The organism is Enterovibrio gelatinilyticus, from assembly GCF_028683095.1.
Taxonomy (GTDB): domain Bacteria; phylum Pseudomonadota; class Gammaproteobacteria; order Enterobacterales; family Vibrionaceae; genus Enterovibrio; species Enterovibrio gelatinilyticus.
This window is the reverse complement of record NZ_JAJUBC010000007.1, coordinates 115,343-173,013: the sequence shown is the minus strand read 5'-3', so window position 1 is coordinate 173,013 and position 57,671 is coordinate 115,343. Positions and strand designations below refer to the sequence as shown.

Here is a 57,671-nt window from a genome sequence, read left to right as displayed (position 1 = left end):
TGAAAACCCACCATATCCCCCGAATCTTTGAGCCTGATATCTCTTTTCGCTTCCAATGGTGAAACTGCTAAAAGATCCTTGAACGGCCCTCCTCGCTCGAACATTTTTGAAGCCTGAAAAATGTTCTCAACCGCAATATCTTTCCCACTAGCTAAGGTGATCTTTAGATTGAATGCGCTCAATGCGACTCCAGTGTTGTCTTCACTTTTTGATGAAACTTCCAAAGGATTTTCGGCATAATTCAGTGCCTTAACCTGATAGTGCCAACTAGCGATTGATTTTTGTTTTTGAGACATGGAAAAGCCAGCATGCCAATCAAATTCAACATACTTTTCTTCAACATAAGGAAAGGAGTCAAGTGGGATATATAGAGGTCTAGTTGCCATTATCTTGTCCAGTTACGACCTTCATGTTTACTCCTTGACGACTAAAACTAATCAGGCACTCAATTAAGCCAGTAGTATATCTCCAAGAGCGTTTTTTCTCAGTAAAATTGTCTCGACCATAGCACGGTCGTCATTTATACCCCTGTTTTACCGAGACTTTCTGATTGAAAAGCACTATTGGCGCCATTGCTAATGGTCTGCTACATACAAAAAAGTAAACCTCAACATTGTTAAAGTTCAATGTTCACTAATTCAGCTCCTTCTACAGGTACAACATTTCTAACAATCTCGAAAAAGCACTGCTCAAGAGAACGACAACATCTACGCTCCTCCATTTGAATACTTGTGTAGCTGCATCTTTGAGAAGTTTTATGTTACCGACGATTTTTTAAACGTGCTTCCGTCTGTTTGAACAGATCGAAAGCACTTTAATTACAAAAAGATCACTTCTTGGTTAGGCTGCTTGGGTAACGGTGTAGGCCAGAGAAAAGAAGAGCTCTTCATCCAGAGTCGCATCTTCAGGGAGAACAAGTTCACTCCCCCCATTTTTTTCGATCGAAAATGGCAGAACCCAAAGCTTCAATTCTTCAGAGAAAGCAAAATGTCCCTGTATTGGAGAGTTAAATCTCTCCGTTTTGGGGTAAATCAGAACAAGCTTGCCCCTGCCTTTCAAATATTTCTGCCCATATGCAAACATCTGATAGAAATCAGCCTGGGACAAATCAAAGTCTTTGGTGCTTTGTGGGTTGATACGCTTCCATTTGGTATCAAGCACACAGAGCGGCACACCTTCCTTTTCAATCATCAAGTCGGGTTTCAGAATGAAAAGATCTCTCTGCTTGCTAGATTCGACATGATGCGTTACCAGTTTTTCATCACGCGCTTGGGTGTGAAGTGTTAGCCCATCTTTCAGCTGATTTCTGAGGGTTTTCGCCACAAATGCTTCGAACACTGATTCCATAGGGAAGAGGAGAGAAGGCGCATCTGCCAACCCTTTCATGCTAATTGGTGAGGAACCATCCAAAATAAGTTTCGCCCACGCTAGTGCAGGTTTGTAATGCTGCATACCACGATCAAGCTTCACGCTATCAAAGTCTTGTTTGGGATTGAAGCTTTTGGGCACTGCATCAAAAGCAAATAACAGTTCCCGCAGCAACTTCTGGTTACAGTGATCTCCGCAATAGCCTTGCACTGTAAGCATGGCGGTTTTCAACAGGCGGTTAACAGGCCGATTTTCTGCATACTCATCAAACTCACAGTAAAAGCGGTGCTTCGCGACAATGTTATGGCGAAGCTGACCTGACTTATTGAGCTTGCCTTTCTTGACCAGAAGGTTCTCTTCCTGGCCGACGTAATCACACTTTAGTCCCCGCTTCACAATGTGATTCACATCCTCTAAAAAACGGGAAATAAACACCTCAAGAAGCGGCATTTTTAGCGCTTTCAACCCTGCGTTATCAAGCTGAATATGGCGAAACTCACCCAATGCTTGCAACATAGTAAGAAGCGTTGAACGTACTTCTTCGTATGTCGTTTCACCAGAATCTGAATCCAATCCAGTTTTCGGTAACACCTCAATATGACGCCCAGACGGGACGAAAATCACACCAACGAAGTTTTGAACCTGAAGCAGCCTTCTACCGCGTTTTATAAGGGGTATCATAAGCTGGTTAAAGCCTGAATTATCCTCCGTTAAACAGCGTTCCTCCAGGTAGCAGAAGTCTGCATCAGGGATAACCGTGTATCCCTGTTGATCACCCTCATTCTTGTCTGAGCAGAGATAACCGAATTCAAACACAGTAGGTGGCATTACTGACATGGTTTAAATGACCTCAGCGGCTGTTTCATCTTGAGCAACAACAATCTCTTCATCCTTTGACGGATGGGCATACATGCGGCGATAAACCTCGGTATTCTGCCAAACAGGCTCATCAAAGGCCTTCAGCGAATACTGTGTCAGGGCTTCGCCGTATGGATTGATGTCATGATGCTTACCAAACAGCCCCTCAAGATCGTTGTTTTTGAATTGTTTCGTTTTGATCAGCTGCAGTTGCTCTCCGCGCTGGTTATCACCAAGCACCAAGCGAATTTTCTGCCAGTCTTCAAAGAAGTATTCTTGTAACAGTGGAATCACTTTATTCTGGAATACACTAACGAGGAGGCTAAACGCTTCTTGTTCCTTGTTCTCTTCCACCAAGTTTTTGACTGGCATAAAGAAAGCATGACCAAGGGTATGCTCGCGGTCATATAGAATTTCGATGCGTTTGTTCACGGTTTCAAGCAAGGCTTCAAGGTCAATGCCCTTTATCACTATGCCTTTCAAGATGCTAGGGTTTGGCATCATTTCAATAAAGTCAAAACGGCGTCGCAATGCCGTATCCATCATCGCCAGCGAACGGTCAGCAGTGTTCATGGTACCTATAATATAGAGGTTATCCGGCACAGTGAATTTGTCACCCGTGTATGGTAAAACCAATTCAATAGCCTCTACAGCACCTTGGCGTTTCGACGGTTCAATGAGTGTTATCAGCTCACCGAAAATCTTAGATATATTCCCGCGGTTGATTTCATCAATAACCAGCACATAGTTTTTGCGCTCAATGCGCACATCAGGCAAATCCGCGGTTAAGTTTTTCAGGTGGGCAATCAAGGCAGAATAATATGGGTTAAGCCCGCCGTTTATCACTCTCTCACCTTCAAAGATCGCTTTGAGCGCTTTCACGTTGAGTGAATGCGTGGAAATGCCTTGGTCTTTTTCAAAACGGATTGTTCCGTTGTCGACGTCAGTTACCGTAAAAAAGGTTCGTTTGGTATCAACTCTTACGCCTTCTTCATCTGACGCTAGCTGTTCCAGAAACTTCGTCCAACAACGCTCAAAGTTCTCGACGCTTTGGTTTGTTCTTGATTGTTGATGCTTCATGGCATCTTCGACGATCAACTTAAAAATGCCGTCTTTTTCGTAATACACCGCTTCGCCGTCGACAGTTTTGACGCTCAAACCTTCAACAAATTCTTCATATCCGTAACTTTGGTGGAAAGTGACAAAGCGGATACGTTTATCTGCGCAAAGTTCGGAATAAACTTCACGTAACTGCATGCGACGATTATCTTCGTTAGTCGCAGATGAACAAATCTCAACGTAACGAGCTGGCGCTGCAGCTTTCACGGCCGCTTCGATGGTGTGATAGGTTTTGCCTGTACCTGGTGGACCATAAAGGATTTGGTTTAGCGATGTGCAACCTTCAAATGTATCAAGCGAAACATCTGGTATTTTCTTAATTGTTGTAGCCTTTTCCTTTGCTACTTCCCAACATTGAGAGCCAAACGCTAGCAAATCTTGCCCCTTCCGCTCTTCTTCCAATTGACGATACATCTTGGGATAGGTTGTGCTTGTATTAGAGTCTGTAAGAACTTCCAACATCTGTTTTGAAAAGGTGTTTACCATACAAGGTTGTTGTTGATTTTGATAAAGGAAAGCAATTTTCCACTTAACCAATGGAGCAAAATCAATACTGTCAATCGTATCTAGATCACCCATATATGCAGCTTCAGCGACATCACAAAGCACCTTTTTCACATACTCGAAAGTACTTTGCTCATCATGTCCATATTTGGTGCGCCACGAATACACATCTCCATGCGCTATGCCGCCCTGCTCTTTCCCATCACGATTGCGCTTGTAGATACCAAACTTAGCTGACGTATTACCTTTAATTGAGCCAAGAGAACTGGTGCGTGTTTCAAGCCAATATGTAAACGTATCGTTATCGTTTACTGAAACATATTGCTCCAATGAAATGTCTTTAAGGGTAGTTAGCGGCCAGCGTTGGAGGAAATCATCCCATAGCTGCTGTCGATTGTTGTTATTCATTTTTTAACTAACCAATTGTTAAGTTGAATGTATTGATAGGTCACGAGTTGGTACGTCATTGCTCGCTAATAGCAGACCCGGTAAATCCTGACCCAACAAGGCTCGCATATATCACCCTCACGGCGATTTACTTGGGCCGACATATCCCCACAATGACGACAAATAAAAAGGGCATCTTCTTTCTTTACTAGATGGCTGACGGCTTTGATCATCAGAGGTGTTTCGGTTTTATCCGAAAAGGACTGAACAACGTATTGAGCAGGTACTGGTACGTGCCCATGCCATTCAGTCACATTCTTGTAAAAATGAATACCTGATTCATCATGCGCGAGCCCATTTGAATAACTTGATTCGTTGCAATCTAACCAAGGCGCATCGACACAGTGATATTTTCCTTCGTATTCAAGATATTGAAGCAGGCTAGGCCCATTGATAAATCTGGTGTCATGAGATTCTAGGCTAACGAGCCGAGCCAAATATCGGGGATCATTGATATAGACATCAGATTGGCACCATGCCGTCATCATCCCTTTCAGCGTTTGAGCTAAACCTTTTGGTTTTATTCCCTGCTTCTCATACAGAGTAATGGTTTCTTTTCCACGCTCCGTAATGGTACGAACACACAGCGAAACACTCTCTCCTACATTTAGCTCGAAAAGCGCATCATCACTTAGGCTTAAACGGAATTTTGCGTGGTCTTCCCAGTATGTCGTCAGATTCTCAAACCGGAAATCATTCAAACCGCTCTCGTCATGATGAGATTTTTCGCCTAACGCCATTGACTGATAGTGGCGTAAAGGGTGTCGTATCAGTAAGCTTTCACCCAATTCTGGAAGATCCGTTAACGCAATCGCTCGACCATGTAGAAAGCGCATTACGGCTTCCAACGATCTGATGTCGCCAGTGATACTCAACTCACCATGTTCAATGAGTCTCAACACTATGGTTTCTCGTGTCAGCGTTTCGGTGCTCTCAGTTTCTGGCATACTTGATTCAGAAATCAGAGCAGCCATTCTATCAACCCACAGTGAAACGTCCCCCGTTTGAATAAAATGAGTCGTAATACCGTCATTGAAACGCTCCATCCGCACCAACTTAATCAACCAGCTTAAGCAGTCGCGAAGCGTCGCTGTTTTAATCCAGTCAGTGAAATCAAACTGAACCACAAAACATGGTTTGTTGAATGGCGCCTCATAATCAATCGGTAACATCAATCCGTACCGATATGCCATCTCATGCAGAGGGATACTCTCTGAAGGCAATTGCTGCAATTTCTGACGAAGTAAGTTGGAAAAACTCTTTAGTATGAGATTGCTCGGGCGCTCCAATAGCCAAGTGGCGGAGTCTTCTATGTGCTTTCGCCAAGCAAGACGTTCCAGCCATTGCGAGGGAATCCCACTCACTCCGTAATAGGCCCCTGCAAGCTGACCGAAAATAGCCGCTGTTGTGTCTGCATCCTCACCAAGATTGGCAGCAAGTAGCGCACCTTCTTTAAAGCTGTCACTGTTTAGGAAACACCAAAGCGCAGCCTCCAGTGAGTGCATAACAAAGCCCGAACCACGAATATCGTGACGCGGCTTTTCGGCAATGTCTTGACTGAGCACTTGGCGAATATCAGGGTGACAATCCGGGTGCAACATCAAATAGTCATCCAGCGTATCAGCCACAAAACAGTCTTTGTCTGGCAGATTTTCTTGATTCAACGCGCGATGGATCAGCAGTGCCATCACTTCGCAGGCCTGAATGCAGCGAATTTCCCCATGAGTTGTCAACGAACTTTGTGCAGCAGCTTCCATTGCCCTTTGTTCGCATTGATCACCGAAAAATACAGGTATTGGTGCCAAACGCATCAAACTGCCATTCCCCGCACTGTTTTCTGATGTAGAGCCTGATTTCGGGTCGCCCGTGGCTTCGAAACGCGCCAATGCATCACGTACTGTCATACCAATATCAAAGCAATGGCCAGTAACAGAGTTTTCCCCTTTGCGAAACCAGCGGATGTACCGCTCTGTTTGGTCACGCAAATCCATACCGCCTTTTTCAATTAAGCTGTCTGCCAAGCAAAGCATCATTGAGGTGTCATCAGTCCATTGCCCAGCCTCAAGCATAAACGGTCCACCTCCAACCATATCAGTCAACGGCGTGTAACTATCTTTGGCTTTAAATTCTAAGGTAGTGCCAAGTGCATCGCCCACCGCAAGCCCAAGCAGCGCGCCTTTTGCGCGCTCAGTTTTATACTTTTCTTTTTCGTTCACGTTTTACATCCAACACAAATAGGTTAAGCCGAGCACTCATCACTTATGCAGTCGCATTTTCCCAGTGCACCAGCGTGTCATCACTCACCGTTCCGATCCTCTTGGCTTCTCGAATAAAAACCCGTTGGAGATTCTGGGCCACAACCTTGTTACCAAGCAGGAAGAGACTGCGAATGATGCGTGTAATTCTTAGTTGGTTATGATTCTTGGGCTTAAGCCAGTCGTGGCTTTTTGGGATAAGCTCATCCCTGACAACAATGTCTTCGCCTCGACGTTCCAAACCGTAGTAGTCCAACATCAAATCGAGCGAGCGTAGATGAACGTTTCGCAATTCATCAGATGCGTTAAATGCGTCGATATCAACTTGCTCTACAAGCAGAGCGTGTTTGTTGAACTTGTGGCCATAATCGATGGGAAATAGCACTTGAATAAACTTGTGGTCATGTTCTAACCAAAAGTGGTTGTAGTTATGGATTTCAGAGATAAAGCGCCCGAACACATCTGGCTCGTTACCATTCATATATGACGCAATCTTGCTCACTGAAAACTGCCTTTAACATTGAGAATACGGTAATGTACCAACCGAAGAGTATTTGATGTTGGGACATCAGTATTGCTCTTCAGCTCGGCACACGCTTGGATTTCTACGTTACGCTGTATCGATACTGTCTCGCAGTTTTTAAGCTTATGATGCGAGCTTTATTGATTGGACTATCGCGTGTGCTTTCCGGTATCAGTTTAGGTGTGGGCTTTACTTCTAATTACGCGCCAGATCATCTTTTTATCTTGTTCGCGCAAGTTTCATGCTGTGCGATTAGTTGCGAAGCAATTTCTCTGTACATTTTTTTCTTAACGGTAACCCATCAATTTCAGATTTAATCATAAAAAAGGGGTCATTTTTGACACTTTCAATATCTGGTATTTTTTGGGCCCAAATTGGGCCCATATGAAATTTCATGGTGGATAGTGGATGTATTTTGTAGCTATAACAACTCAACAGACAACACTTAACTAATTGTATTTAATAATTATAAAATCAGATCTCGCATTTCCGAATTAGATAGGTCCATTGAGTTCTTATGTCTTGACATGGCAGGGGTCGGCAGTTCGAGTCTGCCTAGACGCACCAAGCTTTCCTAGAAACATGTAATGCGTCCGTAGCTCAGTTGGTTAGAGTACTGCCTTGACATGGCAGGGGTCGGCAGTTCGAGTCTGCCCGGACGCACCATTCCTTCCCTAACCAGGATGGAATCAGAATTTGGGTCTATAGCTCAGTTGGTTAGAGTACTGCCTTGACATGGCAGGGGTCGGCAGTTCGAGTCTGCCTAGACCCACCAAATTCCAATAATCGCACTCTCTTTTAGAGAATCCCAATCGCGATTATTCGGGCGATTAGCTCAGTTGGGAGAGCACCTCCCTTACAAGGAGGGGGTCACTGGTTCGAGCCCGGTATCGCCCACCACTTTCGTAAGAAACAAAAAAAGCCTGCTTTCGAGCAGGCTTTTTTTGTTTGTTCACTAACTTCGCTAATCCGACGAAATCTCACTTCAACAATCTGTTTGGGACCACTTTGGTGCCATCAAAAGAATCTACGTTTCCATTTGAATTCGTTGTTGGCCATTGACTACCCATCCGCTAAGGCGATATGAACATTTGGGTCACTACGGACTTTTTGCAACAAGCCCGTTCATACATCATTGCCCTTTTTTCGCCACAATTGATCATCAGTCTGCCCTCCTATGAGTGACTTCATTTGGTTTAATAACATTCGCCAGGACAATTAATCTCCCGGCAATCACAAAGCAAACATCATGATTCAAACCAAACCAACTTGGAGAGAAGTCCCAATTCAAACTCATTCAGGTTTCTAATCACTGGGCATCGGGAAGTTAGCTTCCTTGTTTCACACCCACTGGAGATGAAGTTATGCACAGACTTTTGAAAGTAATCTTATTTTTCACCGCAATAATGTCATTAAACGTTCAGGCTGCCATCATCGTTGTCAATTCAACGAATGGAGGCAGTGGAAGCACTTTATGCAGTTTGGCAGATGCTATTATCGCAGCGAACACTGGCGGTACTTCTGGTGGCTGTACACCTGGAAGCAATGGAGGCGACGAAATTCTCTTTGCCAGTAATTTGTCTAACAGCACAATACTGTTAAGCGCAGACTTACCAACAATCACGGATGAGCTGACCATCACCGGCCCTACAGGCAATAATACGATTACTGTCAGCGGGGATGACACCTATTCAATTTTTGTTGTTGAAGGAGTCACACTTAAAATATCGAATCTAGAATTGATTCACGGATTTGGCACTACTGCCAGTAATTACGGGTCAAGCGGAGGAGCGATAGCCGCCCTGTCTGGTGCAATTGTCACAGTAACTGACAGTAAACTCTTAAACAATTTTGCCGACGGGGATGGAGGGGCAATTCATGCAGAGTCATCTTCCTTTGTCCACTTGTCAAATTGCCTAGTATCAAACAACACAGCTCACTATGGTGGTGGCATATATGCCCATCAAGGCGCTCAACTAGAAATTGTTGATTGCACCTTTTCGGGCAACAGTGCATCCACGGTAAGCTCTGCTTTTGGAGGCGCTATTGCCGCCTTTGGTTGGTCATCACCAACCGGCATAAACATCCGCAACAGCCGTTTTTCAAGCAACTCAACTGTTGGTTATGGTGGCGCTATTTTTGCTGGTCCTGGCGTTGAGGCAAGTGTGATCGACAGTGTCTTTGAAGGGAACACTGCTCACACTGGAGGTGCCATTCGCATTCAGGCTGGGTCATCACAATTTACGTCACTAAGCGTTGCTCGAAGTGAATTCTCAAATAACCATGCCTGGGTTTATGCTGCGGCTGTTTACGCCGAGGGTAATGTTGTTTTCGATGCTATTAATAGCTCTTTTTCAAACAACCATGCCGGTGTTGAAGGTGGCGCTTTTTTCTTTTATTCCGGTACGGTGAATTTGAATACGATCATGGCATCAGGTAATCAATCCTCTACTGGGGGTGCGATGAGTGCTTGGGGGAGCTCAGTGTTCCCCAGCGTAATCAAACTAACCAGAAGTTTCTTATCGGAAAATAGTGCCAATATTGGCGGGGCAATCGTCGCCAAATATAATGCACACATCGTAGTCAGTGACAGTACGCTATCTACTAACAGTGCAGATATCCATGGTGGCGCGATCAAATCTGACATGAGCATTGTTGAATTAAGCAATAGTACGCTCTCAGGAAATCACTCTGGCATTGGAGGCGGGGCGTTTTATGCGAATAACAGCTCTGCAGTAAAAATAGACAACAGTACCTTTGCCGAGAACGATGGCGGTTCTCTATTTTCGTTTAATTCCTCGGGTAGTGTTTTAAGAAATACGGTCTTAGCTGGAGGTCATTGCGATTTAGATGGCAGTAGTAATGTCACGCTCACCGGCGGTGTACACATTGACGATGGAACGTGCAATGCTACCTTGGTTGGCCCTTCGCAGTTAGCCCCTCTCAGTTACAACGGTAGCGGTCCTATTCCCACTCATATGCCAATCCCAGGTAGCCCGTTAGTTGATCATGGTGTTGGAGGATCTGGTAGTAATCCAATAACAGATCAGCGTGGACATCCTCGTATTGTGGGTATCGCAGTGGATATCGGCTCGGTAGAACTGCCAGATCCTGCAGACAATTTTAACTAAGTGAACTTGTAATCTGACGGGTGTTATCTATCACAATGCGCACCCTAGCTGATTTGCTCGCAAGATTTAAATTGTGATGATTGTTGGGGAAGAAGCTAGCTTTTCTCGAAGCGGCATCTTCCCCACTCTAAATACAAATTCGTCTATTTTCCCTTATCTTCGAAGCTTCATCTGAATAGCCACCGACTCGGTAGACAACCTTAAGCCTTTCTATATATGACTTTTCGTAATTTACAGATTCCGCAATGAACATGAGCAACGAATGCACACCCGCTATCATCACGATTGGATGAACGGTTCTTTGTGTCTCTAGCTACTTTAGCTTTTTTCGATAATTAGCTGTTATACATCTATAGAAACGCTAGCGAATACCGCGATTAATCCCAGTTTTCACGCTTCCAAAATAGGTCGTTAAGCTGCGATATTTGTTTGTTTAATACTTTATTACCTTAACGGAACAATGTACTCATCCTGCCCTGCAACGAACTCATTAAAAACGTTAGAGTGATACACTTTGAAGCATCCAAGGCTTTTGGCGGTTGCACCACTCTTCATATAGCCCACTGATTTTTCCGCAGCTTTGACCATGAAAACAACAGTTTCAGAATACGGATCATGTATGATCTCGAATGTGTTTTCATCTTGAGTTAACTTATATTTCCCCCTTCCCATAAAAGACAGTGAGCGCTTTGAGTGCCCTAGATCGGTTGCTAATAAACTATTTGGTTCAATCGCAATGAGGCAGGAAACCAAACCATAGTCTTTAAGGCTATTTCGAGCTGCCATTGTTTCTACACTCAATGTTTGATTAGGAACCGAACACCCAGAAGATAGAGTCACTAGCATCATTACCACGAGAGCTTTCAAATTTGCAGTTCCCATCTATCCTCTTCCCTTCCTCTGCAAAATAAATCAAATCCAAACACTTGTTATCTATTCTGCGAAATAACACGTTCAAATCAATCTCCATTTATCCTGCTGCCTCGCAGGAAATCGCTTTGGCAGTGTTCAACAGGCTCGTTTTGGCAGCCTCAAATTGATGCTGCTTATCCATGATTTGTTCTGCGCCCGATATGTTGATAGCGGCGATGATTTTTCCGAGATAATCAGTAATGGGTACAGCAATGGCCGTTGCATTGTCAGAGCGTGAGAATGCGAAGCCTTGTTTCTTTTCTGTCGTAATAAGGTGTTTGAGTTCTGGCAGCGTTTGAGGATTAGGCCTTGCGTACATATCAAGCTGAATGGTTTGGTAGACCGCGCTCAATTCAATGTCGCTGAGTTGTTGCAGCAAGATGCGTCCCATCGCATTGGTATGGCACGGAAGCCTTGTCCCAAGTGGAATATTCACAGACAACCTTTGCGAGGCTTGGGCACGATAGATATACAGGGTTTCTAAACCGTCCCTCACCGACAAATGACAAGATATACTGGTTTCATCCCTTAGCCGTTGTAAGTGCGGAGCAGCAACATCGACCAAATTTTGCCCTGCAAGATACGAAAAACCACGAGACACCACTTGAGGGCCGATGGTATACGCATTTCTTGCTACTTTTCTCAGGTAGTTCTTATCAATCAAAGTTTGGACAATACGGTATATCGATGATTGGCTAACACCCAGTCTCTCAGCAAAGTCATGGGTGCTGAGTATTCGATGTTCCGCATCATACATTTCGATAATTTCCAGCCCTCTCGCGAGCGATTGAACTTGGTAGTCTGCCTTGCTCATGTTTTTCTCATCTGTAAATGGAATTTTCATATTTGAATAAAATATGTGGTTCTTTCGCTCCAATGTCCATCTTGATTGTTAATTTTATGTAATTTCACATATTAAGATGAACATATCGAGAGCAATCAAACAGGACGAAACATGCCAGACTCAAAGGAATTTATTCTCAAAGCAACGTGCGATGCATCAAGTGGCATTCTTGCCGCCGTCACTTCCTATCTGGCAGGTTTGAGTTGCTACATTTCTGAGTTGCATCAGTTTGATGATGAAGAAAACCAAAACTTTTTTATGCGTGCCGTCTGCCGCATTGAGTCTCCGGATGTGGATTTGGAGACCATCAAGGAAGGCTTTGAAGCACAAGTCAGTCGTTTCAACATGGATTGGCAGTTCTTTGATGCCGACGCCCCTACGCGTGTGTTGATCATGGTCAGTAAATTCGACCATTGCCTCAAAGATCTGTTGTACCGCCACGAAAATGGCGAATTGCCAATGGAAATCACTGCTGTGGTGTCCAACCATAAAGACCTGAGACCTATGGTGGAACGTGCAGGTATTCGCTTCATTTGGTTGCCCATGACCCCTGAAAATAAACCGCGCCAAGAAGCAGCGCTGCTGGACGTGATGGCAGAGACACAAACCGAGTTGGTCGTGCTCGCTCGCTACATGCAGATCCTGTCTGATGATCTGTGTAAGAAGCTGCATGGAAAAGCTATCAACATTCACCACTCTTTTCTGCCAAGCTTTAAGGGTGCGAAGCCCTATCACCAAGCACATGCTCGCGGCGTGAAATTGATTGGAGCGACGGCGCACTATGTCACGTCAGATCTCGATGAAGGACCGATTATTCAACAGAGTGTTCAACCCGTTGGTCACACCTATTCATCTGACAGGCTGGTTGCCGTTGGGCGCGATACTGAAACCATCGCCCTCGCACAAGCGGTTCGACTTCATTTAGAACACCGCGTCTTTATGTACGGAAATAAAACCGTTGTATTCCAATAATCGACAGAGGTAACCATGCAAGAAGAGTCGCCAGTAAAGGTTATCGATGGTCGGAAACTGTCTGATTTATTGCTTGAAGAAATGACGCAGGAAGTACAAGAACGGATGCAAGAAGGCTACCCGCAACCTGGGCTTGCCGTGGTATTAGTAGGCGAAGACCCTGCCAGCACCATTTATGTTCGTAACAAAATCAGATGCGCAGAAAAAGCGGGGTTGTTTTCGTTGGTAAAACGTCTTGATGCATCGTGTTCACAACAAACGCTCGATGATGTGGTCGTGGAGCTAAACGAACGTGAAGACATTCACGGTATTCTGGTGCAACTCCCCTTGCCCAAGCATCTTTCTGAAGAACGCATCATTAATCTTATCGACCCGACAAAAGACGTTGATGGGTTTCATCCCGTCAACGTGGGGCTTCTATCATCTGGGCAAGCCAAACTCGTTCCCTGCACGCCTCTAGGCTGTATGGAGATGCTTAAACGAGAAATGGGCGACCTAACAGGAAAACACGCTGTTGTGATTGGGCGTTCTAACATCGTTGGGAAGCCAATGGCTAACCTATTACTTCAAGCCAACTGCACCGTCAGTATTGTTCACTCTAAAACGATTGATGCTGCCGCGCTCTGCCGACAGGCCGATATTTTGGTGGCTGCGGTTGGCGTGGCTGAACTCGTTGATAAGAGCTGGGTGAAACCGGGCGCAGTGGTGATTGATGTTGGCATAAACGCCACTGAAGTCGACGGTAAGCGAAAGCTGGTCGGTGATGTCAATTTCGCTGATGTTGCAGATAAATGCCGTGCAATAACACCTGTGCCAGGTGGGGTTGGCCCAATGACCATCGCCTGCTTGATCAAAAACACGCTAACGGCAGCCAAGCAGCACGATATTTAGGCCTAAATGCAACCAGCCTAAATCAATCGACAATTTGCTATCTTCTTCCAAATAGCGATTAAACAGATTGTAACGAGGGAACGTACAGTGCCTTTTTCATTATTAAAATACGGTCTTAGTAACGATTATCCTTTTGAGAAGGACATGGACCTCCCCATCCAGACCGATCTCAAACGCCACTATGATGTGGTCATCATTGGTGGCGGCGGACACGGCGTCGCAACGGCGTATTACCTCGCGAAATATCACGGCATTACCAACGTCGCGATTTTGGAAAAGGGTTACCTTGGCGGCGGTAACACCGCACGAAACACCGCAGTTATTCGCTCAAACTACCTCACGTCCGAAGGTGTGAAGTTCTATAGCGAGTCAGTGAAGCTATTCCAAAACCTCTCGAATGAATTTGATTTCAACATCATGTACTCCTCTCGCGGACAGCTAACACTTGCCCACACTGATGCAACCGTTCGATCTTTCAGACAACGTACCGAAGTGAATAAGCATTTTGGTGGACGGACAGAACTCATCGACCCCCAACAAATTCGAGAGCTTGTCCCTACCCTCAACATGAACCCTGCGGATCTTCCTATTCTTGCAGGCCTTTGGCACATGGATGGCGCGACAGCAAGGCATGACGCCGTAGCCTGGGGCTACGCGAAAGGCGCAACACAACGTGGCGTTGAGTTACATCAACTGACGGAAGTAACCAACATCAACACCGAAAACGGAAAAGTCGTGTCGGTCGAGACCAACCGAGGAACCGTCGGCTGTGGTGCTGTGGTACAAGCCGTTGCAGGACACAGCTCGATTGTTGCTGCCATGGCGGGTTTTAGAATGCCGCTTACCAGTTATCCCCTGCAAGCCATGGTGACCACGCCCGTTAAACCTTTCCTCGACCCACTGGTCAGTTCTTCAGCCCTCCATTGCTATGTACAGCAAACGGGTCGAGGTGAAATTGTGTTCGGCGGAGGCTCCGATCCTTACCCGCTTTACAACACGCGCTCGACGCTTGATTTGAAAGAAAGCCTGATCGCCAGCGCGATAGAAATGTTCCCCTTCATGGCCAATTTCAAATTGCTGCGCCAATGGGCTGGCACAACGGACATGACCAGCGACTATAGCCCAATCATGGGGTTGAGCCCCGTCGACAATTACTACTTGGATGCAGGCTGGGGAACGTGGGGTTTTAAAGCCACGCCGATCTGCGGAAAATCCCTGGCAGAACTGGTGGCATCTGGCGGGAAAGTGCCAGATCTGATCGCACCGTTTGCTATGGACAGGTTTGATGCATTCCGACAAGTCAACGAAATGGGGGCCACGGCCGCGAGCCATTAGGAGTAGTGATATGAAGATAATGCCTTGTCCCTTGAACGGCCCAAGAAACATCAATGAATTTGTCTATGGCGGCGAAGTGAAAGCCATGCCCGACCATAAAAACTGCTCTGACAAAGCATGGGCGGAATATGTGTTCTATTCAGACAACACCATCAAAATCGTCAAAGAGTGGTGGTTTCACAGCGCCTCTGGCTATTGGTTTATTGCAGAACGACACACCGCCTCAGATGAGATTATTCGAACCTATGATCCCAGTGAAATATACAAAGAAAGAGTCACTTTCGACACGGATACTTCCGATGCTGATACACGCAAAGCTAACGCTATTGATGCTAAAAGCGGCGATGGGAAAGGAGCACAGCCATGATTGATAACCATCGATTGTCGCCGCCTATGGGCTCTTTGATTTCTCGCGACAGCACCGTTAGCTTTGAGTTTGAAGGAAAACAATATCTTGGCTATGAAGGCGACACCGTCGCCAGTGCCTTGATTGCAAACAACCAATGGCTGATGTCGCGCTCTTTCAAATATCACCGTCCTCGCGGGCCATTAACCATGGCGGGTCAAGATGCCAATACGCTGGTTCAACTTCCCGATGAAGCCAATGTGTTGGCAGATCGTGTCGATATTTCGCAAGCGCCAATGGTCATGGGCCAAAATTACAATGGTTCACTAGAAAATGACAAAGATGCTCTACTCGAAAAAGTCGGACGCTTTATGCCTGTCGGCTTTTACTATCGTGCGTTTTATAAGCCAAAAGGCATTTGGGACAAATGGGAACCACTGATCCGCAAAAAGGCAGGATTGGGGAAAGCGAACCTCCAGTTTGAACCCACCTACCATGACAAAGCTTATCTGTTCTGCGATGTGATGATTGTCGGCGCAGGCCCTGCCGGTTTGAATGCCGCCATTACCGCTGCACAAGGTGGTGCAGAGGTCTTGCTTGTTGATGAAAACAAGCAGTTGGGTGGCGCGCTCACCTATCACCGGTTCGACATCAACGGTGAAATAGCCGATGAAAAGCTTAACGCCCTTCGTTCTGCTGTCATCGACCATCCTAAGATCCGCGTATTGACGGACGCTGTATGTAACGCATGGTTCACCGACAACTACCTGCCCGTTCTTACTGGCAACCGCATGTACAAAGTCAGAGCGAAGCAGTGCATCGTGGCATCTGGCGAATTCGAGCAGCACGTCGTTTTCAGAAACAACGACCTTCCCGGTATTGTACTTTGCAGCGCCGCCATGCGCCTCATGAAGCATTATGCGATTAAACCGGGTAACACATCCGTGGTGTTAACTGGCAATGACGACGGTTACCTTGCAGCCATCGAACTCGCGCAACAAGGTGTAGATATCGCTTCCATCATCGATATGCGTAGAACCCAACGTTGCGCCGATTTAGTTAATGCCGTGCAGGGATTTGGGATCCCCGTGTTGCTGGGTGCGACGGTGTATGAAGCACAAGCCCGAAACAATCGCCTTTCCTCTGTCGAGGTCTATTCTCTCGATGAGAATGGCAACGTCGCGCAACGTATTTCTACCATCGAGTGCGATCTTCTCTGTGTGTCATCGGGTTACATGCCGACGTATCAATTGTTGTGTCAGGCAGGCGCGCAATTGACCTATAACGACACCTCCGCACGCTTTACACTCAAGAACCTGCCGGACAACCTCCATGTGGCGGGATCCGTAAATGGTATTCATGCACTCGGAAAAGTGTTGGCAGACGGCGAAAGTGCCGCCCAAACATGTTTAAGCAAAATCGGGTTGGCTGATGTGGCTGGTAACGTGATTAGCTGTGACCAAATCACAAACCTTCCTTGGCCCATCTTTCCCCACCCCAAAGGCAAAGACTTTGTCGATTTCGATGAAGACCTTCAATCTAAAGACATCATCAATGCAACGCGTTTGGGCTACCGTGACATTCAACTCGTTAAACGCTTTTCCACCGTGGGCATGGGGCCGTCTCAAGGCCGTCATTCAGCGCTTGCTACTGCACGTCTTGTGGCGGAATCCACAGGCAGAACTGTCAGTGAAACAGGCGTAACAACAGCACGTCCGCCCTTTATCCCAGAAAAACTGGCCTATCTTGCAGGCAGAATATTTAACCCTGTTCGGCTCACACCGATGCATGCAAGGCATGAAGCACTCGGTGCACAATTCATGCCTGCAGGCGCATGGCAACGTCCCGCTTATTATGGTGAACCAAGCAATCGTCATGCGCTGATCCAAGAGGAAGCACTAGCGGTTCGACAAAACGTCGGCATCATTGATGTGAGTACCCTCGGTGGCATTGAAGTTTGCGGTCCAGATGCGCCCGAATTTCTCAATCGCATGTATACCTTTGCCTTTGTTAAACAGCCAGTAGGGAAAACACGCTACGCCGTGTTAACCAATGAACAAGGCGTGGTCGTGGACGATGGCGTAGCGTGCCGAATAGCGGAAGATCATTACTATGTCACCGCCACCACCAGCGGTGTGGATGCGGTTTACCGCGAAATGAAAAAGTGGAACGCACAATGGCGATTAAATGTTGATATTGCCAACGTGACGTCTGCTTTTTCCGCCGTGAATATTGCTGGCCCTCTCGCTCGAAAAGTGCTTGAAAAAGTGTGTACTGATGTGGATTTCGCACCCGATGCGTTCCCGTATCTTTTTTACCGTGAAGGACACATTGATCGCATGCCCGTTCGACTAGCACGCGTAGGGTTTGTTGGCGAACTTGGCTATGAAATCCACATGCCAACCTTGTTCGCACTCAAAATTTGGGATTTGCTGATGTCAGCAGGCGAAGAATTTGGAATGCGCCCGTTCGGTGTCGAAGCGCAGCGTCTTCTTCGTCTCGAAAAAGGCCATATTATTGTTGGTCAAGATACCGACGGCATGTCGCACCCCGGCGAGTTGTCATTGGGATGGGCGATAGCCAAAGCCAAGCCATTTTATGTGGGGTCTCGATCTGTCGATATCGTCATGCAACGAGAACAAACCCGAAAATTGGTTGGTTTCAAACTGGATAAATCGTCGGCAAAGCCTGAAGAAGGCCATTTGGTGTTAGACAAAGCTGGTCACGATTCAAACATCACGGGCAATGTGACTTCCTGTGATTTTTCCTCAACGCTGGACGCATATATAGGTCTTGCATTTGTGGGTATCGATCAACAAGAACCCGGCACACTGTTCCCAATTCGTATCGATGGTAAGGAAGTGTGGCCAGAAGTCGTGCCTCTGCCCTTCTATGATCCAGATGGCGCACGCCAGGAGGTCAATTAGTATGTTTTCTTTTTTAATCAGTTCTCAACCAGAGCTAAGAGACAGCAGCATTGATCAAAATCACCAGTTGTCTTCCATCTCCTTCTACGATGCGACAACCTCAAACCGCATTGGATTCAGAGGAGAGCAAACCGCGTCATTTTTGACCGATCACCACATTGCGCTGCCCTCTAAACCAAACCAAGCAACGAGAATGGACAACGGCTTGTGGGTGTTAAGGCTTGGCTTCACTGAGTATTGGATCATTGATGTTAAGAACCAACATACCGATCTCATTCTCAGCATGGAAAAGTCAGCAACGAGCCATCAACAAGTAACACGCTTATACTGCCAACACAGTTCAGCGATGTTTGTTCTCACTGGCGATAGATGCCCACAGCTTTTTGCCAAAGTCTGTGCCGTGAACCTCCAACCAGACGCGTTTCCATCAGGGCACATCGCACAAACATCGGTAGCGCGTGTCTCATCTGTCGTGGTCAACGCATCTAATACCGATCTGAAGCAAACGCGTTTCCTCATTTTGAGTGATATTTCAAGTTCTGATTATTTATGGGATGCACTCGATGACGCGGCCCATGAGTTTCAATAACCGAATCCACATAGTAACTACTATTAAGGGACATCTGCGAAAAGGGACTCATTTAAGGACCGTATGAGTTGACCTATTAAACACAAAATCAGGTGTTTCCCGCTTAGGTATCGTCTTCAAGCAGTTTTATTTGGACGAACCATTGAGAGCAAATCACCCGATTTGAGTGACACATTCTAAAGGAGTATGTATGCCAACGATTACCATTTCGGAGATCCATGATGTTTGTAAAACTGCGCTAGAGAAGCATGGCGCTTTACCCTGGATCGCAGAATCTGTCGCGCTTGCTGTTGCAAAAAACGAATCCAGACAGAATCGAATCTGTGGGCTTTACTATCTACAGAGTTATTGTGAACAACTGGTATCGGGTCGTGTCTCTAAAGATGCAGAGCCTGTGATTACAACGCCAAAGTCTGGCGTGGTTCAGGTGGATGCCAAATTTGGTTTTGCGCAATCCGCGTTTGTTCGCGCATTTCCGACTGTCATGAATGCTGCTAAAGATAACGGTATTGCTGCACTGGCCATTGGCCACAGCCACACCTGTACATCACTCGGCTACTTTACAGAGCAAATTGCTCGCCGTGGTTTTATCGCCATTGGTTTTACCAACTCTTCGCCCATCGTTGCACCACCGGGTGGGAAAATTCGCACCATCGGCACCAACCCAGTCGCTTTCTCTGTACCAGACGGCGATGGCGGCATTGCAATGCAGTTTGACCAATCCACGACGGTTGTCGCTCTCGGCAAAATCACCATGGCGAAAGAAGCGGGAGAAAGCATTCCCGAAGGCTGGGCGCTAGATGAAGATGGCAACCCCACCACGGACCCACATAAAGCCTTGGCGGGTTCTTTGGTTTCAGCGGGCGGATATAAAGGTTGGGGATTTGGTTTAATGGCAGAACTGCTAACAGCAGGTCTCACAGGCGGTATTGCCTCTCAGTTTGTTAAACCGCTAAAAGCCACCAATGGCGACCCACACGATCTCGGTCAGTACTTTCTGGTGATTGACCCTGCAAACTCTGAATACTTCTACGAACGCTGCCAGCAAGTTGCAGATTTAGTTTCCCAAGACGAAGGAACCCGCCTACCGGGGCAATATATTAACGAGCTGACCGAAGTTGATGTGCCAGAGTCTTTGTGGGAACTAGCACTGCGATTATCTTCTGGTCCGCAGTAATCAGAATTTCCCGTATCCAAAATCAAGCCTCCTAATGGAGGTTTTTTATTACAACATCGCCGACTATCATATTCGGTATTCGAAAGTGGCCACTGTAGCTCTACCTCATATATCGTTCTTCTACTTCCTTGCCTTTTCACAAATTTATAGACGGTACCGGGAAGTACAAAAGGGATGTCTGTTCTATGCTAACTAATGTGATTCAATTTAGAGACACATAGACAATTGAGAGGCTTAACAATGCTGATGCCCCGTTCGATTAAACACAAGATTTCCCTAGCGATTGCCAGCATCATCATTATTGTCGCTGTTGTTCAATATCAACGGCAAGATCAACAATTGGTTAGCTATACAGAAGATTCGGTTAGCAGATTCATCGACTCCGTTGGAACAGCTAGTGCAAAAGGCATTCAGAACTGGATACAACCCCGCATTGAGATCATTCAAAGCGCAAAGCAATCCGACTTGGCTTTAGAGCCAGGCTCCACACTACCCGCTTATCTCAATCAAGCGCGCCTCTCTGGTGGATTTCAGTCTGTATATATCGGAACGGGTACTGGCGATATGATTCGTTACAACGGCAAGCCATCGAGTGAAGGCTATGACCCAAGGGAGAGACCTTGGTATATCGAAGCCATCAGCGCAACAGACCCTGTCATTACAGCGCCTTATAAAGACTCAGTGACTGGAGAATTGGTTGTCACTATAGCTCAGCAATACACGCGAACATCTGGCGAGCAAGCCGTGGTTGCGGGCGATATTAAAATCAAACAGCTCATCAACTATATCAACAGCATTAGTGGTGAGAATACGCAAGCCATGTTGCTCGATAACCACGCAACGCTGCTAGCAAGCGTCGATACATCGCTGCTGTTGACCAATGCCAGCGAAATGTCTCCTCAATTGACATCAGAAACTCTTCCGACACTTGCAGCCAACCCGATAGTCAGCGAACTGACCCTTGCCAATCGCCCTTATCTATTCAATATCACATCAATTGAAGGTACGCCGTGGTATTTAGCGGTTGCCATGAACCAAGAATACGCCTATCAAACGGTCGTCTCTAGCCGAACGGATTCGCTCATTTTCTCTCTCGTTCAGGTCATCCTTGTGATGGTGATCACCTTGTTTCTGGTCAGCAAACTGCTCAAACCTCTGTCCCAGGTTATGCGTGTGATGAAGAAACTGGCTAAAGGGGATCTCACCGCGCGAGTGGACGTGAATACCAATGATGAAATCAGTGTTATTGCACGAGGCATCAATGAGGTTGCACAAAATCTCCAAGACATCGTAGGTGGAATTTCAAACGCGACCGCGAATATATCTTCTGAAGTTAAAGACGTTAAAGCAAAAACCGTTGAGAATCACGACGTGCTAACCCATCACAAACAAGAAACCTTGCTTGTGGTTTCTCGCGTTGAGAGCATGAACTCAACGGTAGATACGGTTGCAAGCAGCGCGTCAGAAGCGTTAAGTTGCACGCAGAAAACCCATGAGCAAACCGCTGAATCAAAACAACAAGTCAGCCAATCAGTACAAAGCGTAAACGCCCTGCTTAGCGAAATAACCCTGATGGAGAACGACATTCAGACCATGAGTGACAATGCAGATAAGATAGCATCCGTACTCACGGTAATCGGTGACATTGCTGAACAAACTAATCTACTCGCCCTGAATGCCGCCATAGAGGCAGCAAGGGCGGGAGAACAAGGCCGCGGGTTCGCCGTTGTTGCAGATGAGGTACGAGCGCTTGCCAGCCGTACTCAACAAAGCACATCAGAAATCAATGATATGCTACAAAAACTCAACGAAGGTACTGTGAACGCGGTTCGAGCAATTGAAAATACGAAAAACAGTTGTCAAAAATCAGTTGAGCAGACCAATCTTGTTGATAGCAACTTAGATATCATGAGCACATCCGTAGAAGAAATAAACAACTTGAATAGCCATATTACTGAAATCACACAAACCCAGAGCCAAGCTTCAAATGAGATCAGCGAGAGCATTCATTCAATCAGCCAAATGGTAGACCGATTGGGTGAAAGTGGAGAAGCCACACTCGCCAATGTTCAAAAGTTGTCAGCATCAAATCAACAATTAACTTCTGCTATCTCTAAATTCAACATCTAGCCGTCACCCGCAATATTATCACCTCGTTGCTCTACTTCTCTCATACGGAGGATTAGAGCAACATGCCTTGCCATTTGCAGTTTTCATAGTTTGTATCCACCCATGTTCTGCATGCTTTTCTGCTTGAGAAAAACCAGTTGACGATGCAAAACGTCAAAAGTCATATTCACACTCGCTTCAGCCTCTATGCTATCAATCCTTTGAATAAAAAAGAGTTTTATCTACGCCCGATTAAAACCTTCTTTACAAAGCATTTTCTTGTTTCCAATTTGTCAGAAAAGCTCTACTATTGCGCCGTTTTGGGGAGTAGTCATTCCGTCGCGCTGTCGTCATCCCGTAGCTAATGCTACCGGCACGCGAGAATACAGTTTCACTGTATTTTGACGAGACCAACGCCATTTATTCGCTTATCTGCTTATAGCTGCGTGGTTGGTTAGGTGCTCCTTTTGCCCCCTATTCCTCCGCGCACCGGAGGTGTCATGTTCCTAAGTGAACTTTTCTCAGGTTACGAAGGCCTGTTAGTTCTTACCGTTTTGATGCTTGGCATCGACCTGCTTATCACTCGTGGAAAGATCAGTTTTCGCAGCGCCGCTATGTGGAGTGTGTTCTGGTTCTCCCTCGCGTTCGCATTTGCTGGTGCTATTTATCTATATTGGCCACATATGGCACCCGTCAGTGAACTGACAAACGGCGAAGCAGCCACCTCGTTTATCACGGGTTACTTGCTTGAAAAATCGCTGAGCGTCGATAACTTGTTTGTGTTCGCGTTGATCTTTGCACAGTTCAAAGTGCCTGAAAATCACGTTCCTCGTATATTAATGCTCGGTATTGTCGGCGCATTGGTATTGCGTGGCATTATGATTTCTCTGGGTGCGCCATTGATTGCGCAGTTCCACTTCGTGTTGTACCTGTTTGGTTTCTTCTTGATTTGGACTGGCGTACAAATGTGGCGTCAACATGGCGAAGAAAACGAGTCCTTCTCAGACAGCTTTGCGGTTAGATTGGTGAAACGCTTTTTGCGCGTTAGTCCTGATTACGATGGAAACAAGCTATTCACCCGCGATTCGCTAGGCATTCTTGCTACACCAATGCTGGTGGTAGTGATGGTGATTGCGATGACGGACGTGATGTTTGCACTGGATTCTATCCCTGCAATCTTTGCCGTTACTCAAGAACCCTACTTGGTCTTGGCTGCGAACGTATTTGCATTACTAGGTTTACGTTCTTTGTACTTCGTTCTCGGTGGCATGCTGACTAAGTTTGCGTATCTTCACCATACGCTTGCGTTCATGCTGTGCTTTATCGGTACGAAAATGCTACTGATTGAAACACCATTTGCTATCGCTACACCGGTTTCACTGGGCGTTATTTTGGCCTCCTTGACCGTTGGTATTGGTGCTTCTATTTGGAAACAGCGTCAACTTGAGAGAGTAGCTAGTTAACGCTAGCTAGGTCTTCACACATCAAAAAGGCACCCATGGGCTGTCTCTTGATCACAAGTCTTCGTGATTGAGAGACATTGCCAATTCGTAGCCTTCAAGGATGGTTTGTAACCTAGACCATCCTTCCCATAATACCTCTACGGAAGCTCGGCCTGTCCGCTTGGTATCTTTCGAACCGCCTAATCTGGCTAGACGATCGTATGCCCACTGCATATCCGGTGTCTGTTGAGGTAGCGGACCTCCCTCCATTTTCAGCCAAAGTAATTTCCAAGCTTTCTGACCCAATAGCGTTTCACAGCATTGTGTTTCCAACTCTGCTTTGTATTCCTTCATAAAGCGAAGCTGGAGTAAGCGTGTAGCGATAAAAGCCAGTAAGCCAATGCTTCTGCAAACACAGAGTTGAAAATCAACGAAGAGTTGGAAAAACAGGTTATTCACGCCGCCAAGTGGGTCTAAGAGACCTCAGGTGAAGGCAATATCGGTCCTTTCCAAGTCCTGCAATGGCCGGGCATGATGGAAACACCAGAACAAGATATGAACGTGATCAATAAAGCCCTCATGAGCGGCTTTGATGAAGCTGTCGATGATTTCATTGCCGCACGTGCAAGCGAAGGCGCAAACATGAAAGCACTGATCGAACAGCGCCTTGATGGAATTGCAGCAGAAGTCGTAAAAGTACGCGCTAAGATGCCTGAAATTCTAAATTGGCAACTTGAACGTCTTATCACCAAACTAGAAGAAGCCAAGATTGAGCTAGATGCGAATCGCGTTGAGCAAGTTAAATATTCATCTGTGTATTTTACTGAACGGGAAAATGCAGCGATTAGAGGTCTACACAAAGTCACTTGATGGGTAACAATTTGTAGACCTCTGAAATCATTTTGTCCATTTAGTTAACTAGGCCTAGTTTATGAAATTCGAATACTCAGAACTAGCTCATGTCAAATGGATTTTTTGGCTTGCCATCATGAAGTAGCTCAGATGCGATGGCTTTTACCTCACCCTGAACGTACGCCCAATACTCTGGGTTATCTAACGTCCTTTCTTTAATTTGTTTAGGGATAAAACGGCTCATTTCCATATTGAAGTCATTGTGTACCTCCTCTTCCGACATTAGCTTGGTTAACGCAGTAGAGAGCGCCTGTCGAAAGTCATCTATTTGCTTGTGTCGAGCGTTGAGTTTCTTTTCAACCAATATCTTTGATAAATCAATTCCGCGCTGCTTAATCCAAACAATATCCCAGATATCACGAGGTTTAATACGCCTTGTTCGATACGCTAACGCAATAAGCTTATCGGCCAGTATTTCTTGTAGTGACTGAACCGGAACCAAGATGCCTTCAGTCGGCACGACAATGTCATAGTGATTGATTAACGGACGCATTTCGATATCGAATGAGGGTATTGCACAGACGTCAATATGCATTTTTTGTCTTGGTAAATCAGGACGATTAGGCTCTTTCACGATACTAATCTTCCACGAAACGGTATCCCCTTGCTGCTCGCCAGAGGGCTTGTTTACCCAAACTTCAGTTTCATACTTATTTTGAATATAAGCCTTTATCTCGGACTCCAACCCCTCAAACTCAGATGGTTTGAAGTCATGACCACCGTTGAAATCAAGATCTTCTGACAACCTACTGCTGTTGTAACACATACGTAATGAGGTGCCGCCAATAAAGGTTAATCGCTGCATAACGCCTTGCTTGATCAGCACGTCCATAATGTCATGATGCAAGATCTCTTTTTCTATCACGGGCGTGACTGCTGCATAGTCAGGGTTTGACTGTACGATTTGGCGAATTTGTTGCTTCAGCATACTTTATCTCCTACACACTCCCCCATACTTAGCTCTCCAGCATATGTAGATTGCGACGGCAGTGCTTTAGATCGGCAACCGCTTGCTCTTTGAATGCGCGATACATTTTGATATCGGGGTCGTAATACAAATTAGGGGCGATTTGATCGACGGGCCTTTTAGTATGGGTAAGCTCGATCACACCATAAGGCGTATCAAAACACCCACTTCGACCTTTAGTTACCACCGTGACCCTGCCCATCACAATTTGCGAAATATCGCCGGTATGACTGAGCTGGCTTTCTAAGCTGATGTAATTCACTACGCCACTACGTAACTTTTTGATGATTTTATAAATGGCAGTCTCAGGCTCAGGGGGGGTAATCATACTTTCATAAAAACCTTTCACCACCCGTCTTAGCAAGCCCTTCTTTACGCAATCTGCTAGGAGTTTTCTGAAAGCAGGGTCACAGGACACACCCAACATAAAAGCCAGCTCAGTTGCACTGTGAACGCCTCCGCCAGCGCGAACCGCTTTCGCGAATACGTTTAGTAGCTCATCAGATTTCGCCATAGGTCTACGCTAAGTTACCAAATAAGTCACTTAGTGTAGACCTACTATTAGCCTTGCGCAAGGTGCAGGTCTACACAACATTACTTTATGGGTAACAACCTGTAGACCGAAAGGCGGGAATGCACTGTCTCTTGATCACAAGTCTTTGTGTATGCCTTGGGTCGCTGAGGTTTGCGTGCCCAAATTGACATTGCGCCCACTGTTCTGGATTTGTCATCTTCATAATAATCGCCTCGAATATTTAGCCCTAGACGATCTGATCACAGTGTGTGGAATGAGTTCAAAAAAAACCCCTGAGCGTTGCTCAGGGATTTGTGTATGAAAGACAGCCCATGGGTGCCTTTTTTAGTGCGTAGACTTTATCCACGGAGCGGCGCTAAAACTTACTGAGATAACCGCCCAACAAACCGCAGCCGATACCAAACAAAGCGCTGGAAAACGTACCTAACATCACGTACTCGGTGAACATGCGACTGCCATGATCTTTTAAATCGCCAAAGCGAAAAACGGATTTGGCGGCTAACACCAAGGCGACGCCGGGTAGTTGCCCCCACAGAACAAATGTCACGATAAGCATTCGCTCAAAATATCCAATGTATGCACCAGCGTCTTTTAGCGGTTTATTGCTCTCACTTGGCGCAGAATTCACGACTTCATCGGTCCAGTTTTGCAAGAGCATAGCAATGGCGGTTGATGTCGGTTTCATTGCTAATAGGTACGCAAAGGCCCAACAAAACAGTGTCCACCAATCTGTTTGTTCAAATGCCAGTTTTGCAGCAACTCTCTCTTCACTACCCACCACAAATAAAACCACCACAAGTAGCACAAATAAGTGCAGCAGTTGTTTGACGAACAAGTAGCGTAACCCGTCCGGTGACGAACGAAACCACACAGCGATAGCCACATTTGATAACCCGATACACAACGCCCCGACTAATGACCAAATCAAAGGAATGGCGAGCAAATAGAGGGCAATCAAAGACAGAACGCTTTCAATGATAACGGACAAAAAAACATGCCGTGCGCGACGTGTGACAACGGGAAAAAAGTAAAACTCTACACACACATGAACCACGGCCAATACCAATAGTATTGTTAGTACCATATTTAAGCCTCCCTGCCAGTGTTCCGATAACGTTTAAGCCGGTCAGCATACCATTTACACGTATCGTCAATGCGGCCGTAATTGGCTCGATTAATGATTCTTGTGAATGCGCTTCGAGTTATACCCAACGCCTTTGCAAGCTCTGCATGTTGCGCATTAGGCTGACGCATCCAAACCGATAACGCGAATGCCATTTTGGTTGTCAGCGGTGTGATATGGTCATCAAGTAGAGAAAGAACCATGTGAGCGTCGCGAGCAAAGTCTTCGTCATTAGAGGAAAACGCCAATCTCTGGTTTTTCATGGCATCTAGATGGCGGCCTGATAGCAAGAAAGCATCAGAGTTATTGGCCATTCTCACAGGGAGTTGACGCTCGCTGGTTGGTGCAACAGCCAATGATAAACGGGCATCTTCGCCAAGGCTCTTCAGGGCAATGCGAATCGTCAGTGCCATGTTCAAAAGGTGTTCGGGGGAGCGAGTGTAGAGCTGAAATGCATCGCCACGATAGATCTCCCCCATCGTGTCGCTGTCACTGGCATCGGAACCAGCGCCATCAGGTATCAGGGAGTTATTGTTCGCTTGATGACCGGTTTCATGCTGACGAAACTGAGAGAAACAGCTTTCCAATGTGGCTAAACAGCCTTGGCGTGTGGACTCGCTCATCTCTGTCGAGCCCACGAGGTCGCCAGTCATCACTCCCGCATAGTGTATGTATTGAGTTTTCATGCATACCTTGAGTTACATTAATTGGTAACATATCTAAATGTTACGCTTTATTGTAACTTTGTCAAAGGTTACATTTTATCCAATTCACTTTTATGACTGCGCAGCCTTTGCACCTTCATTGTTTGCGGACATTCCAGGTGAAGGCACTTGCTGTTCTGCACTTTCTAATCGCGCATAGAGTTCAGCAAAGTGCTGAGCAAGCTTATGTTGAGGCGCAAAATGAACGAGCGGCTTTTGATGATAGTGCGACTCTTTCATCTTCACAGATTGAGGAATAAATGGTTCCAGCAGAGGTAAACCGAGTTCTCGTACGCGTTCGATAATCTGAGCGGGGAATTTCGCCTGCGCGTTAAACATATTTACGACCACCCCTTCGAGCGCCAAATTACGATTGTGATCGTCGCGAAGCTCCGCGAGGTTATCCATTAAGGTCAACAACGCCTGATGAGAAAATGTATCACAATCAAAAGGTATGAGCAGATTATGCGCCGCGATTAGACCCGCTTTGCTGTAGAAATTTAAATTTGGCGGCGTATCAATATATATCCGCTCATATTCACTCTCTAGTTCGTCGAGTGCTTCACGCAGTTTGTATATTTTATAGCGACGCTCTAACTCAGGCTCAAGAGCCGCAAGACGCGGGCTAGAAGGAATGATATCGAGATTTTCATAAGCGGTGGGCTGAGGAAATTGCTTAATCGGCGTCGAAACAGAAAACCATGACACGGTTTGGTCAAACAAGTCCGCCACCGTTTTGTCATTCTTGGCATTAATATCAATACCTAGGTAATGGCTACTGTTACCTTGAATATCTAAATCTATCAGCAGTGTTTTCTTACCACTGGCAGCACTGAGCGCTGCGAGGTTGACCGATATACTGGATTTACCAACACCGCCTTTTTGATTGAATATGATCCGTCTCATGATCTCTTCCTTTGTAAATAATAAAGAAGCACGACCACGAACTGTGCATATCTTCTAAAGATATCAGTTTGTTAAAGCAGAAAAATGAAGATAGCTCTCGATTAGCAGGATTCAGGTTCGGCCATAACAAAAAAGCCACCCGATTAAGATGGCTTTCAAAACGGAGATGCTAAGGGACGTCAGGATTTCCCTAACATTCGCTTAAGCGTAGCGTCTTTGTCGATAATATGGTGTTTTAAGGCACCCAGTACATGTAACGCCAACGTGACAATCACAATGTTGGCAAGGACTTCATGGGTCGTGTGGCCGATCTGCCCCAGCAGTTCATTCTTCTCGCCAGCAGTAATGAGAGTGAAACCAAAAACCCCCACATCACGCCCACCACCAATCGACATGGCTATCCCTGAAATGGGCATCAATAACGTGGCGAGTAGAAGTAAATGATGAACCCCAGCCGCGATTTTTTCCTGCCATCTCGGCGAGCCAGGAATAGAAGATATTGCACCTTCCTTAAAGCGCCATAACAAACGGGATGCCGCTAACACGAGAACCAATACGCCAAAGGATTTATGCAGACCGATAAGTTCTCCCTTTTCTGGGCCTTTCGGTAAATCTTCCACGTACAAGCCAAATGCTAGAACGGCGATAAAACTGATTGCAACTAACCAATGAAAGAAGATCGTCTGCTTGGATAATGATGACGAATTACTCATCGGTAAATCTCCTTATAAAGTAAAAGCTAATAAACGGTCATATTTTGCGCTCGCACTGGTCACTAATCAATCGCACCAACGTAAATTTAAGTAAAATATGAAAATACGTTGACCACCTCAAAAACCTAGACAACACCCTTCTGAACAATTGCCCTATTTATTCAAATGTGAGAGCCAGTTTGAACACCTAACGTCGTACAAAATGCCATACTTCCCTATTGTTAATTTGGTCTGATGGAGCTTTATCGATGAGTTTACGCATGCACTGGTCATTAATTTCTGTGGCCTTTTTCGCCTTTATTATTGCGTTTTCCTATCCCGTTTTTGCAAACACTGAGTCAATGCAAGCCACCTCAGAAGATCAAAATGCGGCTTCTGAAAAAATTGAAGACCGCATACTGGCGATTCATCAGGAACTCACGAAGTTGGTTTCTATGCAGAACCAAGTAGATGGCGAAGACAAGCTCGCAATGCAGCTTCAAATGTTTCAGAAAAATGAGCAACTGCGTGCCCTCATTGCCTCAAGCATAAACCGTGACGACGTAGCGAAGCCCTTTCTTATCAAACAGGTAAAACAGCAACAAGTTTATGCCAACGAAGCTATTCAATATCTGATCAAACGTTCATCAAGCCTTTCCCAGAAATTAAATGACGCCAAGAATGAAGAGGTCTTCGGTTTACTAGCAGAGTATGAAGAATCACGTAAATATCTAGATAGTATGTATGAAGAGCTATCACAAAACGTAGCATGGCTGAAAGAGCTCAACGCACTCGCCCCCCACGAAGAAGACAACTTAAAGCAAGAAGTTTCCCAACGTTCTGAACAACTCGCTGCAAATATCGAGTATCTAAGGCAACAGTTGAATGCTGAAGATGCGCAGCTAAAAGTTGCCCCTGAAGCAGAAAAAGCCAACCTTCAACTCAGTAAACTAGTCACTCAACGTCGAATGAGCATCACAACCGACAGCCTTAAGGTGATGATTGACCTGTCAGACGCTGAAGGGATCCCGACTGCTGAGTACAAACGATTATATTTTGAAGTGACAGGCAGCGTAACGCAGGATCTGCTTAGTGGCGATGTACTGCTCTCCATCGTAAAGACCTGGTCTAGCAAATTTTGGGGATGGTTACTCGAGAATGCGCCGCAGCACATTTTTCAACTCCTTGTCTTTTTAATCATTCTTTTTATTGCGCGCTTCATCGCCAATATTGCTCGAAAAGTGGTTAAGCGTGCCGTTGCCTCAAAGAACCTCAACTTTTCGTTACTCATGCAAGAGTTCTTCATTTCCATGTCTGGCAAGGGCGTGTGGTTTATAGGTATCCTGATCGCCTTGTCACAAGTGGGTTTGAACCTCACCCCAATTCTCACCGGTTTCGGTATTGCTGGTGTCATTATCGGTTTTGCGCTGCAAGATACGTTATCGAATTTCGCGGCGGGCATGATGCTGCTGATCTATCGCCCATTCGATGTCGGTGATTATGTTGCCGCAGGGGGGGTCGAAGGCAAGGTTAGCCACATGAGTTTGGTCAACACGACGATTAAAACCTTTGATAATCAAATCATCATCGTGCCTAACAGCAAGATTTGGGGAGATGTTATCAAGAACGTCACCCATGAACGCGTTCGACGCGTCGATATGGTATTTGGCGTCAGCTATAGCGATAGCATCCCCCACGTTGAAGACGTACTCAATGACATTGTGACAAACCACCCTGCTGTTCTTCGAGCTCCAGAACCCATGATCAAAGTTCATGTGCTCAATAACTCTTCTGTGGATTTTATTGTTCGCCCTTGGGTAAAAACAGACGACTATTGGGATGTGTACTGGGACGTCACGCGGGAGGTGAAAATCCGCTTCGACAAGGAAGGAATTTCTATTCCATTCCCACAACAAGATGTGCATCTACATATGCAAAATGATCACGCACTCCCTTCGCAACCCAAAGACGGTTAATACGCTTTAAGTCCGTAAGGCGAATGAAACGATCAAAAAAGGGAGCATATTCGCTCCCTTTTCTCTAACTTTTGATTTTTGACTTTGGCCTTTGGCTCAGTATTCTTTGTCGTTTGTATCACTCAAAAAGCGTCGTGCGTTGATGCACCACGTCTAAGTTCTGGATGTAATTTGCACTCTTCTTAAGCAAGAACTAAGCGGTATTTTTCACTTTTGACTCTGCAATGTTATTCAGCAGACTGTTGTTTTCCATGATGTATTCACAATCACTTTGCTCAACAACCTCAAAGCCCAATCGTATATACAAATCTCGAGCCGGATTGGTTTTTATCACGCTTAACCTTATGCGAGATGCAGATTCACTTGCAGAGCTCAACAATCGTTCAAGCACGGTATAACCGATGCCTCGGTTCTGGTAGTCAGGGTGCACTTGCAACTGAACGAGGTACCACTGATTTTGGTCTTCGATAAATTCCGCTTTGAATAAGCCAACTGGGATGTCACTCACCGTGATGATTTCCGCGCAGTCAAACTTATAGTTAATGCGCGTTAAATGAGCTTCATCAGAGGTTGGCATACCCGCCGCTTCAAGATACTGCTGCATGGTTAGCTTTCGCAGCGACATAAGAAACGAAATATCACTGTTTAGCGCTTTTCTTAACCGGATATCCATGACGATCACTTCCTTTCGCGAATCAAGCAGATTGAGTGAAGTCGGGGGAATCCTCTGGTTTCAACGGTACGACGGGGGCAGGAGTCGGTTCAGTTTCTTCTGGCTTGGTCAGCACTTCATCAGCTTTCTTTTCTGCTTCCTCTATGATTTCACTGCCCTTTTCTTTGCTCTTATTCCAAAGGTCACTACTTTTTTCTTTGGCACTGTCCCATAAATCAGAACTACCTTCTTCTGCTTTATCAATCAGTTCACCGCTCTTCTCTTTCGTTGCATCCCACGCACTGCCGCCTGCGTCTTTCGCTGAATCCCACGCTTCTGCCGCTGACTCTTTTGCTTTATCCCAGCTACTTTCTTCCGCATTCGCCGCTATGGGCAAACACAATAGCAAGGTAAATAAAATCGATGTGATTTTCATATTCATGCTCCTATCCTTTGGTGACACCAAGCCTCTATCTTACTGTGTGTTCGAAATACGGCATGCTAATACAGACCGCAACGACACCTAAAAGTGTCCTTTAATGCAATGACAAATGTAATACTACACATGGTCACAGTTCAAGCAACAATAAAACAGCGTTCATAATTATTCAAGATAGACGATAAACCAAGCTTTCGTTGCACCTCCAAACACAAAAACGCCATCGATGGATGGCGTTGATGTCGGTGAACTAAACAAACAAGCTCGCGCAGAAGTTAATCGCTATCAGGCACCGAGCGCTTCGCAGGACCGTCATACGTCCACAGTAAGTCTCGAGGGATTGGGCCTTTGTTTCTGCCACCTTGTTGTGTCTGCTCCCAAGCGTGCGCCAGTATTCCTACTGAACGAGATAAACAAAACAACCCTCTGGCAAGCTCAGGAGCAACACCAAGTTCTGCGTAAATCACAGCCGTTGCCCCATCAATGTTCATCGGGATTTTCTTCCCTTTCTCCTGTTCAAGTTGTAATTCGACTTGTTGAGCTATCGCCAAATAACGCCCTTCTACCACACCATCCGTTTTCGTGCCTTCTACCACCGCCATTAAACGCGGTGCTCTTGGATCGACAGGATGGAAACGGTGGCCAAAACCGGGGATGAACTTACCGAACAGCTCGCGCTGTTTCTCAAGCCCTTTTTGCGTAGCAACGACAACATCAACACCATCATTTTTCGCAATGTCATCAATCATTTGATACAAGGCCATGGCCTGCTCACCCGCACCGCCATGCACATCGCCCAACACATTCACCGCAGACGCCATCGCATTGTTCAAACCAACGCCACAGGTTGCTGCCATGCGCGCAATCGCAATACTTGGCGCTTGTGGGCCATGATCAACGGCGGACATTAACGCGGCATCGAGCAATTTCGCTTTTTCTGGCGAAGGCAGAGAACCTTGCGTCATCAACCAAATCATTTGGGTAAAGCTGACGTTGCCAATGAGATCTTCTATCGGATACCCGTAATAGCCAATCTCCCCCGGCGTCATATCGATAATGTCTGTACGCCACCAATCAGCAACCGCTTTTTCTGGGCCGTTAGTCGGTCGTCGAATACTCATACTGCGCCCTCTGCTCGAAACGTTTTAATGTCGTCATCGCTAAACCCGAGCTCAGAGAGAATATCAGCGCTGTGTTCACCCAATTGGGGTGGCGGCGATTCCACTTTAGGGCGTTTTCCATCCACAAGAAAACCCGTCCTAACGATATGAACATCTCTTCTTATACCGTCCACGTCATCAAATGTCCCTTCGAAATCACGTTGTTTTACTTGCTCTAGATTTAGAGCCTGCGGCACAGTGAGCACGCGCCCTGCAGGCACGCCAATGGCATTGAGCTTTTGTTCCCAGACTTCGGCAGAATCCGTTGAAAACGCATCTTCAAGAATCTCTGTCAACACAGCGCGATGTTTGAGCCTTGCTTGTCGCTCGTTGAATCGCGGATCAACTTTTAACTCTGCTCGCCCTAACAAATCACAAATGGCTTCGAACTGTTCCTGCTTATTCGCAGCAATATTAATGAGACCATCACCAGTTTTAAAAGCGCCTGAAGGGCTTGCCGTCACATTGTCATTGCCCATAGGCTGAGGTTCACGACCTGCGACGAGGAAGTTAGATACAGCCCAGCCCATCGTCGCGAGCGTTGACTCCAGCATGGACACATCAATAAAGCAGCCCTTACCAGTGTGTGCCCTCCCTGCCAATGCAGAAGAAATCGCAAAGGCCGCGGTAATTCCACCAATGGTATCGGCAATGGGATAACCAACACGGTAAGGTGCATTATCCGGTGCGCCGGTTATTGACATCACACCCGACATGCCTTGAATAATTTGGTCATACGCTGGCAAATTTTTCATGGGGCCATCAGCGCCATAACCCGAAATCGCGCAGTAAATCAGCTTGGGATTTACGGATTTCAACACATCGTAATCAAGCCCCAAACGCGCCATGACACCCGGTCGGAAGTTCTCCACTAACACATCAGCAGATTCAACCAGCTTTTTGAGCACGGCTTTGCCGTCAGGGTGTTTGAGATTGACGGTGATAGAACGTTTTCCTGAGTTTTGAGCGAGAAAGGAAATGCCCATTTTCTCGCGGTTTAAATCCGCATCGGCACCCAATTGACGCGCAAGATCCCCACTGTGGGGGACCTCCACTTTTATGACTTCCGCACCTAAATGCGCCAACTGATGGCAGGCGAATGGGCCTGCCAGTACGTTGGTTAAATCCAGTACCCTAAAGCATGACAATGCATCGTGCATGCGTCCTCCTAACCGTCATTACGATCGACTTGTGCTTTATTAGGCTGCAGTTTGATACCGACCCCCATTTTGTCGAGCACGCGTCGAATCAGGGGCAGCAACAATACAAAGATTGAAATACACATAATGGTTAGCGTTAACGGACGATCCCACAGGAAGCTCAAACTGCCATCAGAGATAATCAATGCGCGACTCAGGTTGTTTTCCATAATGCCACCCAGTATGAAGCCAAGTAGCATTGGCGCCATTGGGAAGTCGAGCAACTTAAGGAATATCGCCACCACAGTAATCAACACCATCATATTGATATCGAAAGTGTTGAAACTCACCAAGTACACACCGGTGATGGAGAAGAACAAAATCAACGGGATCAAGATGGGGCGCGGAATGGCCAACAAGCGCGAAATGTACGGAATCAGTGGGAGGTTCAGGATCAATAACACCAAGTTACCGAAGTACATGGATATAATCACCGACCAGAACACATCAGGATTATCAATAAACAAACGTGGCCCCGGCTGAATACCATAGGCAATCAACGCACCCAGCATGATAGCCGTTGTGCCTGAGCCAGGAATTCCCAAGGTTAACAAGGGCACAAATGAACCTGTGGATGCTGCGTTGTTTGCTGACTCTGGTGCTGCCAATCCGCGCAGTGCACCTTTACCAAATTTCTCTTTCAGACGCTTTGGCGCGAGGTTACGTTCAAGCCCATAAGCAAGGAATGACGCAATCGTCGCGCCTGCCCCCGGCAAAACACCGACGATAAAGCCGAAGATCGAAGAACGCGCCACGGTCGGTGCCACTTCTTTTACTTCTTCTTTTGACAGTTTCATGCTGCCGAGCGCCGCCATGTCCATGTCCGCTTCTTTTTCTTTGTGCTGCCCTTTCATCACTGTGGTGACAACTTCTGCCAATGCAAACGTCGCCATCGCGAGCAATAAGAAACTGATGCCATCCACCAAATCGATATTGTTAAAAGTAAATCGCGGTGCGCCTGTTATCGCATCCGTACCAATCGTGGCAATCATCAATCCAAATACAGTCATCGCCATGGCTTTCAACACTTGGCCTTTGCCCGCAAAGGCAGAAACGGCGGTAAGACCGAGGATCATCAGTGCAAAGTAGTCAGAAGATTGAAAACTGAGTGAAACCGAGGCCAAAGCAGGCGCCGCGAAAAGCAGGATAATTGCACCAATCGTGCCGCCAGTGAACGACGAGTACGCCGCCAACGCTAACGCTTTACCTGCTTGGCGTTGTTGCGCCATTGGGTAGCCATCAAACGCAGTAACAACCGTGCTTGCACAACCTGGCGCGTTAATCAGGATGGAAGACGTAGAGCCCCCAAATACCGCACCGTAATACACACCCGCCATCAAGATGATGCCAGACGCAGGATCAAGGCCGTAAGTAATTGGGATCATTAACGCAACCGCAGAAATAGGGCCAAGACCCGGCAGCATGCCAATGAAGGTGCCAGCGAAACAGCCAACGACGACCATCATGAGGTTGAACGGCATTAAGGCAGTGCCTAAGCCGGTTGAGATTCCTTCCCACATCTTCTTAACCTCCTAAAACTTGTGTAAAGAAGCGACCCGGTGCGAGATAGATATCCAACAACTTCGCAAGAATAAACCAGATGCCGACAGCAAAAGGCACGGATGCAATGAACAGCATTTTTGGACGGCGTTCACCAAGGATCCAATATCCGCCCACCAAAAACAGAATCGTCGACAACATAAAGCCCACCCATTCAAGGGCGAAAGCAAAAATCATAATCAGGATGAGAAGCTTCGCCACCAGCAAGAAATCAAGCCCAGCCACAGAGAGCTTGCTAGCAACGTCTCGACGCGCCGTCACCAACATTAAAAATCCTAGAATTCCGCCCAACCAAGATAGGAAGATAGGCAGAGTTTGCGCATTAAACGGTTCATATTCATCGCCAGGAAACATTGGTATTTCACGCGCATAAACACCGTATGCCACTGAAAGACAGAGAAAGACGAGACCACCGATATGGTCTTTAGTGACAACCATCTGACACTCCTTGATACAACAACAAACGAGCAAGCCCGTCAGAAATAAGAACGCCGAGTCCTAGGCCTAGTGCTAAGAACCCGGCGTGTTTTTCATGATTAACGTAGGAAACCAAGTTCCTTCATCAAACTGCCCACTTCTTGTTCTTGACCTTCAAGGAAGGTAACGAACTCAGCACGTGGTTTGAAGATTTCAGTCCAACCATTGCGGTCACGAACTTCCACCCATTCATCAGTTGTGTACATTTTCTCGAGCGTTTGTGCGTATTCATCCGCTTGGGCATCAGACAAACCAGGCGCACCGAAGAAACCACGCCAGTTAACAAAGCTCGCGTCATAACCTTGTTCTTTCAAGGTCGGTACATCTGGTGCAGCAGGAGAACGCTCATCGCTGGTGATAGCAAGAATGCGTACTTCACCTGCATTTTTCAGCGCCAATGCTTCACTAAAGCCTGTAGAAAGCACTTGAGTTTCACCAGAAAGCATACCCGCCATGGCTTTACCGCCCGCATCATACGCCACGTATTTCACACGTTTAGGATCACCGCCTGCCGCTTTAAATGCCATCGCAGCAACGAGGTGGTCCATGCCACCACGTGATGAACCGCCAGCAACTGCCACTGAGCGAGGGTTTTCGTTATAGTCAGCCACGATTTCTTTGAAGCTGTTGTACTTAGAATCTTTAGGCACAACAAAAGCGGCGTAATCGCCAATCGTCGCGGCAATAGGTGTCAAATCGCGGAAAGATTGTGGGAAAACTTTAGAAAGAGAGCGAATGACAATAGGCGTTGAATTAACCATTAACGTGTTGTCTGATTGCTCCGCAACTTCAATCAAGTGTGCAATCGCTTTACCACCGCCACCACCAGACATGTTTTCGTAAGATACCGTTTCTACTAAGCCAGATTTAGACAGGGCTTCACCCGTACCACGAGCAGTACCATCCCAGCCACCACCAGCACCGCCTGGAATGAGGAAGTGAACTTCTTCTACCGCAGCCGAAGCTACACCCGCCGTCATTGCAGATGTCAGCGCAATCGCAGCAACGATAGCGCGCTTTTTAGCGAACAATTTTGAAAACATACATATTTCCTTGTGTCGTTCCGTCCTTTGGACGCGTTAATTATTCTTGTCTTAATTGACTGTTGTCCTACCCATTCAACCTATTAACTGATCGGCCACTTGGAAACCTTGTGGATTTAATGTTTTTTTAAACTATAAAAAGCATTATGTTCATATTGTTCACTTGCGTGACAGACCACAAAGAATCATCATTTCAACAAGATAGATAATGCCGCTACCATTAAGTTATAAGGTTGTTATCAAGGCGCATTCAAATCTATGTTTTCACTTCGCTCTCTCAAGCTCAAAACCCGCATGATGCTCATCTTGGGCCTGATGGCCCTGCTACAAACTGGATTGATTGGCTTATTTGCATTGGGATACCTCAGCCATTCTCTGGATGAGCAAATCGGCCAACGCGCCCTACACGTTGCAAAGACCATCGCCGCTATACCCGAAGTCGTTGACGCTGTAGATAACCGTGACAGCGAATTCCTGCAAACGCTGACTCTCGAACTCGCCGACATCAACGATGCGCGCTTCGTGGTGATAGGAGATAGAAACGGGATTCGACTTGCACACCCTTCATGGAAACGTTTGGGAAAACCCATGTATGACGATGATGGTGATTACAACGAGCCCGCCCTTCTCTATGGAAAACCTTACATCCAAAAGGCGATAGGAAGCCTTGGCGCATCCGTACGCGGAAAAGCGCCAATCTTTGATGCGAGCCACGAGAACGTCATTGGTATTATTTCTGTCGGCTTTATGCTCGACACTGTGGAAGGCATTATCGACAGGTACAGAAACACCCTGTACATGGTGATCGTACTGAGTTTCGGCTTGAGCGTGCTCACTGGGCTTTGGTTTGCCTCACACTTCAAGAAGGCGATTTTTGGGCTGGAGCCAGAGCAAATTGGACGCCTCTTTCAGGAACGAAACGCAACGCTAGAGTCTATTAGAGAAGGGATTATCGCAGTGAACGGCGAAGGCAACATCACCACGTTCAACCGTGCTGCCATAGATACCTTAGGGTTGGATGCCAATACCAAACTTACAGGGCGCCCCATCGAAGAAGTGCTTCCCGACAGCCGTTTAATGGATGTACTTCGAACGGGCACACCACAAATCGACAAAGACGTATGGCTGCAAGACAGAAACCTTATCGTCAATCGTCTTCCTGTGCTGCAAGATGGTAGCATTACTGGGGTTGTATCAAGCTTTAGGCGCAAAGACGAGCTTGATGCAATCAGTAAAAAACTCAGTCAAATCGAGCAATATGCTGATACATTGCGCAGCCAATCCCACGAGTATTCGAACAAACTTCACACCATTGCAGGCTTAATCGAACTTGGCGCGAACGACGAAGCCCTGGCGTTGATTGGTCAAGAAACCCAAAGCCACCAAGCCTTAATTCAACTGCTTGTGGAAGCTGTCCCTGATCCTATCCTCGCAGGGTGTATGCTGGGCAAATACAACCGAGCCAAGGAGCTGGGGTTGCACCTAGAAATTGACCCAGAAAGCAGCATGAAGGAGATTCCTGATCACATCCCTCGAGAAGAGATCGTGAGCATTATAGGTAACTTGATAGACAATGCCTTAGAAGCCACATTGAAAAATCAACGTACCGATGTACGACTATCAATGACAGACTTGGGAAATGATCTGATTTTCGAAATTGAAGATGAAGGCTCCGGTATCCCAGAGCATGAGCAAGATAGCATTTTTCGTAAAGGCGTCACGACGAAACAAGGCGAAGGACATGGATTTGGACTTCATCTTGTCGAGAAACTACTGCAAAAGCTGGGGGGCACTATTTTGCTCGAACCCACAGTTCACAAAGGAAGTCGCTTCACCGTATACATTCCCAAAGCTAGGGCGACGATCAACAACTAAAATAACGTAACGTACGAGAAACTAGGAAAAAAGGATAATGCTGTACCTATGACTCAAAGTATCCGCGTTGTTATCGCTGAAGATGACGTTCAAATCGCTGAGATTCAAAAACGCTTCCTAGACCGTATTGACGGTGTAGAACTCGTCGGTATCGCCCATTCATTGGAGGATGCTGAAGACCTCGTTGAAGTATTTAAACCAGAACTGCTGTTGTTAGATAATCATTTCCCAAAAGGAACAGGGCTAGATTTACTGCGAAAACTACGGGCCAACAACTGCGCCACAGATGTCATTCTCATCACCGCAGCCAAAGAAGTTGATACGCTAAGAGAAGCCCTTCGCAGTGGCGTTTTCTACTACATTCTCAAACCCTTAGTGTTTGAGCGCTTGCAAGAAGTCATTGGACAATATGCTGCCCACCTAGAGAAACTTAGAGCGATGGAATCGCTTGCCCAAACGGATGTCGACACACTTCTTCCGCAACGAATGACGTCCGTACCAACGGTCGATAATTCCACCAGCAACAATCTCCCGCGTCTCCCGAAAGGCATTGACGTTATTACGCTCGATAAAATTCGCGCCGTGTTTGCTGACTTAGAGGGCTCGCTCAATGCTGAAGAAGTGGGCAACTTAATTGGTGCAAGCCGCACAACTGCACGTCGCTACCTCGAATATATGGTTAGCACGTTAGAGCTAGAAGCGCAGGTTAACTATGGCAGTGTCGGACGACCCGAAAGGCGTTACATTGGTGTGAGCTAAGTGGGTGTGAACTAAATAGGTATGAACTAAACTGGGAAGCAGTAGCGATAAAACGTTGTTGGCCATTGCCAAGTGATAAAAAAAATCACCGCCAATGCCATATCAAACAGCAACGACAGTGATTATCACTTTCCAGGCTAGATCGGCTCGTTAAACCGTCACACCTGCTTTAATGCCTTTCGGGTTGGCACCATATATATTGTCTTCGTGACTGTCCTGCACGAGGAAAACCAGCATCACAATGGCACCAACCAAAGGGATTAAAACAATCAACTGCCACCAACCACTTCGTCCAGTATCATGAAGCCTTCTGGCTGTCAGACTGATACTTGGGATAAGCAAGACCAAAGAGAAGATCAAAGATAGAAACACACTCCCCAAGATTTGATCAACAATAGTGAGAGCAATAGAGAAAATCAGATAGAACAGGATAAACATCCAATACTCTTTTCTTCTCGCTCTCCCAGAAAATACTGCAAAGTTTTTTAGTGCTAATAAGAAATAGCTCATCACCAACCTCCGTGTCGTTAACGACTTTTTTAGTAAATGTATAAATCCCAAAACCACATACAACTGATTTAGCATGTGATTTTGGGGATGATACCAACACGTCGCTAAGACTTTCTGACCAAGAATTGGGAATTAGTCGTATTTGTGCTAGAGACACAATGCAACTGACAAACCCAATAATAACTGGATTCGCAAAGGCGATGATATGCGTGTGGCTAAGTGGCCTTAGTGCGTTTATGTGAGGCAGTTTGTAGAAATGAACGCCAAAATATTCAGTTATAGTGCGTTAAGATGAATTGTCTCGCCTTGTCTTACCGTGCGGTTTAAGCTGGTTTCACGATTCATTAGGAACCAATCTCATGACCGCCACCCGCTCAGTGACAACGTCACTACCAAGTACCTTTAGACACAGAGATTTTCTCGCATTCCACCAACGTGACAAAACGGAATTAGCAGAGAAAGTGGACGGTAACCTACTTCGTAAAGGCATGCTGATTAATGGTGTAACTTGTTGTTTGAGTCTGGAACTAAATGATGACTACGCACGACTAGAACTCGATGCCGATGCGGAGACACCTCCGCTTGATAACGCATCACTAATGTCGCTACTCATACACATGTTAGGGCTCAATCAAGATATCGAGACCTTTGAAAGCCAGTACCATTCCCACCCTGAGATTTCTCGCTTGCTGGCACATCATAGCGGCTTAAGGATTCCCCAAACAGTCACGCCCTTTGAAGCGATTACTTGGGCGATTACAGGGCAACTGATCAGCGTGGAAGCGGCAGTTTCCATTCGTCGACGACTCATAGAAACGACGGGTAAGCCACACAGTAGTGGCATTTGGTGTTCTCCAGACCCAAATACGCTCGCCGCGACAGACATTGATACCTATCGCAGCTGTGGGTATTCCAATAGTAAAGCCACGACCATTCAGCGTGTTGCCCAAATGCTGGTAGATAATGAACTCGATCTATCCCTAAGCGCTAACCCCCTCGCCGTCTCACGAGACCTTCTTTCCATTAAAGGCGTTGGCCCTTGGACTGTCAGTTATACCTTGCTGCGAGGCTTTGGCTATTTGGATGGCTCATTACATGGCGATGTAGCGGTACGAAGAAACCTGCAACAGTTGCTTGACTGTGACGAAAAACCTTCAGAAAAGGAAACGCAGGCTTGGCTTAATGACTTTTCACCGTGGCGTGCTTTAGTCGCCGCGCACCTATGGGCCATGCAATCTGAGCAAGGATACTGACACTTTGGTCATAAAACGTTGTTGATGAAGAGCTTGAATCGTATAAAACGCTAACGATTTGGTTGTGAAAGCAGCAGTCAAACTGTTAGATAGGTCACAGTTGCGGAAGGTAAGCCGTCAATGCGGTATCCTCGCGCCCTTCATACCGTGACTTGAAAGAAAACTATGCACTACAAAAATATGCTCGGGTATCGTTACCCTAAAGGCCCTTTCGCCATGATCAGCGTTTACAGCTTCACTGGCGCTGCTGTGGTCACCTCAACGGTATTCTCACTCCTGCTTTTCCTCTCGATAGATGACAGCCCAATGATGAAGGCACTATTTGGTACCTTGGCGATCATCTTTGAGGCAGGTAAGTTTTACGCGTGGTACGAATTTGGAGAGCGACGAGCTCATCGTAATTATGTGGGTTCGTTTACTGCGCTGACTTTCTACCTTGTACTTGCTGCGATTTCGATTGGCGGAAGTGTGGGCGGTATCAATAGCGCCACAAACAAAGCGCAAAGTGTTATCGCGATTGAACAAGCTAAAGTCGATGCGTACAACCGACAAATCGAGGCGATAGAAAAACAAATTGACTTGAACAACCTCGCTGCAGAAAAGTACATTCAAATGGAACGTATCGCGACTGGCGTGACTCGTATACAGGCTCAAAATAATAAGCTGAGAGAAGAGCAAATTCGACTGGCGGGAGAACGTGATTCACTTCCTCCTGTTGCTCAAGGTTCTGCTATTGGACTTATCGACAGTCTCGCGGATGCATTTCAGGTTTCTCAGCAAACTGCTCAATTTGGTTTGGTGGTTTTCCTGTCGATCTTATTGGATCTTTTCGCTGCATTCTTTGTCGGCGTGATTGGTGAAGAAACGCGCTTCCGCCGCTTCTACCGACATCACGCTGAAATCGATATCACACCGGACAACATTGTTCAGCCGATGGGATATTTGGAACACAGAACGGATTTCGATCTTGTCGTTAATCAAGACAGCCAAAAAAATGAACAAGAAGAATCAGCGCTGACGTTGGCACAACGTGTCGAAGCTGCGGTGAAAGGCGGTGTGATCACTTGTTCAAAGAAAGCTGTCTGTAAGCATTTTTTGTTAACAAATGATGATGTGGATGCCTTGTTCGAGACAATGGTGAATGACGGGGTGCTCGCGAAGAAGGCCAACCATCATTACTACTTGTGCGCTTAGCAACTTACTCATGCCATCTGTTTGATATTTACGATTCTCCCACAGTTCAGACTAATCAAAAAGCGCCATATAGGCGCTTTTTTGTTGCTGATAGAAATAGTCGAGAGTCTCAACTCAAACTTTTGGATCCTCAGCGGCAACTGCCTCGCTGTCAGAGACGGAAGTCGAGTTCTCAGCAGGTTTTACCTTGGCTTCGTCTGGTTTAATGGTATCGATAACCATGCGTAAGTCATCAATCAGGCTCTCATCAGACGCCTTTTTAGCCTCTAGTGTCACCACTTGCGCAGACAGCACATCCACTTGCTGCTCAGTATTCGACAAGTCACTGTTCACCTCTTCCAACTTCGCCATCAGTTCCATCAATTGAGGATCCACGTCCGGCTTGTTTTTGAGCGACTTTACCAAAGTCTCTGCTTGTCCTGCCAACAAATCTGTCTGTTGCTTAATAGGTTTGTTTCTTAAATCTTGTTGGTCGAGCGCCTGAGAGATACGATGAATTTGATTCTCCAACGCTAAGATTAAAGGTTCAAATTTCCCATCGTTCACGCTCTTAAACCGCTTCACTTCCAAACCCATATGCTTAAGGTGATCCAGTTCGAAGTTAACCAAGAAAACAGCTTCTTCTATCACGTCTTCAGCTCTAGGCTCAGCAGACACCGTCGCTGCCGCTTGATCTAACGCCGCATTCGCTTTTGCATAACTGATTGGAGCGATGGATCTGAACCCTTCTTTACGCAACAGCGCTAACTCTTTCTGCAGTGGCTCTATGTTTCGCTTGAGTACAACTGCCACCTCTAAAGATTTGGCATTCTTCAAAAACCGAACCTGCTTAAGTTGTGCATCATCTAAATCGTTGTCTGCGACATAGACAAAAAGCGATCGGTACTCTTTCGCTATCCGCTTATAACGAGAGGAAAATACCTCTTCAGCACCAATAGCGTCGAGATACGCCATTTCAGTGATGGCTTCAGCCAGAAGATCATCAGCAGTCTGTTTAAGGGTTAATAACTCCGCATGCAACGCAGCGACCTCTCCTAGTCGTTTATCGAACACCTCTGCATAAGTGCCAGACGAAAAGAGAGAATAGCTTTCAGTCGCTTTTTCTGGGTCTGCGTCAAAATCCGCATAGACATCTACAGCCTCTTCCCACGCATCGAACAAATCATCGACGAGATCACTGCTGTATAAGCGAAACGATTGACTCTCCTCCATCTTACGTAGCCATTGAGTGTAATCCGACTTGGCTTTTTCAAAGATTTGAAGCGTGTTTGTACTCTGCTGTTGTGCCTGGTTGGTCTCACTCGCAATTTGAGCGGGTTCTGACGTTGATTGACAGGCTGTTAGCGACATAGCCAAAGCAATGCTCAACCCCGATATTGTGATGTTTTTCATAGGTTTTCCCTTAATTGGTCACTGCCACTGAAAATTTGTAATTTTTTTAGTAGAACCAATGCACGACACATCAAAAAAACATGATCCGTATTCAATCAGCACTAACCCAAGTTCGATTGCTGGTTCATATCTAAAAATCTAGTTCAACAGAGAAATAGGCCGAATGATTGTTAGTGACAAAGATCACATTAAGGTTTGTAAGTGATACACCATGAAGTTCGGTAATTTGTACGACTTAAATTGCACTAAAACGCGAGAAGATTAAGTCAAATTTGATAAATTCACAGCAATAATAAATACGGAATATATAGCGTTATTTTGTTTTTAATTTGCTAGATAATCGTCACGCTAAAAATAAAATCATCAATGTATATTAATTCCAATCAGCCAAGTCACACTAAACAAGGGAAATGCAGAAATACAAACTAAACAATGACGACACAAGATAGCAACAAAATACACCAGAATAATTAAACAAGTGCGCATATATGAATCTATTATTGTTCAAATTATAATATATAACTTTTAGTGATATTGAATTAATTCATATAACCAAGTTGCTGTCATATCATCCTCTCCTCATGAGAATAGGGGTATGACGCTGGCACGTAGTCACAAAGAACACGATAGGAAATAAATCATTACCTTTATTTAGCCCGCTATTATCATTAAGGATTTTAAAAATGGCCTTAAGCGTTATATTAAACCTAACAATATTCACTGGACTTATCTATTTCCTCTATAGACTCCAATCACAGCATGTTCCTTTTACCAAGCGCGTATTTGCTGGCTTAGGGTTGGGGGTTGTATTTGGTGGTCTACTACAACTTTATTACGGTGCAGGTTCCGATATTATTAAAGCAAGCATTGATTATTTCGACATCGTCGGGAAAGGCTATGTAAAGCTTTTGCAAATGATCATTATACCTTTGGTGATGGTGTCCATTATTTCGGCCATTCTTAAGCTCAAGGGCGGCTCTTCTGTCGGAAAAATCAGTGGCATGAGCATTGGCGTGTTGGTACTCACAACCATGATTGCTGCACTGGTGGGTATAGGCTGGTCTCTGATGTTTGGCCTTACCGCCGACGGCTTAACGGCTGGCGCAGCCGAAGTCGCTCGTGGTCAATCTTTAGAAACCAATCTCGGCCGAGTAGAATCTCTCTCTTTTGCCAATATGATCCTTGAGTTTATTCCTGCGAATCCATTCCTCGACATGACTGGTGCGCGCAAAACATCAACGATTGCAGTGGTTATCTTCTCTATCTTTATCGGTATCGCAGCAACAGGTATCGCCAAGAAACAGCCTGACGTATTTGCGTCGTTCGAGCACTTTATTACAGTGGCAAAATCCATTGTAATGCGCATGGTTACCTTGGTTCTTCGTCTTACGCCTTTCGGTGTTCTGGCACTGATGACCAAAGTCATTTCAGGCTCGAACTACGCTGATATTGTCAACTTGGCTAACTTCGTGATTGCCTCTTACGGCGCACTGTTCACCATGTTTGCTATTCACTTAGGGATTATTGCTTTAATCGGCCTTAACCCAATTCGTCATTTCAAAAAAATCATCCCAGTACTGACCTTTGCATTTACATCTCGCAGCAGCGCTGCTTCGATTCCGATGAACGTGCAGACTCAAGAAAAAGCATTGGGGATTCCGAACGGAATAGCGAACTTCGCAGCATCATTTGGTTCAACCATTGGTCAGAACGGTTGCGCGGGCATCTACCCTGCGATGTTGGCTGTGATGATCGCACCAACAGTCGGTGTGAACCCTCTCGATATCGGCTTCCTCGTGACGCTCATCGCTATCATCACTATTAGTTCATTTGGTGTGGCTGGCATCGGTGGTGGCGCAACATTCGCAGCATTGATTGTGCTGTCTGCACTCGACTTCCCTGTCGCGTTAGCGGGCCTGTTGATTTCTATCGAGCCACTAATTGATATGGGTCGTACCGCTCTGAATGTATCAGGGTCAATTACCGCAGGTTCGGTCACCAGTAAATTGATGGGACAAACTGACATGGCGGTGTTTAATGATGACAAACCATTAAATCTAGATGGTGAAGACGCCACAGCCTAATCAATAACACCTTTAATATTTGGGGGCTTTCGCCCCCATTTCTAGTTTTGGGCGAATTGCCCACGAGGAAAGCAACATGAATATCATCATTATTGGCGGGGAAGCTGCAGGCATGAGCGCTGCAGCAAAAGCACGACGTGTAAACCCAGACGCAACCATCACTGTATACGAAGCGTCTGAGATTATTTCTTTTGGTGCATGTGGATTACCCTATTTCGTCGCAGGCGAATTCAACGACAGTGGATTTATGTCGGAATTTACCCCAGCGCAATTCGCTGAGCGTGGCGTCAACGTTAAAACCGGTCATCGCGTGAATAAAGTTGATGCTGACAATAAGAAGCTTGAAGTTACACACCAACACGAAACCTTCATTGTCCACTACGACAGACTAATGATTGCAACAGGAGCCAGTGAAGTATTGCCGCCCGTTGAAGGCTTAAATAAAGCAGGTGTGCATGCCTTACGTGTGATGAAAGATGGCCTATCACTCAAATCAGCGATTGAAGATGAAAATTGCCAGCATGTCACCATCATAGGTTCAGGCTTCATTGGGCTTGAAGTTGCAGAAGCCATGATCCATCAGGGTAAACAAGTTCGCTTGATCGAACGCGCGGAACGATTAATCCCAGACGCATTCGATGCAGAAATCAGTGTACATATTCATGCCGAACTTGAAAAAGCTGGCGTAGAAATTCTAACGTCCGAATCACTCATGGCAATCGCAGGCGACGAAGCCGTCTCTGGTATTGTTACTGACAAAGGCGAATACACCACCGATCTTGTTGTCGTGTGCACAGGCGTTAAGCCCAACACGGCATTTCTCAAAGAAACAGGCATTGATACCTTAACCAATGGCGCGATTAAAACCGACTCAACCGGACGCACTTCCCTTCCAGACGTATGGGCGGCAGGAGATTGTGCCGCGATTTGGCACTCAGTATCACAGCGTCATCAATACATTCCGCTAGCAACGGGTGCCAATAAAATGGGTCGCCTTGTCGGTGACAACATCGCGCAAGTGGATGGCGAGCCTTTGCAGTTTCCTGGCTCTATCGGCACCAGCTGTGTTCGCGTTCTCGGCTTAGAAGCAGGCCGAACCGGGTTGTCTGAGCGCGAAGCGAATGAGGCAGGTTTCAACACGAAAAGCATCACTATTAAAGACAAATGCCACACCAACTACTGTGCAGGGCAATCTGATATGCACATGAAGCTAGTGTATGAAGCCGATACCAAACGTATATTGGGCGCACAGTTGATCGGCTACAAAGGTGCAGTACATCGAATTGATGCAATGGCTGTCGCCATTACCATGGGTGTGACCACCAGCCAACTTGGCATGATGGACTTCGCATATGCACCGCCGTTTTCACGAACATGGGACATCATGAACGTCGCTGGCAATGTCGCAAAATAAGACAAGCTAAGCGCGCATAGTGCAGTGACATCGCTTTACTGGCTAGCATCCTCGTTAGCCAGTAAAGCCGCTGACCTTTCATTGAGATCTCTAATCAGCCAACTCACTTGCTAGCCAGATCATTACCCCGCATAAAAGCGACCTACCACCTCATCGCACTAGACATAAACTCAACTGCAACTCGCGCCCAACAATTCCCGTATTCGTTCAAAATAATGGACACTTCACACAATGGGTTCATTTTTGCCACTTATCAAAATGAGCGGCCTCTTCATATTGCTCTCCTCCTATGACGTCGTTAGTCTAATGCTAAGACGCTCTCGGTTTAACAATGGAAGCCAATGATGGATCAGATCAAAAACCTCTCTTTGCTCTCTGCGATGTGTGAAAACGTGAACAGTGCAATCACTGTGACTAACCCCGCCACAGGCCATGTCCTCGGTTATGTTCCCTCTCATTCCCGCGAAACGATTGAAAATGTGATAGCCAAAGCCGAAATCGCGCAAAGATCATGGGCAAAAACAACCGCTAAACAGCGTGCCGATATCTTGATGAGCTGGTATCAATTACTCATGGATAACCAAGAAGATCTAGCGAGGATCATGACCCTTGAGCAGGGAAAGCCGCTTGCGGAATCACGTGGTGAAGTGGCTTATGGCGCGTCGTTTGTTCAATGGTTTGCTGAAGAAGCTAAACGTGCTTACGGCGAAACCATTCCAACACCATCATCTGACCGTCGCATTATGACCATCACACAACCTGTCGGTGTCGCCGCGGCTATCACGCCTTGGAATTTCCCCATTGCGATGATCACACGAAAAGCCGCGCCCGCGATTGCTGCAGGTTGCAGTTTCATTGCTAAACCCGCAGCGCAAACACCGTTGAGCGCTTATGCAGTCACCGAATTGGCACGCCAAGCGGGACTCCCTGAGGGTCTACTCAATATTGTCACCAGCGACGATGCGGTAATGGTAGGTGAATTGTTTTGTAGCAGCGACAAGATCAACAAAATCTCATTTACAGGTTCAACAAATGTTGGGCGTATTCTAATGCGACAAAGTGCGGAGAGCGTTAAACGCGTTTCCATGGAGCTGGGGGGCAATGCGCCGTTTATCGTGTTTGATGATGCGGATATCGACTTAGCCGTGAAAGGCGCGATTGCTTCGAAATTCCGAAACGCAGGGCAAACCTGCGTCTGTGCGAATCGCTTTTATGTACACGATGCTGTTTATGACAAGTTTGTCGAGAAATTCGCAGCAGAAGTCGCCACACTGACTGTAGGTAATGGTATTGATAATGGCGTAAACGTAGGCCCATTGATTGATGCGAATGCCAAGAACAAAGTGCAACGCTTAGTAGAAGAAGCGGTGGCACAGGGCGCAACAATCAGTATCGGAGGCGAAGATTTAGACGGACAATTCTTCACGCCCACCGTACTCACTCATGTTCAACACAGTATGAGTATTGTACAGGAAGAGATTTTCGGCCCCATTGCCCCCGTTATCCGTTTTCATGATGATGCTTCACTCATTGAGATGGCGAACGACACCATTTACGGACTCGCGAGTTATTTTTACAGCAAAGACATCAACCGTATTTTTGCCGTCGCCGAAGCACTCGATTACGGCATGGTCGGCGTCAACGAAGGGGTTATCTCGACAGAAGTTGCCCCCTTTGGCGGAGTAAAACAATCGGGTATTGGTCGTGAAGGCGCAAGACAAGGGCTAGATGAATACCTCAATACCAAATACATCTGCCTTGGAGGCATGTGACTTTCTTGCCCTCCTTTCTAAAGACGTGATTCCATTGAACAACAAAAGGCAGAGCCATCAAGTTCTGCCTTTTCACTCGCAACCTTTGTGAAACCTTTTCATGCACTTTTTACCGTACGTTATTCACCCAAAATTAACGCACGCCTATGTGTTCGAGGTCTGTTACTATGCAGATCGCATAAAAATTCTACAAACGAACTTTTCTGTCGAAGGATGTTTCCTTTAATGTGAAGCGTGACAGTGTATTTTCGTGCCACAGTGCGACACTACGACCCATCAATATGAACACTAAGGTAAAACGATGTCTGATGTACCTTCTACTGCCGTTGAGGTAGTTACTACCGCCCAAACCGTTGCTGAATCTTCCGGTCCTATCTGGCCATACGTGGTTGGTGGTATCGCTCTCGTAATCGCAGCGGGTTACTGGGGTTTTAAACGCATTAATCGCCCTTCTTTCATCATTAAGCAGATCCGCCGACGCAATCTAAAAGCAATGAAAAAACAAGGCGTTGAAAGCTCAGATGCAACCGTCGATTTGGACAAGCTTCTGTCTGCGATTGAAGAGCACGCCATTGAAAAGAACATGACAGGTTCTGACATGGTGAAACTACTGGCACCATTGAACGACACTAATCGCATGAAATCTGCGAAAGACATGTACCTAACCATGCAGCACATCGCTCGTGATATCGGTAACACACGTCTAGCGGGTGAGTTCAAAACCAAATCAACGGGAGTGAAATCCAATTCTAAGTTGATGGCGGGTTTGTTTAAGCGCGCAGGTATCTAATTTTTGTGCTGGCAATGAGAGTATGCATTGCCAGCAATTCCCTCTCTTCATTTCTTTCTCTTTCCGTCTTTATCTTTCCGCCTTTATCTCTCTTCATTCCTATCTTTTAGGCCTTGAGCTTCAATAAACTCAAACAAGCACCACCTAGCCTCAAATTCGGCCCCTATTACTTTTGTAGTTACAGCGCTATTTCAACGTCGCTTTCACACCGATAATTTTATATGCCGGTGTACCACGAACTAATGTTTCTCTTGCAAACACGGTTTCGCAATGTGGGCAGGTGCAAGGCCGCTCAGTGTAGTCCACCACGATCCGCTCTTTGAAACATTTCACCAACGCTCCTTTGCCGCCCTTCTTGTATTTAAACAGCAAGGTTTTGCACTTTCCACACACGATATCGACAGATCGAGTTGGCAGCTTTTTATTGGGTTTTGACATAGTTACCTCGGTCAGTGTTAGCGAACATCATAAGTCAAAATGAACACTAGACTAAAGTCTTACACGAGTGGAACAGCGGGAAAAAAACTGAGACGGTGTTTGGATTTACACATCGTTGTTAACAAAAAACTCACAAGCTCGGCTATTCTTTCGTTGCTCAATGATTACTCTCAGAAGCCGTGTGACGTCGTCTACACATCTGATTGCCGCGAACACCAGGGGCTGTTGATCTTTGGTGATGATTTTTGCAGCAGTTTGTGGCGGCTTTATGCAAGGAAGAGGCTTCGATGTGTAGCTGGCCTACATGAGAAGTCGATAACGCAGGAGAAAGTCGCCACAAACGCTGCCCGAAGGGTTCTGCTAAAAGCATTTTATGCTTTGTTGAGGCGTATTTGCTTAGAATGACTAGGCGGCACACACCTCGCCTCGCCTAAAATGCTTTTAGCTAGAACATAACTTAACCACCAAAGATGAACAGCCCCTAAGGACATTTTAACATTGGAGAGTTGTATGAAAATCAAAACACTGATTAAAACACTTTCACTATCGACTGCAATTGTGCTGACTGGCGTCAACAGTGCAGCAGCAGAAGACCGTGATTACATCTTGGCGACAGCATCGACGGGCGGAACCTATTACCCAGTTGGCGTTGCTTTGGCAACACTCAGCAAAGTGAAGCTTGCTCCTAAATACGACTTCTCTCTGTCTGCCATCAGTTCTGCGGGTTCTGGTGAGAACATTAAATTGCTACGAGAAAACGAAGCACAGTTTGCCATTCTGCAAGGTCTGTATGGCGCATGGGCGTGGTCTGGTGAAGGTAAACTCAAGCAATCCGGACCTCAGAAAGAATTACGTTCAGTCTCAATGCTTTGGCAAAACGTAGAACACTTTGTCGTTAAAAGTGATAACGCAAAAACGGGCACCATTGCTGACATGAATAACATGGACGGCAAAAAGTTTTCTATCGGTAAAAAGAACTCAGGCACCGAAGGCTCAGGGTTGCAAATCTTGGGTGGCTTAGGTGTTGATACGGAGAAATTAGACTTCGCTTACCTTGGTTATGGAGCGAGTGCCGATGCCATGCAAAACGGCACTGTTGATGGCATGAACACCCCTGCGGGTGTGCCCGTGAGTGCTGTTACTCGCGCATTTGCAGCGATGGGCGATAAGATAACCATTCTCAATTTTACTGACGAACAAATGAAAGAAGCCAACGGTGGTTACAACCTTTGGACGCGCTTTGTCATCGAGCCAAACACTTATCCTGGTCAAACCAAAGCGGTTGAAACAGTTGCACAACCTAACTTTCTTGCGGTTCGCAGCGACATTACAGATGACGATGTCTATCTTTTGACCAAAACAATTTATGAAAACTTGGCGTTTTTGAATGGCATCCATAAGGCCACTAAAGCGATGGCACTCGAAAAAGCGATCAATGGTTTGCCAGTTCCGCTGCATCCAGGCGCAGCACGCTTCTACAAGGAGCAAGGGATAGAGATCCCAACACACCTCATTGCTAAGTAATTGAAGACGCGCTGACCTTAGGGTCAGCGCGTTTTGTCCATATTGATTCGCATGATGTTCTGTGCCCCATGCCATGCCCTTTTGCATTGTGATCTCCGTGAGACTCTGTACATACGGGCCGTAACTTCAAAGTACGTCGTGCAAGCAAGATGCACGTTTGAGGAAACATGACTAACCCACCCAGCAACGCCAATCACTCATCCGATAACGACAAGTCTCTGTCTCAATTCGAATTAACCCAACGAACTGATTTTCCGTTGCTAACACGATGCGTCACGCTGATTGGTGTTGTCATCTCGTTGGTACACATCTGGTTTAATACGCTCGCCACATTGCCTGAACTTTGGGTATCTGCCGCGCACTTTGCCGGTTTTTCTGTCATGTGCGCTCTGACCTATCCCGCTGCTGCAAGATGGCGAAAAAGTAAATTCGCACTCATCATCGACATTGGTATTGCCATTGCTGCCGTTGCCTGTCTGATTTATATCATTGTGAGTGAAGATGCGCTGTACGAGCGAGGTGTCACCTTCGTCATGACCGATTGGGTATTCTCAGTCGTTGCTATCTTGATTGCGTTAGAGTTGATTCGACGCACCATGGGTTGGTTTATTCCCTGTTTAATACTGGTCGCCCTCACCTATGTTGTTTGGTGGGGCAGTTGGATAGACGGTATTTTTTCATTCCCAGGCCTTTCTGCTGAAACCATGCTGTACCGCGCTTTTTATAGTTCCGAGGGCATGTTTGGTCCAATTTCGCGGATCTCATGGAGCTATGTCTTCATGTTTATTCTATTTGGCGCTTTCTTGGTTAAATCCGGTGCGGGTGACTACATCATCAACGTTTCTCGAGCGGCGGCGGGTAAGATCATTGGTGGGCCCGGTTTTGTCGCCGTAATGGGCTCGGGGTTGATGGGGTCGGTGTCAGGTTCAAGTGTGGCAAATACGGTGTCCACGGGTGTTATTACCATTCCATTAATGAAGAAAGCCGGATTTCCTCCCAAGTTTGCCGCTGGCGTTGAGGCAGCAGCATCAACAGGTGGGCAACTCATGCCGCCCGTTATGGGCGCTGGCGCATTTATCATGGCCTCCTACACTCAAATTCCTTATGTCGAAATCATCGCTGTTTCATTTGCCCCTGCATTAATCTATTTCCTGTCCGTCGCATTTTTCGTTCGCGTTGAAGCCAAGCGTTCTGGCGTTCATCAAGTGGAAACCGAAACACAGTCGATGCTATCGGTGTTGGCGTCAGGCTGGCATTACCTGATCCCGCTCGTTGTGCTGGTTACATTGTTGGTTCAAGACTTCACACCTACTTACGCCGCCGGTATTTCAATTATTTCTGTGGTCGTCGCTTCATGGCTTTCTCCAAACAGAATGGGCTTTTCAGACATTGTCGACGCCCTAGCCCAGGGGTCCCGAAACATGGCCACCACGGCGGTGTTATTAACAGGGATTGGTTTAGTCGTGAATGTCATCAGTACAACGGGGATTGGTAATACTTTCTCTATCATGATCAACGATTGGGCTGGCGGCAGTTTGTTCATCATGTTGGTTTTAGTCGCTGTTGCATCGTTAATTCTAGGTATGGGATTACCGGTCACTGCGTCATACATTGTCCTCGGCACCCTGTCAGCGCCTGCCATATACGGCTTGATTGCAGAACAACAATTGTTAGAACTGCTGACAACGGGGCAATTGCCCGAAGAAGCCAAAACCATTTTCATGTTGGTCGCACCTGAACAACTGGCTGCGCTTGGTTCTCCCATGAATTTTGAAGCGGCTATCGACCTACTTGGCAAGGTACCCGATGATTTTAAAGCCACCTTGTTGGAGCAAGGTTTGGGGGCAACCACTGTCGGCTTAGCCTTGTTGGCTGCACACCTGATTATTTTCTGGTTGTCACAAGACAGTAATGTCACGCCGCCTGTCTGCCTAACCGCCTTTGCGGCTGCAACCATTGCTAAAACACCGCCCATGGCGACAGGCTTTAAAGCATGGAAAATTGCCAAGGGGCTTTATCTAGTGCCGCTTTTGATGGCGTATACGCCACTCGTTTCTGGCGATTTTCAGCAAGTGCTCTTCGTGACCATATTTGCCGTGATTGGCACATGGGCCTTGGTAGGAGGTCTTGAGGGCTACTTAGAAGGCCCTCTAGGATGGCCATTGCGAGTGCTCGCATTTGCATTAGCAGGGCTTATGATGTGGCCGGGACTGGGTCTGATGGTTCCACTGGTCAGTGCTTTAGTCTTCCTAAGTTTGGTTGGCTACACCTATAGAAAAGCCGCGATATAACACGATTAACTCAATACTTGCCGACAATTCGAGGGTTGTTTGCAAAATACCAGTTTCGAAATATTAGACGCTGACCGGCAGATATTAAACGTTAAATACTAAAAGTTAGACACGAAAAGTCAGATACAAAAAAGCGCCTCATTGAAGGCGCTTTATATACGAAAAAACATGGATATTCCTGTGTTTAGACGATCACTCATCTTTCAATACGAAACTATCCATTAAGCCCACCATACGACCAATTTCTGGCTTGGTAATCGTATCATTCGCGCCTAAATCTAACGCTTTTTTACGGTTATCGTCACTCATCAGAGAAGAGAACATCACAATGGGCATGATTTTGAATTCTTCGATTTCCCTTAACTGTTTGACCAGATACATCCCATCCATTTTGGGCATTTCGACGTCACTTACCACACCATCAACGAACTCTGAAATCGGGACATTCTCTTCAGAACACAAACGAACAAATTCAGTGAGTGAGTCTAAAGCTTCTTGACCATCTTTCGCAGTGATAACGTTGTAACCCGCCGAACGAAGGGTGTTTTCAATCAAACGACGAATGAATGCGGAATCATCCACCACCATGATGGTTTTCGCTTCACGTTTGGCCACCATCGCGTCATCAATCACAACGCGTTTATCTTTAGTGACATCGTATTTTTCCATGCTGAGTTCGGGGTTGATGTCAGCAATGATTTTTTCAAAATCCAAGATCATGATCAGATTGGAATCCTGCCGCACAACCGCGACCACACAATCTTGATCTGATGCTTCAAGGAATGAACTCGGAGACTCGACTTCTTCCCACGATATTCTGTGTATACGGCTCACGCTATCAACCAGAAAGCCGTTAGACATGCGGTTAAAGTCGGTAACAATCACCACTTTAGTATCAACAGCGTTATGTGTTGGAACGCCGAGCCATCCCGCCAAATCGACGAGAGGAATGAGCTTCCCTCTTAAGGAGAATACGCCAAGTACGTTGGGCTGCGCGTTGGGATAGTCTGTCGTGCTTGGCACACGAATAACCTCGCGTACTTTGGCAACATTGATGCCATAAAAACATAGCTTTTTGGTACCATCTGGCTGTGTCTTTTCAAGCCGAAATTCAATGATTTCCAGCTCGTTGGTTCCGCTTTCTGTCAGGATCGCTGTTTTTTGTTCTGTGCTCATGCCAAGTCCCGATTCTTTTAGAGGCTAAACTTACAATGTCCTCTATCAGCATAGTCTCAATATGAAAACAATCGACTCGGCGTTGCATTTAATTGCTGAGTTTTTAACAAATTGCCCTTTGTGCTAATCCAATTTGAAAACCTGTTGCTCATAAAGCGCTGACACCACTTCACTGGTTTGCGCACCTGAAATGAGATTCAAACCCGTACTCGACAGATCCATATTCTGCATAGTGATATGCTGTGTATCGTCACCTGAAGTTACCGTTAGGTTTATGCTGCCATCAAGGCCCACTGACGCTTGATCGAAATATGGCAACAAATCCCCACTGGTTGGTGAGGTGCCAAGATCTGGCAAGAGTTGCGAAATATCGAGCTTATCGTCTCCTAACGTAAAATCTGTCACCACATCTGTATTCGCAGGAGCACTTAACGATGCCTCCAACCAAACAAATATGTCGTCGCCCTCTCCACCAGTCAATATATCATCGCCTTGCCCAGCTTGAAGCGTATCGTTACCGTCCATACCGAACAGGCTTTCTCCTGCTGACTGCGCCACCAACTGATCATTATCTCCAGTGCCCACATTAGCGCCCAAATGTACGTTTCCACGATTAAGTACTGCAGTGATCAAATCAGTTTGAGACATCCCTGAAGATGCCTCATTCACCAACACATCTAAACCAATACCTGTCAGTACAATCTCTTGCAGTACGTCACCACCCACCAGCACATTCAGTTGGGCATTACCATTCGATTCAGTCAGTGATAAATGTTGAGTCAAATCTGAAATACTCGCGATATTACTGACACTAAGCGCCGCACTGAGGTCGATGACATTCGTCGCTGGGTTGAAGTCTTCAATGGTGTCGATAGCAGGATCACCGGCTGAGCCGAAGTCCGCACTCGACCAGACAAATCTGTCTTGACCGCTGTTCCCTTCACCTTTCTGTCCTCCCCAAAGCGTATCATCGCCCGCACCACCAGTGAGAATGTCAGCCCCCAACCCTCCAATGAGTGTATCGCTATTGTTCCCGCCAACGAGAGACGCCGCCTCATTACCTGATATCACCAGATTTTCTAGCGTATTGTCTTGTGCGGTAATA

46 protein-coding genes, 3 tRNA genes and 3 pseudogenes (2 of these 52 running past the window's edge) are annotated in these 57,671 nt (G+C 46.3%); 25 read left to right on the top strand and 27 right to left on the bottom strand.

Features of this window, described 5'->3' with window-relative positions; translation table 11 throughout:
* The 5 genes from LRP50_RS08385 to LRP50_RS08365 all read right to left on the bottom strand — a co-directional run.
* Nucleotides 1–386, bottom strand: partial view of a DarT1-associated NADAR antitoxin family protein gene (locus LRP50_RS08385; RefSeq protein ID WP_274164005.1) — the 5' portion only. The gene continues 304 nt to the left of window position 1, outside the view; only the first 386 of its 690 coding nucleotides appear in the window; it begins with the start codon at nucleotides 384–386; the stop codon falls past the left edge of the window.
* Nucleotides 387–840: 454 nt separating this feature from the next.
* Complete coding sequence (locus LRP50_RS08380) at nucleotides 841–2,196, bottom strand: McrC family protein (RefSeq protein WP_420791209.1); 1,356 nt, start codon at nucleotides 2,194–2,196, stop codon at nucleotides 841–843.
* Between the two features lie 12 nt (nucleotides 2,197–2,208).
* The gene (locus LRP50_RS08375; RefSeq protein WP_274164003.1) at nucleotides 2,209–4,257 is read right to left on the bottom strand and encodes an McrB family protein; all 2,049 of its coding nucleotides are present in this window, start codon (nucleotides 4,255–4,257) and stop codon (nucleotides 2,209–2,211) included.
* 65 nt (nucleotides 4,258–4,322) lie between these two features.
* Nucleotides 4,323–6,512, bottom strand: coding sequence for an ADP-ribosylglycohydrolase family protein (locus tag LRP50_RS08370; protein WP_274164002.1), 2,190 nt, complete (start codon nucleotides 6,510–6,512; stop codon nucleotides 4,323–4,325).
* 43 nt (nucleotides 6,513–6,555) lie between these two features.
* Complete coding sequence (locus LRP50_RS08365) at nucleotides 6,556–7,053, bottom strand: opioid growth factor receptor-related protein (RefSeq protein WP_274164001.1); 498 nt, start codon at nucleotides 7,051–7,053, stop codon at nucleotides 6,556–6,558.
* A 610-nt stretch (nucleotides 7,054–7,663) separates the two neighbouring features.
* On the opposite strand from LRP50_RS08365, the gene LRP50_RS08360 reads away from it, so the two are divergent.
* The 4 genes from LRP50_RS08360 to LRP50_RS08345 all read left to right on the top strand — a co-directional run bounded on the left by LRP50_RS08360 (nucleotide 7,664) and on the right by LRP50_RS08345 (nucleotide 10,205).
* A tRNA-Val gene (locus tag LRP50_RS08360) sits at nucleotides 7,664–7,740 on the top strand.
* 32 nt (nucleotides 7,741–7,772) lie between these two features.
* A tRNA-Val gene (locus LRP50_RS08355) sits at nucleotides 7,773–7,849 on the top strand.
* 49 nt (nucleotides 7,850–7,898) lie between these two features.
* A tRNA-Val gene (locus LRP50_RS08350) sits at nucleotides 7,899–7,974 on the top strand.
* A gap of 464 nt (nucleotides 7,975–8,438) precedes the next feature.
* Complete coding sequence (locus tag LRP50_RS08345; RefSeq protein ID WP_274164000.1) at nucleotides 8,439–10,205, top strand: choice-of-anchor Q domain-containing protein; 1,767 nt, start codon at nucleotides 8,439–8,441, stop codon at nucleotides 10,203–10,205.
* Between the two features lie 444 nt (nucleotides 10,206–10,649).
* Here the strand turns inward: LRP50_RS08345 and LRP50_RS08340 are convergent, their stop codons facing one another.
* Together LRP50_RS08340 and LRP50_RS08335 are read right to left on the bottom strand one after the other, a co-directional pair.
* Nucleotides 10,650–11,087, bottom strand: a complete 438-nt coding sequence (locus LRP50_RS08340; protein WP_274163999.1) for a hypothetical protein — start codon at nucleotides 11,085–11,087, stop codon at nucleotides 10,650–10,652.
* An 88-nt stretch (nucleotides 11,088–11,175) separates the two neighbouring features.
* On the bottom strand, nucleotides 11,176–11,931 hold the full coding sequence (locus LRP50_RS08335; protein WP_274163998.1) for an IclR family transcriptional regulator: 756 nt from the start codon (nucleotides 11,929–11,931) through the stop codon (nucleotides 11,176–11,178).
* A gap of 141 nt (nucleotides 11,932–12,072) precedes the next feature.
* Between LRP50_RS08335 and purU the strand changes: the two genes are divergently transcribed.
* From purU to LRP50_RS08290, 9 genes are all read left to right on the top strand, one after another.
* Nucleotides 12,073–12,933 carry a formyltetrahydrofolate deformylase gene (purU, locus tag LRP50_RS08330; RefSeq protein ID WP_274163997.1) on the top strand — a complete coding sequence of 287 codons (861 nt, stop codon included), beginning with the start codon at nucleotides 12,073–12,075 and terminating at the stop codon, nucleotides 12,931–12,933.
* 15 nt (nucleotides 12,934–12,948) lie between these two features.
* Nucleotides 12,949–13,824: a bifunctional methylenetetrahydrofolate dehydrogenase/methenyltetrahydrofolate cyclohydrolase FolD gene (folD, locus tag LRP50_RS08325; RefSeq protein ID WP_274163996.1), complete on the top strand. Its 876-nt coding sequence runs from the start codon at nucleotides 12,949–12,951 to the stop codon at nucleotides 13,822–13,824.
* A gap of 87 nt (nucleotides 13,825–13,911) precedes the next feature.
* Nucleotides 13,912–15,159, top strand: a complete 1,248-nt coding sequence (locus LRP50_RS08320; RefSeq protein WP_337992905.1) for an FAD-dependent oxidoreductase — start codon at nucleotides 13,912–13,914, stop codon at nucleotides 15,157–15,159.
* Nucleotides 15,160–15,169: 10 nt separating this feature from the next.
* Complete coding sequence (locus LRP50_RS08315) at nucleotides 15,170–15,526, top strand: sarcosine oxidase subunit delta (protein ID WP_274163994.1); 357 nt, start codon at nucleotides 15,170–15,172, stop codon at nucleotides 15,524–15,526.
* Nucleotides 15,523–18,432 (top strand): glycine cleavage T C-terminal barrel domain-containing protein, encoded by a 2,910-nt coding sequence (locus tag LRP50_RS08310; RefSeq protein WP_274163993.1) that lies wholly within the window; start codon nucleotides 15,523–15,525, stop codon nucleotides 18,430–18,432. The genes LRP50_RS08315 and LRP50_RS08310 overlap by 4 nt, the downstream gene beginning before the upstream one ends.
* Before the next feature lies 1 nt (nucleotide 18,433).
* Nucleotides 18,434–19,021 (top strand): aminomethyltransferase family protein, encoded by a 588-nt coding sequence (locus tag LRP50_RS08305; protein ID WP_274163992.1) that lies wholly within the window; start codon nucleotides 18,434–18,436, stop codon nucleotides 19,019–19,021.
* 190 nt (nucleotides 19,022–19,211) lie between these two features.
* Nucleotides 19,212–20,198 (top strand): Ldh family oxidoreductase, encoded by a 987-nt coding sequence (locus LRP50_RS08300; protein WP_274163991.1) that lies wholly within the window; start codon nucleotides 19,212–19,214, stop codon nucleotides 20,196–20,198.
* A 240-nt stretch (nucleotides 20,199–20,438) separates the two neighbouring features.
* Nucleotides 20,439–22,328 (top strand): methyl-accepting chemotaxis protein, encoded by a 1,890-nt coding sequence (locus LRP50_RS08295; protein ID WP_274163990.1) that lies wholly within the window; start codon nucleotides 20,439–20,441, stop codon nucleotides 22,326–22,328.
* A gap of 479 nt (nucleotides 22,329–22,807) precedes the next feature.
* Nucleotides 22,808–23,770, top strand: coding sequence for a TerC/Alx family metal homeostasis membrane protein (locus tag LRP50_RS08290; protein ID WP_274163989.1), 963 nt, complete (start codon nucleotides 22,808–22,810; stop codon nucleotides 23,768–23,770).
* A gap of 51 nt (nucleotides 23,771–23,821) precedes the next feature.
* Here the strand turns inward: LRP50_RS08290 and LRP50_RS08285 are convergent.
* Nucleotides 23,822–24,145 (bottom strand): annotated as a pseudogene (locus LRP50_RS08285) (IS4 family transposase); the annotation flags it as partial.
* On the opposite strand from LRP50_RS08285, the pseudogene LRP50_RS08280 reads away from it, so the two are divergent.
* Nucleotides 24,146–24,547, top strand: a pseudogene (locus LRP50_RS08280) (YicC/YloC family endoribonuclease); the annotation flags it as partial.
* 154 nt (nucleotides 24,548–24,701) lie between these two features.
* Here the strand turns inward: LRP50_RS08280 and LRP50_RS08275 are convergent.
* The 7 genes and pseudogenes from LRP50_RS08275 to LRP50_RS08245 all read right to left on the bottom strand — a co-directional run bounded on the left by LRP50_RS08275 (nucleotide 24,702) and on the right by LRP50_RS08245 (nucleotide 29,609).
* Complete coding sequence (locus tag LRP50_RS08275; protein ID WP_274163988.1) at nucleotides 24,702–25,589, bottom strand: nucleotidyl transferase AbiEii/AbiGii toxin family protein; 888 nt, start codon at nucleotides 25,587–25,589, stop codon at nucleotides 24,702–24,704.
* A gap of 28 nt (nucleotides 25,590–25,617) precedes the next feature.
* Nucleotides 25,618–26,142: a type IV toxin-antitoxin system AbiEi family antitoxin gene (gene abiEi, locus LRP50_RS08270; RefSeq protein ID WP_274163987.1), complete on the bottom strand. Its 525-nt coding sequence runs from the start codon at nucleotides 26,140–26,142 to the stop codon at nucleotides 25,618–25,620.
* Nucleotides 26,143–26,278: 136 nt separating this feature from the next.
* Nucleotides 26,279–26,359, bottom strand: a pseudogene (locus LRP50_RS25790) (transposase DNA-binding-containing protein); the annotation flags it as partial.
* Nucleotides 26,360–26,518: 159 nt separating this feature from the next.
* The gene (locus LRP50_RS08260; RefSeq protein WP_274163986.1) at nucleotides 26,519–27,247 is read right to left on the bottom strand and encodes a DUF3307 domain-containing protein; all 729 of its coding nucleotides are present in this window, start codon (nucleotides 27,245–27,247) and stop codon (nucleotides 26,519–26,521) included.
* A gap of 2 nt (nucleotides 27,248–27,249) precedes the next feature.
* Nucleotides 27,250–27,972 carry a winged helix-turn-helix domain-containing protein gene (locus tag LRP50_RS08255; RefSeq protein WP_274163985.1) on the bottom strand — a complete coding sequence of 241 codons (723 nt, stop codon included), beginning with the start codon at nucleotides 27,970–27,972 and terminating at the stop codon, nucleotides 27,250–27,252.
* 90 nt (nucleotides 27,973–28,062) lie between these two features.
* On the bottom strand, nucleotides 28,063–28,896 hold the full coding sequence (locus tag LRP50_RS08250) for a ParA family protein (RefSeq protein WP_274163984.1): 834 nt from the start codon (nucleotides 28,894–28,896) through the stop codon (nucleotides 28,063–28,065).
* Nucleotides 28,897–29,075: 179 nt separating this feature from the next.
* Nucleotides 29,076–29,609 (bottom strand): cytochrome b, encoded by a 534-nt coding sequence (locus LRP50_RS08245; protein ID WP_274163983.1) that lies wholly within the window; start codon nucleotides 29,607–29,609, stop codon nucleotides 29,076–29,078.
* 248 nt (nucleotides 29,610–29,857) lie between these two features.
* Between LRP50_RS08245 and LRP50_RS08240 the strand changes: the two genes are divergently transcribed.
* Entirely contained in the window at nucleotides 29,858–31,564 is a 1,707-nt protein-coding gene (locus LRP50_RS08240) for a mechanosensitive ion channel domain-containing protein (protein WP_274163982.1), read from the top strand.
* Between the two features lie 193 nt (nucleotides 31,565–31,757).
* On the opposite strand, the gene LRP50_RS08235 is transcribed toward LRP50_RS08240, so the two are convergent.
* From LRP50_RS08235 to LRP50_RS08205, 7 genes are all read right to left on the bottom strand, one after another.
* Complete coding sequence (locus LRP50_RS08235; RefSeq protein WP_274163981.1) at nucleotides 31,758–32,237, bottom strand: GNAT family N-acetyltransferase; 480 nt, start codon at nucleotides 32,235–32,237, stop codon at nucleotides 31,758–31,760.
* Between the two features lie 22 nt (nucleotides 32,238–32,259).
* Nucleotides 32,260–32,658 (bottom strand): ATP synthase subunit B family protein, encoded by a 399-nt coding sequence (locus LRP50_RS08230; RefSeq protein ID WP_274163980.1) that lies wholly within the window; start codon nucleotides 32,656–32,658, stop codon nucleotides 32,260–32,262.
* 272 nt (nucleotides 32,659–32,930) lie between these two features.
* Nucleotides 32,931–33,776 (bottom strand): citryl-CoA lyase, encoded by an 846-nt coding sequence (locus LRP50_RS08225; protein ID WP_274163979.1) that lies wholly within the window; start codon nucleotides 33,774–33,776, stop codon nucleotides 32,931–32,933.
* Nucleotides 33,773–34,975, bottom strand: coding sequence for a CaiB/BaiF CoA transferase family protein (locus LRP50_RS08220; RefSeq protein ID WP_274163978.1), 1,203 nt, complete (start codon nucleotides 34,973–34,975; stop codon nucleotides 33,773–33,775). The genes LRP50_RS08225 and LRP50_RS08220 overlap by 4 nt, the downstream gene beginning before the upstream one ends.
* A gap of 8 nt (nucleotides 34,976–34,983) precedes the next feature.
* Entirely contained in the window at nucleotides 34,984–36,534 is a 1,551-nt protein-coding gene (locus LRP50_RS08215) for a tripartite tricarboxylate transporter permease (protein ID WP_274163977.1), read from the bottom strand.
* Nucleotides 36,535–36,538: 4 nt separating this feature from the next.
* Nucleotides 36,539–37,012: a tripartite tricarboxylate transporter TctB family protein gene (locus LRP50_RS08210; RefSeq protein WP_274163976.1), complete on the bottom strand. Its 474-nt coding sequence runs from the start codon at nucleotides 37,010–37,012 to the stop codon at nucleotides 36,539–36,541.
* Between the two features lie 98 nt (nucleotides 37,013–37,110).
* A complete protein-coding gene (locus LRP50_RS08205) occupies nucleotides 37,111–38,094 on the bottom strand; it encodes a tripartite tricarboxylate transporter substrate binding protein (RefSeq protein ID WP_274163975.1) in 984 nt (327 codons plus the stop codon).
* A gap of 258 nt (nucleotides 38,095–38,352) precedes the next feature.
* On the opposite strand from LRP50_RS08205, the gene LRP50_RS08200 reads away from it, so the two are divergent.
* Both LRP50_RS08200 and LRP50_RS08195 read left to right on the top strand, forming a co-directional pair.
* A complete protein-coding gene (locus tag LRP50_RS08200) occupies nucleotides 38,353–39,969 on the top strand; it encodes an ATP-binding protein (protein ID WP_274163974.1) in 1,617 nt (538 codons plus the stop codon).
* A gap of 48 nt (nucleotides 39,970–40,017) precedes the next feature.
* Complete coding sequence (locus LRP50_RS08195; RefSeq protein ID WP_274163973.1) at nucleotides 40,018–40,728, top strand: response regulator; 711 nt, start codon at nucleotides 40,018–40,020, stop codon at nucleotides 40,726–40,728.
* 150 nt (nucleotides 40,729–40,878) lie between these two features.
* Here LRP50_RS08195 and LRP50_RS08190 read toward each other — a convergent pair whose 3' ends face one another.
* Nucleotides 40,879–41,238 (bottom strand): DUF805 domain-containing protein, encoded by a 360-nt coding sequence (locus tag LRP50_RS08190; RefSeq protein ID WP_274163972.1) that lies wholly within the window; start codon nucleotides 41,236–41,238, stop codon nucleotides 40,879–40,881.
* A 359-nt stretch (nucleotides 41,239–41,597) separates the two neighbouring features.
* Here LRP50_RS08190 and LRP50_RS08185 point away from each other — a divergent pair, with 359 nt between their 5' ends.
* Nucleotides 41,598–42,491: a DNA-3-methyladenine glycosylase family protein gene (locus tag LRP50_RS08185; protein ID WP_274163971.1), complete on the top strand. Its 894-nt coding sequence runs from the start codon at nucleotides 41,598–41,600 to the stop codon at nucleotides 42,489–42,491.
* Nucleotides 42,492–42,656: 165 nt separating this feature from the next.
* Nucleotides 42,657–43,685: a Preprotein translocase subunit SecY gene (locus tag LRP50_RS08180; RefSeq protein ID WP_274163970.1), complete on the top strand. Its 1,029-nt coding sequence runs from the start codon at nucleotides 42,657–42,659 to the stop codon at nucleotides 43,683–43,685.
* Nucleotides 43,686–43,799: 114 nt separating this feature from the next.
* Here LRP50_RS08180 and LRP50_RS08175 read toward each other — a convergent pair whose 3' ends face one another.
* Entirely contained in the window at nucleotides 43,800–45,077 is a 1,278-nt protein-coding gene (locus tag LRP50_RS08175) for a hypothetical protein (RefSeq protein ID WP_274163969.1), read from the bottom strand.
* 683 nt (nucleotides 45,078–45,760) lie between these two features.
* Between LRP50_RS08175 and LRP50_RS08170 the strand changes: the two genes are divergently transcribed.
* The 4 genes from LRP50_RS08170 (at nucleotide 45,761) to LRP50_RS08155 (ending at nucleotide 51,137) form a co-directional block, all read left to right on the top strand.
* A complete protein-coding gene (locus LRP50_RS08170; RefSeq protein ID WP_274163968.1) occupies nucleotides 45,761–47,161 on the top strand; it encodes an L-cystine transporter in 1,401 nt (466 codons plus the stop codon).
* 76 nt (nucleotides 47,162–47,237) lie between these two features.
* On the top strand, nucleotides 47,238–48,575 hold the full coding sequence (locus tag LRP50_RS08165; protein ID WP_274163967.1) for a CoA-disulfide reductase: 1,338 nt from the start codon (nucleotides 47,238–47,240) through the stop codon (nucleotides 48,573–48,575).
* Nucleotides 48,576–48,919: 344 nt separating this feature from the next.
* A complete protein-coding gene (locus LRP50_RS08160) occupies nucleotides 48,920–50,347 on the top strand; it encodes an NAD-dependent succinate-semialdehyde dehydrogenase (protein ID WP_274164027.1) in 1,428 nt (475 codons plus the stop codon).
* Nucleotides 50,348–50,648: 301 nt separating this feature from the next.
* The gene (locus tag LRP50_RS08155) at nucleotides 50,649–51,137 is read left to right on the top strand and encodes a hypothetical protein (protein WP_274163966.1); all 489 of its coding nucleotides are present in this window, start codon (nucleotides 50,649–50,651) and stop codon (nucleotides 51,135–51,137) included.
* 186 nt (nucleotides 51,138–51,323) lie between these two features.
* Here LRP50_RS08155 and LRP50_RS08150 read toward each other — a convergent pair whose 3' ends face one another.
* Complete coding sequence (locus LRP50_RS08150) at nucleotides 51,324–51,575, bottom strand: hypothetical protein (protein ID WP_274163965.1); 252 nt, start codon at nucleotides 51,573–51,575, stop codon at nucleotides 51,324–51,326.
* Between the two features lie 510 nt (nucleotides 51,576–52,085).
* On the opposite strand from LRP50_RS08150, the gene LRP50_RS08145 reads away from it, so the two are divergent.
* A complete protein-coding gene (locus tag LRP50_RS08145) occupies nucleotides 52,086–53,099 on the top strand; it encodes a TAXI family TRAP transporter solute-binding subunit (RefSeq protein ID WP_274163964.1) in 1,014 nt (337 codons plus the stop codon).
* A 167-nt stretch (nucleotides 53,100–53,266) separates the two neighbouring features.
* Nucleotides 53,267–55,390 (top strand): TRAP transporter permease, encoded by a 2,124-nt coding sequence (locus LRP50_RS08140; protein ID WP_274163963.1) that lies wholly within the window; start codon nucleotides 53,267–53,269, stop codon nucleotides 55,388–55,390.
* Nucleotides 55,391–55,582: 192 nt separating this feature from the next.
* Here LRP50_RS08140 and LRP50_RS08135 read toward each other — a convergent pair whose 3' ends face one another.
* Together LRP50_RS08135 and LRP50_RS08130 are read right to left on the bottom strand one after the other, a co-directional pair.
* Entirely contained in the window at nucleotides 55,583–56,566 is a 984-nt protein-coding gene (locus LRP50_RS08135) for a chemotaxis protein CheV (protein ID WP_274163962.1), read from the bottom strand.
* Between the two features lie 123 nt (nucleotides 56,567–56,689).
* Nucleotides 56,690–57,671 carry the end of a retention module-containing protein gene (locus tag LRP50_RS08130; protein ID WP_274163961.1) on the bottom strand. The gene runs 9,317 nt beyond the window's last position, so 982 of the gene's 10,299 nt are visible here — the last part of the coding sequence; its start codon lies off the right edge, out of view; the stop codon is at nucleotides 56,690–56,692.

What these genes read in the sequence shown, in the direction of transcription:
- LRP50_RS08380 (WP_420791209.1), bottom strand. Translation starts at nt 2,196, where the DNA reads ATGCCACCTACTGTGTTTGAATTCGGTTATCTCTGCTCAGACAAGAAT.
- LRP50_RS08375 (WP_274164003.1), bottom strand. Translation starts at nt 4,257, where the DNA reads ATGAATAACAACAATCGACAGCAGCTATGGGATGATTTCCTCCAACGC.
- LRP50_RS08345 (WP_274164000.1), top strand. Translation starts at nt 8,439, where the DNA reads ATGCACAGACTTTTGAAAGTAATCTTATTTTTCACCGCAATAATGTCA.
- LRP50_RS08340 (WP_274163999.1), bottom strand. Translation starts at nt 11,087, where the DNA reads ATGGGAACTGCAAATTTGAAAGCTCTCGTGGTAATGATGCTAGTGACT.
- LRP50_RS08335 (WP_274163998.1), bottom strand. Translation starts at nt 11,931, where the DNA reads ATGAGCAAGGCAGACTACCAAGTTCAATCGCTCGCGAGAGGGCTGGAA.
- purU (WP_274163997.1), top strand. Translation starts at nt 12,073, where the DNA reads ATGCCAGACTCAAAGGAATTTATTCTCAAAGCAACGTGCGATGCATCA.
- folD (WP_274163996.1), top strand. Translation starts at nt 12,949, where the DNA reads ATGCAAGAAGAGTCGCCAGTAAAGGTTATCGATGGTCGGAAACTGTCT.
- LRP50_RS08315 (WP_274163994.1), top strand. Translation starts at nt 15,170, where the DNA reads ATGAAGATAATGCCTTGTCCCTTGAACGGCCCAAGAAACATCAATGAA.
- LRP50_RS08310 (WP_274163993.1), top strand. Translation starts at nt 15,523, where the DNA reads ATGATTGATAACCATCGATTGTCGCCGCCTATGGGCTCTTTGATTTCT.
- LRP50_RS08305 (WP_274163992.1), top strand. Translation starts at nt 18,434, where the DNA reads ATGTTTTCTTTTTTAATCAGTTCTCAACCAGAGCTAAGAGACAGCAGC.
- LRP50_RS08300 (WP_274163991.1), top strand. Translation starts at nt 19,212, where the DNA reads ATGCCAACGATTACCATTTCGGAGATCCATGATGTTTGTAAAACTGCG.
- LRP50_RS08295 (WP_274163990.1), top strand. Translation starts at nt 20,439, where the DNA reads ATGCTGATGCCCCGTTCGATTAAACACAAGATTTCCCTAGCGATTGCC.
- LRP50_RS08290 (WP_274163989.1), top strand. Translation starts at nt 22,808, where the DNA reads ATGTTCCTAAGTGAACTTTTCTCAGGTTACGAAGGCCTGTTAGTTCTT.
- LRP50_RS08275 (WP_274163988.1), bottom strand. Translation starts at nt 25,589, where the DNA reads ATGCTGAAGCAACAAATTCGCCAAATCGTACAGTCAAACCCTGACTAT.
- abiEi (WP_274163987.1), bottom strand. Translation starts at nt 26,142, where the DNA reads ATGGCGAAATCTGATGAGCTACTAAACGTATTCGCGAAAGCGGTTCGC.
- LRP50_RS08260 (WP_274163986.1), bottom strand. Translation starts at nt 27,247, where the DNA reads ATGGTACTAACAATACTATTGGTATTGGCCGTGGTTCATGTGTGTGTA.
- LRP50_RS08255 (WP_274163985.1), bottom strand. Translation starts at nt 27,972, where the DNA reads ATGAAAACTCAATACATACACTATGCGGGAGTGATGACTGGCGACCTC.
- LRP50_RS08250 (WP_274163984.1), bottom strand. Translation starts at nt 28,896, where the DNA reads ATGAGACGGATCATATTCAATCAAAAAGGCGGTGTTGGTAAATCCAGT.
- LRP50_RS08245 (WP_274163983.1), bottom strand. Translation starts at nt 29,609, where the DNA reads ATGAGTAATTCGTCATCATTATCCAAGCAGACGATCTTCTTTCATTGG.
- LRP50_RS08240 (WP_274163982.1), top strand. Translation starts at nt 29,858, where the DNA reads ATGAGTTTACGCATGCACTGGTCATTAATTTCTGTGGCCTTTTTCGCC.
- LRP50_RS08235 (WP_274163981.1), bottom strand. Translation starts at nt 32,237, where the DNA reads ATGGATATCCGGTTAAGAAAAGCGCTAAACAGTGATATTTCGTTTCTT.
- LRP50_RS08230 (WP_274163980.1), bottom strand. Translation starts at nt 32,658, where the DNA reads ATGAATATGAAAATCACATCGATTTTATTTACCTTGCTATTGTGTTTG.
- LRP50_RS08225 (WP_274163979.1), bottom strand. Translation starts at nt 33,776, where the DNA reads ATGAGTATTCGACGACCGACTAACGGCCCAGAAAAAGCGGTTGCTGAT.
- LRP50_RS08220 (WP_274163978.1), bottom strand. Translation starts at nt 34,975, where the DNA reads ATGCACGATGCATTGTCATGCTTTAGGGTACTGGATTTAACCAACGTA.
- LRP50_RS08215 (WP_274163977.1), bottom strand. Translation starts at nt 36,534, where the DNA reads ATGTGGGAAGGAATCTCAACCGGCTTAGGCACTGCCTTAATGCCGTTC.
- LRP50_RS08210 (WP_274163976.1), bottom strand. Translation starts at nt 37,012, where the DNA reads ATGGTTGTCACTAAAGACCATATCGGTGGTCTCGTCTTTCTCTGTCTT.
- LRP50_RS08205 (WP_274163975.1), bottom strand. Translation starts at nt 38,094, where the DNA reads ATGTTTTCAAAATTGTTCGCTAAAAAGCGCGCTATCGTTGCTGCGATT.
- LRP50_RS08200 (WP_274163974.1), top strand. Translation starts at nt 38,353, where the DNA reads ATGTTTTCACTTCGCTCTCTCAAGCTCAAAACCCGCATGATGCTCATC.
- LRP50_RS08195 (WP_274163973.1), top strand. Translation starts at nt 40,018, where the DNA reads ATGACTCAAAGTATCCGCGTTGTTATCGCTGAAGATGACGTTCAAATC.
- LRP50_RS08190 (WP_274163972.1), bottom strand. Translation starts at nt 41,238, where the DNA reads ATGAGCTATTTCTTATTAGCACTAAAAAACTTTGCAGTATTTTCTGGG.
- LRP50_RS08185 (WP_274163971.1), top strand. Translation starts at nt 41,598, where the DNA reads ATGACCGCCACCCGCTCAGTGACAACGTCACTACCAAGTACCTTTAGA.
- LRP50_RS08180 (WP_274163970.1), top strand. Translation starts at nt 42,657, where the DNA reads ATGCACTACAAAAATATGCTCGGGTATCGTTACCCTAAAGGCCCTTTC.
- LRP50_RS08175 (WP_274163969.1), bottom strand. Translation starts at nt 45,077, where the DNA reads ATGAAAAACATCACAATATCGGGGTTGAGCATTGCTTTGGCTATGTCG.
- LRP50_RS08170 (WP_274163968.1), top strand. Translation starts at nt 45,761, where the DNA reads ATGGCCTTAAGCGTTATATTAAACCTAACAATATTCACTGGACTTATC.
- LRP50_RS08165 (WP_274163967.1), top strand. Translation starts at nt 47,238, where the DNA reads ATGAATATCATCATTATTGGCGGGGAAGCTGCAGGCATGAGCGCTGCA.
- LRP50_RS08160 (WP_274164027.1), top strand. Translation starts at nt 48,920, where the DNA reads ATGGATCAGATCAAAAACCTCTCTTTGCTCTCTGCGATGTGTGAAAAC.
- LRP50_RS08155 (WP_274163966.1), top strand. Translation starts at nt 50,649, where the DNA reads ATGTCTGATGTACCTTCTACTGCCGTTGAGGTAGTTACTACCGCCCAA.
- LRP50_RS08150 (WP_274163965.1), bottom strand. Translation starts at nt 51,575, where the DNA reads ATGTCAAAACCCAATAAAAAGCTGCCAACTCGATCTGTCGATATCGTG.
- LRP50_RS08145 (WP_274163964.1), top strand. Translation starts at nt 52,086, where the DNA reads ATGAAAATCAAAACACTGATTAAAACACTTTCACTATCGACTGCAATT.
- LRP50_RS08140 (WP_274163963.1), top strand. Translation starts at nt 53,267, where the DNA reads ATGACTAACCCACCCAGCAACGCCAATCACTCATCCGATAACGACAAG.
- LRP50_RS08135 (WP_274163962.1), bottom strand. Translation starts at nt 56,566, where the DNA reads ATGAGCACAGAACAAAAAACAGCGATCCTGACAGAAAGCGGAACCAAC.